This is a genomic window from Rhizobium sp. BK176 (assembly GCF_024808055.1).
In genome coordinates, this window is the sequence record NZ_JANUBV010000009.1 from 111574 (window position 1) to 166881 (window position 55308).

Below are 55308 nucleotides of genomic sequence, written 5' to 3' on the forward strand. Positions count from 1 at the left end.
GCGGCGACCTGCACGCTCGTCGTCAGGCGATCTCGCAGATCCGCGACGCCGCTGTCGTTGCGAAGCTCTTCGACGCGATCGCTTCGCGCTACGCAACCCGCAACGGCGGCTACCTGCGTATCATGAAGGCTGGCTTCCGCCAGGGCGACAACGCTGCTCTCGCAGTCGTTGAGTTCGTTGATCGCGACACGTACGCCAAGGGCGCAGCCGACAAGGCTCGCGTTGAAGCCGAAGCTGCAGCAGCTGAAGCCGCTTAATCCTTTTCGGTTCGCCGGAAGCAAAACAGCCGGGCTGCAAAGCCCGGCTGTTTTCGTTTGTGGGCGCGCGTCTGTTGAATGAATTTCGCATCAGGGTTAGGCTCGCCGTCGCTGTCAGCGTCTCGAAGAGCGTGCAAAATGATCGACCACATAACCATTGCCGTTAGTGATCTGAAAAAGAGCAAGTTGTTCTACGAACAAGCTCTTGTCCCATTGGGCCACAAGCTCTCATTCGGGAAGGAGGGCGCGTTTTGGTCCTTCGATGTTGGCGACGGTGGGCTGTTTGAAATCCAGGAGGCAGACACGCCGCCACCCTTTACGCGCCTGCACGTGGCCTTCCGTGCACGCAACAAGGCGGAAGTTGACGCTTTCTACCAGGCTGCACTTGCGGCCGGCGCCAAGGACAACGGTGGCCCCGGCCCAAGACCGCAGTACACGCCCGACTACTACGCCTGCTTCGTCCTCGATCCCGACGGTTACAACATCGAAGCGATGATCAATCAGCCAGCCACGGACGTCTAACTGGTTGCTGGCCCGCCGCCTCGAGGGCGGCCGCAGCGTGTGGAGGATCACGAGACGGTTGCCGCTGCCCGGGTGCGTTCGCGTCCCTGACCGCGTTTGCGGCTGCGCGCAATCGGCCGCCACGAGCGGTAGAGGATGAGCATGATGATCAGGCCGACATAGATGTATTGCTCGAGGTCGAGGATCTTCGTCGAAAGCCCGAAATGCACGGCACCAGCGGCGGCGATGATGTAGACGAGGCGGTGCAGCCGCACCCAGTTCGGGCCGAGGCGACGGATCGAGAAGTTGTTGGACGTCACCGCGAGCGGAACGAGCAAGGCAAGCCCGGCCATGCCGAACATGATGAAGGGCCGCTTTAGCACATCGTTCACGACCGCAGAGAAATCGAGTGCCTGGTCGAGCACCATGTAGACCGTGAAGTGCATCAGGGCATAGTAGAAGGTCAGAAGTCCTAGAGCGCGGCGATAGCGAAGGTAGTTCCATCCGAGCAGGTCGCGCGCGGGCGAGACGGCCAGCGTCAGGATGAGGAAGCGGATCGTCCAGAGACCGAGGAACAGCTCGAACGTCTTCACCGGGTCAGCGCCCAGCTGATAGGTGGCGCCGAGATAGAAGGTCCAGGCGGCAGGCAGCAGTCCGAGAGCGTAGAGAGCCCAGACAGAGGCCGACTGCCAGCGCTTTGGAAGACTGAACGAAAAAACTGCCATCAGAAGTTCTTCCGCAGATCCATGCCGCTATAGAGGCTTGCGACCTCGTCGGCGTATCCGTTGAACGGCAGCGTGGGGTGGCGGCTCGCACCAAAGAAGCCGCTTTCGCCGATGCGCCGTTCGCTCGCCTGGCTCCAGCGCGGGTGATCGACCTCCGGATTGACGTTGGCGTAGAAGCCGTATTCTTGCGAATTGGTCACCTGCCAGGTGTTCTTCGGCTCCTTGTCCGTCAGCGTGATTCGAACGATCGACTTGATGCCCTTGAAGCCGTATTTCCACGGCACGACCAAGCGGATCGGCGCACCGTTCTGGTTCGGCAGCGTCTGGCCATAAAGACCGACGGCGAGCAGCGTCAGCGGGTGGCGAGCCTCGTCGAGCCGCAGGCCCTCGACATAAGGCCAGTCGAGCGATTGGAAGATGCCCTTCTGCCCCGGCATCTCGTCTGGGCGTACGACGGTTTCGCAGGCGACGTACTTTGCGCTCCCGAGCGGTTCCACCTTGTTGAGTAGAGAAGCGAGCGGGAAGCCGTCCCACGGAATGACCATCGACCACGCCTCGACGCAGCGCATCCGATAGGTGCGGTTCTCGATCGGGAATTCCTTCATCAGCGCTTCGATATCGAACGTGCCCGGCTTGTTGACCATGCCGTCGACCTTGATTGTCCAGGGCAGCGGCTTGAAGTCGCCGGAGAGCGCGGACGGATCACCCTTGTCGAGACCAAATTCGTAGAAGTTGTTGTAGGTCGTCACGTCCTTGAGCGGCGTCGCCTTCTCGTCAACCGTATATTTGCTGTCGATGACCGATAGTGCCGCAGCGCTGGCCTTGCCGGCGCCGTAAAGCGCCATGGCGCCTAGTGTTGCGGCGCCGAGGAACTCGCGACGCCTCAGATAAACCTGCTGCGGTGTAATCTCCGAGGAGGCGATCTTGGGGGGACGGTAGGCTGGCATCGGAAACCTCCTGAGCATGAGAGCTCGGTATAAACCTTCAACGCATCGAATGCGTCTTTGGATCATTGTTTATGCCTACTGGCCTGGCTGCGGAAAGCCAACTTTTTGTGTACGCTGTTTGATGGAATAGTCTGTAACAAAACCACTGTTCCGACCGTATATGGTCGATGCACCCGGCAGCGCAGGCGTACCGGTTTCGGCCTTCCCGGTAGTGACAGCCAACACCGTTTGCATTACGACGATTGCAAAAGCAGCGATAGCCTGGACGCTTCAGCGTCCCGCATCGCCGACGATTTCCGACACGCAAGGAATACACCAATGCCAGCTTATCGTTCCAGAACCACGACCCACGGCCGCAATATGGCGGGTGCGCGCGGCCTTTGGCGCGCAACGGGCATGAAGGATTCGGACTTCGGCAAGCCGATTATTGCGGTGGTGAACTCCTTCACCCAGTTCGTGCCCGGCCACGTCCACCTGAAGGATCTCGGCCAGCTCGTGGCCCGCGAAATCGAAGCCGCCGGTGGTGTTGCCAAGGAATTCAACACGATCGCCGTCGACGACGGTATCGCGATGGGCCATGACGGCATGCTCTATTCGCTGCCCTCGCGCGAACTGATCGCCGACAGCGTCGAGTATATGGTCAACGCCCACTGCGCCGACGCCATGGTCTGCATATCGAACTGTGACAAGATCACGCCCGGCATGCTGATGGCCTCGCTGCGCCTCAACATCCCGACGGTCTTTGTCTCCGGCGGTCCGATGGAAGCCGGCAAGGTCGTGCTGAACGGCAAGACCCATGCGCTCGATCTCGTCGATGCAATGGTTGCCGCTGCCGACGACAAGGTCAGCGACGAGGACGTCAAGGTCATCGAACGCTCTGCCTGTCCGACCTGCGGCTCGTGCTCGGGCATGTTCACCGCCAATTCGATGAACTGCCTAACCGAAGCGCTCGGGCTGTCGCTGCCCGGCAACGGCTCGACGCTGGCAACGCACGCCGATCGCAAGCGTCTGTTCGTGGAAGCCGGTCACCTGATCGTCGATCTCGCCCGCCGTTACTACGAGCAGGACGACGTCAAGGCCCTGCCGCGCACGATCGCCTCGAAGCAAGCGTTCGAGAACGCCATGGCTCTCGACATCGCCATGGGTGGCTCGACGAATACCGTCCTGCACATCCTGGCGGCCGCACACGAAGGCGAGATCGATTTTACGATGGCCGACATCGACGGGCTGTCGCGTCGCGTTCCGTGCCTCTCCAAGGTCGCCCCGGCAAAGAGTGACGTCCACATGGAAGACGTTCATCGCGCTGGCGGCATCATGTCGATCCTGGGCGAGCTCGATAAGGGCGGCCTTCTTAACCGCGACTGCCCGACCGTCCATGCCGAAACGCTCGGCGATGCGATCGACCGTTGGGATATCACCCGCACCAACAGCGAGACCGTCCGCAAGTTCTACCGCGCGGCCCCCGGCGGCATTCCGACCCAGGTTGCCTTCAGCCAGGAAGCGCGTTGGGACGAACTGGATACTGATCGCGAAAACGGCGTCATCCGCTCCGTCGAGCATCCATTCTCGAAGGACGGCGGACTGGCGGTTCTGAAGGGCAATCTGGCGCTCGACGGCTGCATTGTGAAGACGGCAGGCGTCGATGAATCCATCCTGAAGTTCTCCGGCCCAGCCAAGGTCTATGAGAGCCAGGATGCAGCCGTGAAGGCGATCCTGTCGAACGAAGTCGTCGCTGGCGATGTCGTCGTCATCCGCTACGAAGGCCCGAAGGGCGGTCCAGGCATGCAGGAAATGCTCTATCCGACGAGCTACCTGAAGTCGAAGGGCCTGGGCAAGGCCTGTGCGCTGATCACTGATGGCCGCTTCTCTGGCGGCACCTCCGGTCTGTCCATTGGTCACGTTTCGCCGGAAGCGGCAAACGGCGGCACGATCGGTCTGGTCCGCGAAGGCGACATGATCGACATCGACATCCCGAACCGCATCATCAGCCTGCGCGTCGACGACAAGGAGCTGGCGAACCGCCGCGCCGAGCAGGAGGAGAAGGGCTGGCATCCAGCCGAGCACCGCAAGCGCAACGTCACGACCGCGCTGAAGGCTTACGCAGCCTTCGCAACTAGCGCCGATCGCGGCGCGGTGCGTGATCTCGGCAGCCGCTGAGCTTCTTGTTCAAAAGGAACGTGAAATAAACCGGTCGCTAAAGCGGCCGGTTTATTTTTTTGTAGGTCTCGTCCAGCTGCTTCAGGCGCTCGTCGTAGGCGGCCTTGAGCAGGCAGCGTCCGGTCCGCATTCCTGACGCTTCATCAGCCAGGCTGTCTGCTCGTCCTGCAGCGTACCGCGTGAGCCCATCGCCATCAGTCCGGATAACAGGTCAAATGTCGTGACCATCTTGACATCCGCGTCGTTCAACGCGCGGTTCTCGCAGATCATCTTCTCATCCGGCTTCAACTCTTTTGCATCGCAGTCGAAACTCGCGGCTTGCGCCAAACCCGGTAACATCAACAGGGCGAGGGCGGTTATCGGGAGTGGGAGCTTGCGAGATTGCATCATGCATAGGTTCCTATTTGCTGACGATCCGGCCGGAAAGAGCCGTCACGACGAAGATGATGCAGCATGCCCATAGGGCAAGGATAAAGATCAAGCCGAGGCGGCTCGACGGCCGGCCGAGGCGCGCTGCCGCCCTCGTACGCAGGTCCTCCATGACATCAGCTGGAACGAGGCGAATGGCCAGCATGATGCCAAGCGGTACGATCACCAAATCGTCGAGGTATCCGAGCACAGGTATAAAATCGGGGATCAGATCGACCGGCGAAAGGGCGTAGGCCGCGACCGCACCGGCGACAGCCTTGGCAGGCCAAGGGACACGTGGGTCGCGCGCGGCAAGCCACAGCGCAACGATGTCACGCTTCAGTGACTTTGCCCATGCTTTGAGCTTTGATATCAGATGCATACCAGCCGTTCCTGAATCAATTTGGCAACTGCGTTCAGCAGTTCGTGAGCTGCCTCATTCTTCCATGCTTCCGCCCTCTTTCCTTTCTAGCGTCCGGCGTTACAACGTCTTCACAAGAGAATTTCAGAAGGAATATCCATGCATGACCTGTTGAAGCGCGCAGCCCTGCCTTTCCTGGCTCTGGTGATCGCGCTACCGGTTTCCGCCAACGCTCAAACCACGAAGACCGTGCCGCAGAGCCAGATGGAAATGCAGCTTTCCTTTGCGCCGCTCGTCAAGCAGACAGCCGGCGCGGTGGTGAACGTTTATGCTGAGAAGACAGTGCGCCGACAATCTCCCTTTGCCGGCGATCCCTTCTTCGAGCAGTTCTTCGGCCAGCAGATGCCGAACCGCAGCGAGAAGCAATCTTCACTGGGATCGGGCGTCATCGTTGAGGCGAACGGCACGATCGTTACCAACAACCACGTCGTGGAAGGCGCAGATGATATCAAGATCGCGCTCTCCGACGGACGCGAGTTTCCATGCAAGGTCGTCTTGAGAGACGACCGGGTCGACCTCGCCGTTCTCAAGGTCGATACGAAGGAAACCTTCCCGACGCTCCAGCTTGGTAATTCCGATGCCGTCGAGGTCGGTGATCTGGTGCTGGCGATTGGCAACCCATTTGGCGTCGGCCAGACAGTCACGAGCGGTATTGTTTCGGCCCTGGCGCGCAACCAGGTCGTGAAGAACGAGTTCGGCTTCTTCATCCAGACTGACGCGTCGATCAACCCCGGCAATTCCGGCGGCGCGCTGATGAACATGAAGGGCGAGCTGATCGGCATCAACACGGCGATCTTCTCGCGCGGTGGCGGCTCAAACGGTATCGGCTTTGCGATTCCTGCCAATCTCGTCAAGGTATTCCTCGCCTCGGCCGATGCCGGCGTGAAGTCGTTTGAGCGGCCTTATGTCGGCGCCACGTTCGATGCGGTGACATCCGAGGTTGCCGAAGCGCTCGGGCTCAACAAGGCGCGCGGCGCCCTCATCGTCAAGGTGACAGACGGCAGCCCGGCGGCAAAGGCCGGATTGAAGGCAGGGCAGATCGTGTCCGCCGTCGATGGCATTCCGGTCGAGCACCCGGACGCGCTTCTCTATCGCCTGACGACAGCCGGTCTCGGCAAATCGGTGCAATTGACTGTGGTGGAGAACGGCCGCGAGCAACAAATCGCCCTTGCGCTCGACAGAGCCCCTGAGACCGCCCCGCGCGATCAGCGCACGATTGGCGGCCGTACGCCCTTTACCGGCGCCGTGGTCGAAAACCTGTCGCCTCGCGTCGCGGACGAACTGCGCATGCCCTCGGAATCGACCGGCGTTGTGGTTTCCGAAGTCACGGAGGACTCCCTTGCTGCCCGTCTCGGCTTTGAGCCCAAGGACATCATCATTTCGATCAATGGTGCGGAAGTGAAGACCACCAAGGAACTCGCGGCGATCGCCGACGAAGATCCCAACTTCTGGCGCGTTGAGATCGAGCGCGATGGTCAGCGCATCCGACAGTTCTTCCGATGAGCGATGACCTCTTTGCACCCCGTATTCCTGAAGAGGTCGCCAATCGGCGGCCTCTCGCAGATCGCCTGCGGCCACGTTCGCTTTCGGAGGTCACTGGTCAGGAGCATTTGACCGGAGAGGACGGCGTGTTGCGGCGGATGATCGAGAGCGGTTCGCTAGGCTCGATGATTTTCTGGGGACCGCCCGGAACCGGCAAGACGACCGTTGCCCGGTTGCTGTCGGGTGAAGCCGGCCTGGCGTTCGAGCAGATATCGGCGATCTTTTCCGGTGTGGCGGACCTCAAGAAGGTATTCGAGGCGGCGCGTTTGCGTCGGATGGACGGCCGGCAGACGCTCCTCTTCGTCGACGAGATCCATCGCTTCAACAGGGCACAGCAGGACAGCTTCCTTCCGGTAATGGAAGACGGCACCGTCATCCTCGTCGGCGCGACGACCGAGAATCCCTCTTTCGAACTGAACGCGGCGTTGCTGTCGCGCGCACGTGTGCTGACCTTCAAGTCGCATGACGATGACAGTCTCCTGGAGTTGCTGAAGCGCGCAGAGGCGGCGGAAGGAAAAGCGCTGCCGCTGACGGACGATGCGCGGGCAAGTCTGCTGCGAATGGCAGACGGGGATGGTCGCGCCGTGCTGACGCTTGCCGAGGAGGTATGGCGCGCTGCGCGAGAGACAGAAACCTTCGACACCGAGGGCCTGACGCGGATCGTACAGCGCCGCGCGCCCGTCTATGACAAGGCCCAGGATGGCCACTACAATCTCATTTCAGCACTGCACAAGTCTGTTCGCGGTTCCGACCCCGACGCCGCGCTCTACTATCTCGCTCGCATGTTCGACGCGGGCGAAGATCCGCTTTACCTCGGGAGGCGTCTCGTCCGCATGGCGGTCGAGGACATCGGCCTTGCCGATCCGCAAGCGCTAGTGATCTGCAATGCCGCGAAGGATGCCTATGACTACCTCGGCTCGCCCGAGGGCGAGCTGGCGTTGGCGCAGGCGTGCGTTTATCTGGCAACCGCGCCGAAGTCGAACGCGGTCTACACGGCCTTCAAGGCTGCGACGATGGCTGCCAAGCAGAATGGGTCGCTCCTGCCGCCGAAGCATATTCTGAACGCCCCCACGAAGCTGATGAAGGGGGAAGGTTACGGCGAGGGCTATCGCTACGATCACGATGAACCGGACGCCTTTTCCGGCCAGGACTATTTCCCGGAGAAGATGGGCCGGCAGACCTTTTACGATCCGCCGGAGCGCGGTTTCGAACGGGATATCCGCAAGCGGCTTGAATGGTGGGCGAAGCTCAGGAAAGAGCGCAATCAGCGCTGATCAGGAAGCGCGCATCTGCCCCGCAGGCGCGACGAGCTTTACGGCCGATTCCGCCAGGCCGTGATGGCCTTCCATGTCCACGACGAGATGCCAGTGGCCGCTATCGGGAATGGAAAGGCGGATGGGAGATTTCCGCGCGACACCGCCCACATATTTGAAGTCGAGGACTTCGGTAAAGCGCTGATAGTTCGGCGCCGTCATCAGGCGCACGTTCGCAACGGCGTTCAACGTCACCTCGATGATCGTCCCGGCGCGCTGTTCATTCAGATCGTAGTGGGTAAAGCGGAAATTCGGTTTCGGCATCGGTCTGTGGCGTGGCTCGTCTCTGCCTGCACCATAGGCCATTGCAGTTAAGGAAGCGTTTGCCGTCTTGCGGCGAGCCAGCAGCCCGCCGCCGCGAAGGTCGTATTAGTGGATATCGTTGTCGCCGCGGTCGAGCGCTGTGAACGGCAAGATAATGCCATCGGCTGCGCGGCAGATCTGCTCGGGGTGATGATCACACTCGTCTGCTGCAAAATGACGGGCGGCGTGCTCGCTGATGAATACGCCTCCAACGAGCCCCTGACGGTCCTGTACGACCCAGCGACCGTTTCGATCCTGGCCAATGGTAAAGCGTGCTGAACTTTGACGTTGGAGAGGCTCGATTTTGAAAGCAGATTGAAGAGAAGGCATCGATTTTCCTTTCGAATTGTCTTCTGCCCCTCGGGGCAGTGCCACATGCATGAAGCTAATGGCACCCGCATGCGTCTTCCATTGGTCTTGATAGGAGAAAATATAAAAATATCATATAGATAAGTACGAATCGTGAGCATCGGAAGCGCGCAGCATGGCTTGCGATATCGACTGCTTCTCGTTAGCATCGACGGCGAGGAGTGGCAGACGAACCTCCGGATCAATCAACCGCAAGGTCTGCAGGGCGTGTTTGATCGCAGCTGGGTCTGCATCTGCGCCCAACACGGCTGTTAGCGGAGCCAACCTGTCCTCGAGCAAGCGCGCAGCCGGCAGATTGCCGCCGCAGGCCGCCTGCTGCAACGACGCATAGAGACGTGGGTACAGGTTTGCGCCGGCGGAGATGACGCCGCTGCCGCCTGTGCTCAGAAAGGATCGTGCGGTTGCGTCGCAATCGGAAAGAAGCAAGAAACGCTGACGCCAGTCCGGCGGCAGGGCACGTGCAGCGCCGCTGCCGTCGGCAAGGAGAAAGCCGATGACTGACGGGATATCGGCGAGGGCTTTCAGCGCCGGTAACGTCATATCGATGGCCGTGCGGAGCGGATTGTTCTCGACGATCAGCGGGAGGCTGGTTGCGAAGGCAAGCTGAGCGAAGTGACTGGCGATCCCCTTCTGACCCGGTTTTGAATAGTAGGGTAGCGTGACGAGGGCCGCCGCCGCACCCAGTTCTTCGGCATCGCGTGTCAAGGCGATCGTGCTTGCGGTCGCATTTGTACCGGTTGCTGCAATCACGGGAACACGCCCAGCGGCAACCCGGACGCAGGTAAGGATAACTGCGGCGCGCTCGCTTCTGGTGAGCGTCGCCCCTTCGCCGGTCGGTGTGCAGACCGCAAGCCCGTCAACGCCACTTTGGATCTGCCACTCTACGAGTTGCTCCAGCGTGGAAAGATCGGCCGCTCCCTCCCGAAACGGTGTGACAAGCGCCGTCGTTGTGGGGCCGAGGCGCAATGTTCTGTCTGCGGGCATACTCTGCTCAGAAGCTGCCGAGGATGACGTAGAGTTCGACCGCGGCTAGCACGAGGCCGAACAGCACCAGCGCCTGAGCGGTTCGTCGTTCGCGCATTTGCCGTTTCGGTGTCGTGCGTCGCGGGCGGGCGATTGGAGCGTTCGATAGCATGAAGTCTCGCATGGCATTCAACCTTCGCATTTCCTGGGAAGGCTAACGCCGCTCACGGTAGGAATTCCATTCGGCTGCGAGCGCGGACATATAGAAATCACATAAAGGAAGGGGGCAGGCCAAAGCTGACCGCTTCAGATAAAATTCCCGAAATTGCAGATAGTTGTCGCAAGATTCCGAATCATCCTCTTAGGAACTTGATTCAACGTCGGAGGAGCCGAAGGCAAACCGATGGTTGATCTCGGCGGCGAAACCCGAACAATATGCCCGTAGAAGGAGTGCCAGGATAATGGATGCCCCGGTAATCGATACGGCACTGGTGCGTCGGCTGATTGCCACGCAATTTCCAAGATGGTCCGCTCTGCCAATCAGACCGGTTGAGTTTGGCGGATGGGACAACAGGACCTTTCATCTGGGCGCCGGCATGACGGTTCGGCTGCCGAGCGCTGCTCACTACGCCGATCAGGTCGCCAAGGAGCAGCAATGGCTCCCGATCCTTGCATCGCAGCTGCCGTTGCCCATACCCGTGCCGCTGGCGATGGGACGGCCGGACGAGAGCTACCCGTGGCCATGGTCCGTCTATGAATGGCGTGATGTTGAGACGGCGCTGGTGGAACGCATTGACGACCTGAAAGAATTCGCCGGCACATTGGCCGGCTTCCTCGATGCACTGCAGGCAGCAGACGCGACTGGAGGACCGCCGCCCGGCCCGCATAACTTCTTTCGCGGCGGATCGCTGGATGTGTACGACGGGCAAACGCGCGAAGCGCTTTTTCGCCTGGATGGCAGGATCGATACACGAGCTGCAACGGAGGTCTGGGAATTCGCGCTGTCGACTTCATGGCAGAACGCGCCGGTCTGGTTCCATGGTGACATTGCTTACGGCAACCTTCTGGTCAAGGACGGACGGCTCGATGCCGTCATCGATTTTGGGACGTCCGGCGTCGGCGACCCGGCTTGCGACCTGGCAATCACCTGGCACCTCTTTGCGGGAGAGAGCCGGCAGGTTTTTCGCAAAGCCCGTGCGCTGGATCCGGGCACCTGGGCGAGGGGCCGCGGTTGGACGTTGTGGAAGGCCCTGATAGTCGCCGCCGGCATGGCGGGCGCAAATCCCGCAGACATCAAGAAGTCCTGGCAAGTCATTGAAGACGTGCTGGCCGATCACTTGGCTTGGGCCTGACATGACGCAGTGTCGGCTCGCCAGAAGAAATAATGCTCGCGGCTTGTCGGATGGGAGCATCCGGCGGCGTCCTTTGGGCGAAGGCTGAAGGCATCGCCCAGAGTTGATGTGGTAGCCGGAAGCCTCGACAATTTTGCTGAACGGCTTCGGCCGGGGGAGAGATGACATGAGCAAGACATTTGCAGTTCTGCTGGCGCGACTGATCTTTGGCGCCGTTTTCGCGATGGCCATGAGCTTCAAGTTCATGGATATGCAATCCACCGCAAGCTATATCGCTGCGGCAGGCTTTCCATTCCCGCTTTTTCTGGCGTGGGTGGCGGCCTTCTTCGAACTGGCTCTGACGCTGGCCTTCCTGACGGGAGCCTTCTTTTCGGAAGCTTCCTTCCTTGCGGGTATCTACGTCGTGTTTCTGGCCTTTGCGTTCCACGGCCCGAGCCACTGGAGTGGCAATCAGGCAGAGTTTGGCTTCTTTATCGATCACTTCACCTTCCTGGCCGGATTGCTATTTGCTGCCGTCCACGGTCCGGGAGACACGCTGGTCGTCAGGACGCGGTCCCCGCTTCTGGCTCGGTAGCAATGGACGGTCGCACTATCCGGAGGCGGGTGGTGTCGCCAATTCGTCGAGCAGGCGTTCGAACGCCGTCGGCTTCAGGGTAGCCGGCGGATTGTACGGGTCAGAGAACGCGTAGATGAAGAAGAGGATGATGCCTGTGAACGCGCCGAGCACCGACAGCAGCAGCAGGTTTCGTGCATCGGGCGGATATGGATAGTAGCCGAGTGCCATGAACACAACGCCCGAGACTGCTGCGAACCAGAAGATGCTGCTGATGGAGTCGGTGCCGCTGTTTTCGCGTTTATCCCGTGACTCAGCGATGCTGTGGACGTCGATCAGCATGTGTTCGCGAATGCTTTGTTGACGCGCGTTGGTTGGCGTCAGGTCGAGCACCCGCTGGTAGACATTGTCCCATTTGTTCCAAGCCGTCGGAGAGAGCTGCCCGGTTCGTCCAAGCATTTGCCATTCTTCATCGACAACGATCTGCACGTATTCGAAGAGCGCTTGCTGGATGGGGGCGGCTTTATCGTCGGCGCCGTAACGGTTGGCATCGAAATATATATCGGCAATGGCGTTCGCTTCGGTGACGCTCTCGAACTTCAATTGCTGATACTCGATCATCTCCTGCGCGAAGACGAGAGCGAGGATGAGCGCATGCAATGACGAGATGCGCATGACGACGGCGCCGGCAAGTTCCCTGTCCTTACCGGTCGGATCGCCGCCCATGATCAGACGCATCAGAAAATAAAAGCTGAGCGTTACGACGATCGTCCCGCCAACAAAGGCAATGCCAAAAAAGACAACGGCACTCATGCGCGCTCCCCCAAAGGTCACTGGTGACTTTAGGGGGCGGACGAATTTTGATCAACGATGGTTGCACCACAGCGCGGCTTTATCGCTTCGAGGGCGTCGAGCTATCGCAGGATCTCGTCGAGCGCTGGCATTCCCAATATGGCGGAGGCCGCGATCAGCAGATAGCAGATCGTCCGGAACGTGCTCTCCTTGGCGAGCCCAAACAGCTTCGAGCCGGCATAGAGGCCGATGGCGTAGCTCGGCAGGATAACAATGGTCAGTGCAAAGACGGCGTCAACGAAAAGTCCGCCGAAGTAGTAGCTGACGACGCTGAAGCAAGTTGAAATCGCGAAATAGAGAATGATGTTTGCGCGGACCCGGCCAAAATCGGTCTTGCCGCCGAGCCAGTAGGCAACGACCGGCGGCCCGCCGAGCTGCGCTGCGCCGCTGAAAAGGCCCGCAATGAGACCTGTCAGGGACGTGAGCGGCATTCGTGGTTCGCCGTGGTAGCGCCAACCGGAAACAAGTAGTGCGAGCAGACAAACGGCAACTGCCGTAATCGCCCAGCGCAGTGAAAGTGGATCCATCAAGGCGAGCGTCGCCGTCCCGGCCGGTACGCCAAGGAATGCGCCTGCAGCCATCGTGAAGACTTCACGGCGGTTAGCGCTGCGCCAGGCAGGTGGGATCATACCGAGCGTTGCCAGTCCGTCTATGACAAGCAGGACTGGCGAGATCAGCTTTGGGCCGATGATGGCTCCACCCAGCGGAACGAAGATCAGCGCTGCACCGAATCCGGAGAAGCCGCGCGCAAGCCCGGCAATCAAGGCAATGGCAATGAGCGACAGAATGCCGTGATCCGGCAAGGCGGCGACAAACCACGCGCTCGTGCTCGCCAGCAGCGTATCAAACGACATCGATTGGTTCCGAAATTAGGAGGCGAGCATGAGGTCCATGTTCTGGACGGCAGCACCCGACGCACCCTTGCCGAGGTTGTCGAGCAAAGCAACGAGGTTGACCTGCGAAGCACCGGGCGTGCCGAACACGAAGAGCTTCATCGTATCCTCGCCGGCAAGCTCGACTGCATCGATGCGGGGCAGCTTGCGGGTCTCGTCCAGCGGCACAACTGTCACGATCTCCTGGCCGGCATAGTGGGCGACAAGAGCGGCATGGATGCCTTCGAGCGTCGTGCCCTCGGCAAGATCGTCGAGATGCAGCGGCACCTGAACGATCATTCCCTGCGGGAACTTGCCGACGGACGGGGAGAAGATCGGCGCGCGGTCCAGAAGACCGTGGATCTTCATCTCGGGCACGTGCTTGTGCGTCAGCGTCAATCCGTAAAGAAAGTGCGGAGCGGAGATCGCATCGTCGCGGCTCGGATCTTCCATCTGAGCGATCATCTGCTTGCCGCCGCCGGTGTAGCCGGAAACTGCGTTGACGGTGACCGGATAGCCATCGGGCAGGATGCCGGCGGCGCGCAGCGGCCGAATGAGGCCGATCGCACCGGTCGGGTAGCAGCCCGGATTGGCGACGAAGCGCGCCTCCTTGATCCTTTCGGCCTGCTCCTTGTCCATCTCCGCAAAGCCGTAGGCCCAGGAAGGATTGACACGGAAGGCGGTGGAGGTGTCGATGACCCGCACGTTGTTGTTGCCGGAGACCATCTGCACGGCTTCTTTCGAAGCATCATCCGGCAGGCAGAGGATCGCGACATCGGCGCTGTTCAGCATATCCTCGCGCATCGCGGCGTTGCGACGCTCGGCTTCCGGGATCGACAGAAGTTCGACATCGCGACGGCCGGCCATGCGCGTGCGGATCTGCAAGCCCGTCGTGCCGTGTTCGCCATCGATGAAGATCTTCGGTGCCATTGTCTCGCTCACACTTTCAATAGGTTAGAAAGAAGTCCGGAATCATTTTGTAAGAGGGATGAGTCAGCCGTGTGACGCGCTCGCGCGGCGCTCGGCATGTAGGCCAAGCATATACATCGCGACCGTCGCCCCCGCAATGGCAGTGATATCCGCGTGGTCATAGGGCGGTGACACCTCAACGACGTCGCCGCCCCTGATGTCCAACTGGTGCAGACGCTGCAGAACCGAGAGAATTTTGGCGCTCGAGGGGCCGCCGGATACGGGTGTACCGGTGCCGGGCGCATAGGCAGGGTCAAGGCAGTCGATATCGAAGGTCAGATAGGCCGGCGCACCGCGGGTATGCGAGATGATCGTCGAGGCGATATCGCTCGCACTCATCTCTTCAAGCTGATGACCATAAAGAATATGAATGCCGAAATCCTCTGGCGCATGCGTGCGGATACCGATCTGGATCGACCTGTCAGGATCGATGATGCCGTCCCGCGCAGCCCGCGCCACGAACGAGCCATGGTCGATCCGCCTGTTGTCGTCGAACCAGGTGTCTTGGTGAGCATCGAACTGGACGAGCGCCAGCGGCCCGTGCTTGGCTGCATGCGCCTTCAGGATCGGCCAGGTGACGAAATGGTCACCGCCAAGGGTCAGCATGAAGGCGCCGCTGTCGACAATGGTCTTTGCCTGCCGCTCGATTGCCGCGGGCGTCTCGGGGTGGTTGCCGTAGTCGAGGAGGCAGTCGCCGTAGTCGATGACGGCCATCTCGGCAAAGAGATCCCGGTTAAAGGGATATTGCGGGTCGTTGTCGAAGATCGCCGAGGCGCGCCGGATCGCCTGCGGCCCGAACCGTGTTCCGGGCCGGTTGGAGGTCGCGGCATCGAAGGGGATGCCCCAGACAACGGCATCTGCGCCAGTCAGGTCCTTGGTGAAGCGACGTCGCATGAACGACAGCGCTCCGGCGAAGGTCGGGTCGGTGGCTGCCGATGTCAGGCTCGTTGCCGTGAAGGCGTGGTCGATCGACTTGTTGGCCAAGAGATGCTCCTTGAGGGGTGTGCTGTGCCTATGCCTACCAGAAACGAATCTCAAACCGAAAGGCCAAAACGGTGCCGGTCGCTCGGCCAAGCTGGTTTTACCGTGGCAGCTTGTCCGCCAGCACTTCGGGAGTCTTCAGTTGCGGCGCCTCGGCAAGCAGTTCAGCCGCTCGTGCCATCAGCGCTGCGGCCACCTTGCCGTTCAAATGTGCTTGCCGACCGGCCTCATCATTGAACGCATCGAAGATGGCAAACGTGCTCTGGTCGTACCGAACGGCAAACCACGTCACCGTACCGGGTTCCTGTTCGACAAGTGCCTGCGCGCTTTTCAAGAACGCGGCCACTTCCTCTTCCTTGCCGGACTTTGCTTTCAGTTCGACATAGATTGCTTGCTTGGTCATTCCTGCCTCCCTTGGCACGCGCTTGAAGCGCCTGGAATGCGGTAGAACTGGCAAGGGAACGAGCGGCTTCAAGCGGCGGCCAAAAGAAAAGGCCGGGCAAGAGCCCGGCCTTCGCATTTCCATAGTCCGAAGCGATTAACGCTTGGAGAACTGGAACGAACGGCGGGCCTTGGCCTTACCGTACTTCTTGCGTTCAACGACGCGGCTGTCGCGGGTCAGGAAGCCACCCTTCTTCAGGACCGAGCGCAGGCCCGGCTCGAAGTAGGTGAGAGCCTTGGAAACGCCGTGGCGAACAGCACCGGCCTGGCCGGAAAGGCCGCCGCCGGCGACCGTTGCAACGATGTCGAACTGGCCTTCGCGGGCAGCAGCAACGATCGGCTGGCGCAGGATCATCTGCAGAACCGGGCGTGCGAAGTATTCCGCGAATTCCTTGCCGTTGACGATGATCTTGCCGGAGCCCGGCTTGACCCATACGCGGGCGACGGCGTTCTTGCGCTTGCCGGTCGCGTAGGAACGGCCAAGCGAGTCGACCTTACGGACGTGTGCCGGAGCCGAAGCTTCGGTAGCCGTGCCGAGATCCTTCAGGGAGGAGAGGTCAGCCATTCTTAGGCGCTCCTTACGTTCTTCTTGTTCAGCTTGGCGACGTCGAGAGCGACAGGCTGCTGTGCTTCATGGGGATGGTTTGAACCAGCGTAGACGCGGAGGTTCTTCATCTGACGACGGCCGAGCGGACCACGCGGAACCATGCGCTCAACGGCCTTCTCGAGAACGCGCTCCGGGAAGCGGCCTTCGATGATCTGGCGAGCGGTACGCTCCTTGACGCCGCCGGCGTAACCCGTGTGCCAGTAGTAAACCTTGTCGGAGTACTTCTTGCCGGTGAATACGACCTTGTCGGCATTGATGACGATGACGTTGTCGCCGTCGTCAACGTGGGGAGTGAAGGTTGCCTTGTGCTTGCCGCGCAGACGCATAGCGATGATGGAAGCGAGACGGCCAACGATCAGCCCTTCGGCGTCGATGATGACCCACTTCTTCTCCACCTCTGCAGGCTTCTGGGAGAAAGTTGCCATAGTAGTTACTCTCTTTTGGATCCCTCGGCCCGAAGGCGAGAGGGCGTTTCTTGTTGCTTGGTTTGGTGGGCCGAAGACGCACCAAAAAGAAAGCAGCCCGGAAAGGCTGCATTTCTGGCGGTGTGTATAAAGACAAAGGGCTGTGCGGTCAATGACGATGGATCGCGAGAGCGTAAAAATATTAAAGCAAAATCAATATGTTATACGTGTGGTATCATGTTACCTCATATTTCTCGGGGCGGAATCGAGTAAGTGGCGGTTGCGTGGGCGATCAGCTCATCCGCATTTTCCTGGAAAATCGATGCCTCGATGACCGCGAGCCGCTTTCCGAGCTTGAGAATTCGGCAGGTGCAGGTCGTCGGTCTTGGCTTTGGCAGGCGCAGGAAATTGATGCTGAGATTGGTGGTAACAGCCAGAGCCACCGGTCCGATATGCGCGAGCACTGCCGCATAGGCTGTCACATCCGCCAAGGTGAAGAGGGCGGGGCCGGATACGGTGCCGCCGGGTCGCAAATGCCTTTCGCTGGGGTCGAGCCGCATCGAGACGCTACCTGGGCTGATCGCAGTGATCGTGAACACGCGCCCGTCTGTGTGGATCTGAGGAAAATCCGTGTCCAAAAAACGGTGAAGCTCATCGATCGTCATGATTGGCTGCATGAGTTTGCCTCGAAATTGCTTGTCGCCTGTGGCAGAACAATTAGCACGAAAGAACAATGCAGGGAGTTAGACCATGGCCGAAGTCGTATCCTTTCGGAAGGACCCGAGCAAAGCGGGTGAGGGTGCGCTCGTCATCCCGCAATTGAGCGATGGCGTGCTGCGGCTGACGCTCAGCAATCCGCCTGCGAATGCGCTCTCGATCGCCGTCATGGAAACCCTGATCGGTGAACTGCAGAGCGCCGCCGAAGACGCTGCCGTTCGCGTGGTCATCATCGCATCGACCGGCAATGTCTTTTCTGCCGGCCACGACCTCAAGGAATTGACCGCGCATCGCGCCGATGAGGACAACGGCGAGGCATTCTTTGAGGAAACCTTTGCGCTGGCTGCGGATCTCATGCTGGAGATCACACGCTTGCCAAAACCTGTCATTGCCGAGATCGACGGCCTCGCAACGGCTGCCGGGTGCCAGCTTGTCGCTTCCTGCGATCTGGCGATCTGCACCGATACGGCGACCTTCTGCACCCCCGGCGTCAATATCGGCCTGTTCTGCTCGACACCGATGGTGGCAGTCTCGCGGGCAGCCCATCGCAAGCAGGCAATGGAAATGCTGCTTACCGGTGAGACGATCGACGCCTCGACCGCCAAGGATTTCGGGCTCGTGAACCGCATCGTGCCGAAGCAGTATCTGACTCAGGTCGTCACCAAATATGCCTCCGTCATCGCAAGCAAATCGCCGCTGACGCTGAAGATCGGCAAGGAGGCATTCTACCGCCAGCTCGAAATGCCGATCGAGGAGGCATACAGCTATGCCGCTCAGGTCATGGTCGACAATATGCTGACGGCCGATGCCGAAGAGGGAATCGGAGCCTTCCTTTCCAAGCGCATGCCGCAGTGGACGGGCGAATAGCTAGCCGAGTTTCAGGACCAGCCCGCCGAGCGCGATGATCGCGCCGGCGAGATAGCGCCACGGGCTGGCCTTTTCCTTCAGCACGATCACGGAAATAAGCAGCGCAAAGAGGATCGACGTCTCGCGCAGCGCGGCAACGGTCGCAACCGGCGCCTTGGTCATCGCCCAAAGCGCGAGACCGTAGGAGGCGATAGATCCGCCGCCACCAATCAGACCACGCCACCAGTTGTAGCGGACATGCACGGCGACTGCGACGCTACCGCGCTTGACGATGGCCCAGGCGAATAGCAGTACCGGCGGTAGCAGCGACATCCATAGCGTATAGGACACCGCATTGCCGGAGATGCGGGCGCCGATTCCGTCGACATAGGTATAGGTCGCAATCACGCAGGCATTCGCTAGGGCCAGCCGGATGGCGTGCCCGCCGCCTTTTCGTGCTTCGAAGGCCAGTGTCAGGATGCCGGCGCAGATCGTCATCGTGCCAATGAGGGCACCTGTCGACAACGTTTCGTTCAGGATGAAACCGCTGGTGGCCGCAATCAGGAGCGGCGCGCACCCGCGCATGAGCGGATAGACAAGGCCGATATCGCCCGCGCGATAGGCGCCGGCGACGAGCTGGAAATACACGAACTGCAGAATAGCCGAAGCGCCGATGAAGGGCCATGCGGCCGAATTCGGCAACGGCAGGAACAGCAGAAACGGAAGCGCGCAGACTGCCCCGCCAGCCGATATCAGGCTTGCATCCAGCGACTTATCGGTGCCCGCCTTGATCATGGCGTTCCAGGTTGCGTGCAGCAGAGCACCAAACAGAACGAGTAGGATGATGTGGAGAGGCAAAAAACCACCAAATGGTGTGAAAACTGATCGCTGGATGCTTGTTACGCGGCTGTTGGCAAAAAGCAATCCCGTTCGATGACGTGATGAATAGCGTTCGAGCAGCTCCTGCGCCCCGCGGCAACCGGAAGATGCCGTGTGGCCCCCAACCAAAAAGAGGAACGTACACCAGAGGTATTCATCGCCCAGCCGTCATTTCAACTATGAGGCGTCTCTAACATACGCGTGAACATATGCGAACATATACGGGATATACATAGAACAATGATGGTGCGCGAAGCTGGGTCGCCGCAAATTTTACAACAGTGTGACAAAGCCGTCACGGAATCGGTCGATCCCTAAACGGGTAAGCGCCGGGCGCGATTGTATTCGCAGGCTCGTGGATCATGATTTTGCTCTGGAGCCATGCTGTTTCATAGCGTGTTATAAGGGGCGAGAAACATCCCGTCAAAGTTGTCGATATTCTGGCAATTCAGCACGCGACACCTCGGGTTGTTCTTCGTCGGGATGGTCGTCCATTCAGCATATTGGTGGGCGTCGCAATAGGTGCTGTCGCGAATGTAACGGTCGAACAACGTCATGCCGCTCACCCGCTTTGACGGATACCGGAGGATCACCGCGCCCTCGTTATGGATCGAGGCGCGCGCCGCCTGGCAGCTGATACTGAGCGAATTATATCGGGAGATTGCAAGCGCCGGAGAGGCCGCCATGACGAAGGCGATTACAACAACGAATTTTTTCATGGAAACTACCTCCTTAGGAGCCCTAGTTCCTATATACGCGCAAACTAGCTGGTGGTTTCAGCGAATTGCCACGTAAACGCGATTGTTATTGGAGGTCGACGTTCTTGAATCACGATAGATATGAGGATGACTACATCCTCGACATTCTGCGTTCCGTGAAGACCATTGCCCTGACGGGCGCTTCGCCCAATCCCGCCCGACCGAGTAACGGCGTGATGGGGTATCTGCTGTCCAGGGGATACAAAGTCATCCCGGTGAACCCGGGGCAGGCAGGCAAGCAGATCCAGGGCCAGCCGGTTCACGCCCGGCTGGCCGACGTCCCTGGAACAGTCGACATGGTAGAGGTCTTCAGGGCCTCGGAATATCTATCAGGCGTAGTGGACGAGGCATTGGCAATGAACCCGCGGCCGAAGGTGATATGGGCGCAACTTGGCGTCCGCGATGACGCGGCAGCGGCAAAGGCTGAGGCAGCCGGCATCAAGGTCGTCATGGATCGCTGCCCGGCCATCGAATATCCGCGGCTTATCGGCTGAGTGGGTGGATTTTTCAAATAACGTGCCTGGGTTGAAATAGAACGCGATTAACTTTTCGCGACCGTCGGCTATGCTCGCCGCCATTCGATCAACCGAAGGGGAGGGCTTCATGGCCAAGAACGGTCCGGGTTTCAATACGTTGGCAGTGCATGCGGGAGCTCAGCCGGACCCCGCGACCGGCGCGCGCGCCACGCCGATCTATCAAACGACCGCCTATGTATTCAACGATTCGGATCATGCGGCCGCTCTCTTTGGCTTGCAGCAATTCGGCAACATTTACACCCGCATCATGAACCCGACCCAGGCGGTACTCGAAGAGCGCGTCGCGGCGCTCGAGGGTGGCACCGCAGCACTCGCCGTTGCTTCCGGCCATGCGGCGCAGGTGGTCGTCTTCCACACGCTCATGCGTGCCGGCGAAAACTTCGTGGCTGCGAAGCGGCTCTACGGCGGCTCTATCAACCAGTTCGGCCATGCCTTTGATAATTATGGCTGGCAGGTTCGCTGGGCGGATTCCGCCGATCCGGTGAGCTTCGAAAGTCAGATCGATGGCAAGACACGGGCAATCTTCATCGAGAGCCTCGCCAATCCCGGCGGCACCTTCGTCGACATTGCGGCGATCGCGGCGGTTGCACACAAGCATGGCCTGCCGCTGATCGTCGATAATACTATGGCCAGCCCCTATCTCATTAGGCCGATCGAACACGGCGCCGACATCGTCGTGCATTCGCTGACGAAGTTCCTCGGCGGTCACGGCAATTCCATGGGCGGCATGATCGTCGATGGCGGAACCTTCGATTGGTCGAAATCCGGCAACTACCCAATGCTTTCCAGCCCGCGCCCGGAATACAATGGCGTGGTGCTACACTCGACCTTCGGCAATTTTGCATTCGCCATCGCTTGCCGCGTGCTTGGCTTGCGCGATCTTGGTCCTGCCATCTCGCCCTTCAATGCGTTCCTGATCCTGACGGGCATCGAGACGTTGCCGCTGCGCATGCAGCGTCACAGCGACAACGCGATCGCGGTTGCAACGTGGTTGAAGGCGCACAGCAAGATCGCCTGGGTGAACTATGCGGGCCTCGAAGATGATCCTAACCATGCGCTGCAGCAGCGCTACTCTCCGAAAGGTGCCGGCTCAGTGTTCACCTTCGGGGTCAAGGGCGGCTATGAGGCAGGCAAGACTCTCGTCGAGGGTTTGGAACTGTTCTCGCATCTCGCGAACATCGGCGACACGCGCTCGCTGGTGATCCACCCGGCGTCGACCACGCATCGGCAATTGACGGATGAACAAAGGATCGCCGCCGGTGCCGGTCCCGATGTCGTTCGTCTTTCGATCGGGATCGAGGACGTGAAGGATATCATCGCCGATCTCGAGCAATCGCTGGCGAAGATCTGAGCCATGGCAAGCTACCTGACTTTTGACATCGACGACGTCGAACCGGAATTCGGCGCCCCCGATGCCGACCGGATATTGGCCGGCGACCCGCAGTTCAGGACCTGGAATCTGGAGGAGGCCGATGGCGGCCTCTATTCCGGCATATGGGAGGCGACGCCTGGCAAGTGGCGCATCGTTTATGCTGAGTGGGAATATTTTAACGTGCTTTCGGGCTACTCGATCGTCACGGAGGACGGTGGCGAGGCCGTGCATCTTCGTGCCGGCGACCGGATGATCCTCAGGCCCGGCTTTAAGGGAACATGGGAAGTCGTTGAAATAACTCGCAAGGACTACGTCATCCGGCTCTGATTTCAGGGTAGCGGAATAGTGGATATGCCGAAGGGTATCGCCGCTGATCTTGGCTGGTTTTGACAGAGCTAGCTGCTGTCGGAAGATGCGAAATCGCTACGGACGATGCCGTGGCGCTGGAGCTTGTCGTAGAATGTTTTCCGAGGAATGCCGAGGTCCGCGATCGTGCGGCGGACGTCGCCGCCGTTGGCGTTCAAAGCTTCGCGAATGATGTGGGCTTCGTAGCGTTCGAGCCGGTCCGGGAGCGATAGGGTTCCATCCGTTACCGGTTCTGCTGCCGCACGATCTGAGACCTGCCCGACGCCGAGCACGAACCGTTCGGCAAAATGCGACAGTTCGCGCACGTTGCCGGGCCAGTCGTACTCCCGCAGGTGGCGATGGATCGATGAAGGGATCGTGGGCACGTCGCGCTTGAAGCGGTTCGCGGCACGCTCGGCGAAGTAACCGAAGAGAAGCGGAATGTCATCTCGGCGCTCTTTGAGTGGCGGAATAGAGATCGTCACCACATTGAGGCGGTAATAGAGATCTTCGCGAAAGTCGCCGCGTTGGCGGGGATCGCCGAGATCGATCTTGGACGCAGCGACGACCCGCAAATCGACGGGTCGGACCTCGTTGGTGCCCAACGGCGCAACCTCGCGCATTTCGAGCACGCGCAACATCTGCACCTGCGTTGCCGGCGGCATGCTCTCGATCTCGTCGAGGAAGAGCGTTCCGCCACTCGCATATTCGATGCGGCCTACACGCTTCTTTTGCGCGCCGGTGAAAGCGCCGGGTTCGTGTCCGAAAAGTTCGCTTTCGACAACGCTTTCCGGCAGCGCTCCGCAGTTCAGGGCAACGAAATTACCAGATGCGCGCCGGCTCCAGCGGTGGAGCAGGCTTGCCACGACTTCCTTGCCGCTGCCGGTTTCACCCATTAGGAGCACGTCGACATCGGTGTCGGCAATTTGCCGCAAGGTATGGCGCAGCCGTTCCATCGCCGGCGTCTGGCCGATCAGCGGCAGGTCATCGCGCGCCTCGTCTGTCGCTTTCCGCAGAGATCTGTTTTCCATCACGAGACGGCGCTTTTCGGCAGCACGCCGCACGCTCTGAATGAGCCGGTCCGTCGCGAAGGGTTTCGTGATGAAGTCGTAAACGCCATCCTGCATGGCTTTGACCGCCATCGGAATGTCCCCGTGGCCGGTGACCAGGATAACCGGCAAATCCTCGTCCTGCCGTCGTACGCGGCTGAAGAGTTGGAGGCCGTCGATTTCAGGCATGCGGATATCGGAAACGACAACGCCTGCAAAATCCGGGTTCAAAGTCGCCAGGGCTTCGCCGGCGTCGGAAAAGGCGGAAACCGAAAAACCCGCGAGTTCGAGCGTTTGCTTGGTTGCGCGCAGCAAGTCCTTGTCATCATCGATTAGAAAGATCGGCGTCGCATCGTTCATGCCTTGGCCTTCCGCAGGTGGACCGTAAAACAGGTTCCGGTTTCGTCGCTCGTCACATCGATGCGGCCGCCATAGTCGGCGACAATGTCCTTCGAAATAACGAGACCGAGACCAAGGCCTTTTTCCTTGGAGGTGTTGAACGGCGTAAAGAGCGATTTCAGGATAGCGGGCGAAATACCGGGGCCGTTGTCGGCGACGTCGATCGCAACCTCGTCATCCGTCTCGGTAACAGAGACATCGACCTTCGCGTCCGCGCGCCCGTCGAGCGCTTCCAAGGCGTTCTGGAACAGGTTGATTAGAATCTGCTCAAGGCGAATGCGGTTGCCGAGCACACATTGGCCCGCTGGCGGCAGCCGGATGCTGAGTGCATTCAGTTGACCGGCAAATCGGCTTTTCAGCAGAACCACCGCCCCATCGATAACGCCACGCAGTTCCACAGGCTCCGGCGCCACGCGACCTTTTCGAGCGAATGCCTTCAACTCGTCGGTAATCGCGCCGATCCGTTCGGTGAGGCCGGCAATCGCTTCGAGGTTGTCGTCCACGGGGGCGGTCTGCTTGCGCTCCAGGAACACCCGGGCATTGTCTGCATAGGCGCGTATCGTCGCGACCGGTTGGTTGATCTCATGCGCGACGCCTGCCGCGACCTGTCCCAGGATCGCGAGCCGGTTCGCCTGCACAAGTTCCTGCTGAACGACCTGCAGCCTCGCTTCCGTCTCTCTATGGTCAGAGATTTCGGCCTGCAAACGATCGCGTGCCCGGCTGAGATCGTCGGTTCGCGCGGTGACCCGTCGCTCCAGCTCTTCGCGCATGCCCTGTTCTTCCGCGATCTTGGTTGCTGCCGCTTGGCGCCTCCACAGAATTAACGCCGCGATTGCGAGAACGGGCAGAAGAACGGCCAGTGACAACAGGCGCATTTCGCGAACGGACGCCGCAACTGGCGCATCAGTGGGTACAAGGTATTCGAGATGCCAAGGCGTAGTGGGAACGGGTGTCGTTAGGCGCAAATACTCGCCTTCGCCGCTACCCGGTAGCACGGCGGAAACGAGCGACGCCTCGGCGTCAACGGGCCGAGGGCGCATGACCGGCAGCGTCGCCAGCGGCGCATCGCCGAACTGCAGGCTGTTGCGGATGGCGGCAAGGTCAGCCTGCGGCACAGCGCTGTTCATCATGAAGCGCCAGGAGGGGATGCTGGTGATGAGAACGACGCCGCGATCATCCGTGACATAGACAGGGCGATGTGTGTCGCGCCAGTCGCTCTCAAGCCGATCGAACTCAAGTTTGACCACGACGACGCCGAGCGGCGCTGCCGCACTTCCCACGCGGCGAGAAATGTAGAGGCCCGGGCGCTTGCTGACACTGCCGAGGGCAAAATGCTCAGCCGTTCCGTCCTCCATCGCCTTTGTGAAGTAGTCGCGGAATGTGTAGTCGTTGCCGACGAAACTGACGGGCTCCCGCCAATTGCTCGAGGACACCGCAATGCCGTTGGGGCCGATGACGTAGAGCACGGCGGCCTGCGTTCCCGTGACCAGCCGCTCGAGCTTCCGGTTCAATATGTCGATCGCATCGCCGCCTTTGGACGAAAGGCCATCGAGAACTTGTTGGTCTTCGGCAAGAAGCAACGGCAGCGCGCGTGGCCTCTCCAGGACTGCGTTCAGGAGCGCGACTTTCAGGCTGGCGTCGGTCCGACCTTGGCCCGCGATCGCGTCAATGGCGGAGCGACGCCCATAAGCCTCCGCGCCAAACAGCACGGCAACGATGAGCACAGCCGAAATGGAGGCAAACAGAATCCACAGGCGTCGTGCGCGCCGGCGGACGCGGTCGAGGGAGCCAAAACCAGTGGTCGGTGCCGACTGAAGCATCATCTAACTTGTGCGTAATTCCGCACTCCCGTCAAATCAATTTGTGCGAAAATACGCTCGTTCGCTTGAGGTTGCGTAGGTCATTATAAAAAAAGAGATTAGGAAGCAATCACTTAGACGTCCGCATCGGAGTTGGCACGCATGTTGCAAAACCTCACCAAACAGCCAGCGTGGCTGTTGACTGGTAACGCAAATCGCCCCGGGAGGCCGCTTTTGGTTTTGGGGCACATGGAGGACATCATGGGTGCAGCACTTCCGGTCGCGGAGCCACGCGGCAAGGTTCCTTTTTATCGGCTTCTCTACGTGCAGGTTCTTGCCGCCATCTGCGCTGGCATCCTGCTCGGTCATTTCTATCCCGACATCGGCACGGCTCTGAAGCCGCTCGGCGATGCTTTCATCAAGCTCGTCAAAATGATCATCGCCCCCGTCATCTTCTTGACGGTTGCTACAGGTATCGCCGGCATGTCCGACCTGCAGAAGGTTGGGCGCGTCGCCGGCAAGGCAATGCTTTACTTCCTCGTCTTTTCGACGCTGGCACTGGCTGTTGGTCTGCTGGTCGCCAACGTCATACAGCCGGGTGCAGGCATGCACATCGATCCGGCGACGCTGGATGCCAAGGCCGTCGCAAGCTATGCGGAAAAGGCTCATGACTCGACCGTCACGGGCTTCCTGATGAACATCATTCCGAACACGATCGTAGGCGCCTTTGCCGACGGCGATATTCTGCAGGTGCTGTTCTTCTCTGTCCTGTTCGGCATCGCGCTTGCCATGGTCGGCGATCGCGGCCGTCCCGTTGTCGATTTTCTGCAGGCCCTGACGGCACCGGTCTTCAAGCTGGTGGCAGTCCTGATGAAGGCCGCTCCGATCGGCGCGTTCGGCGCCATGGCCTTCACCATCGGCAAATATGGCATCGGCTCCATCGCCAATCTGGCAATGTTGATCGGCACCTTCTACCTGACGTCGCTGCTCTTCGTGCTCGTCGTTCTGGGTGCGGTCGCCCGCTACAATGGGTTCTCGATCCTCGCGCTGATCCGCTATATCAAGGAAGAACTGCTGCTCGTGCTCGGCACGTCGTCTTCGGAAGCCGCACTTCCCGGTCTCATGGCCAAGATGGAGCAGGCTGGTTGCAAGCGCTCGGTCGTCGGTCTCGTCATTCCGACCGGCTACTCTTTCAACCTCGACGGCACCAATATCTATATGACGCTTGCTGCGCTCTTCATCGCTCAGGCGACGGACACGCCGCTGACGCTGGCAGACCAGATCCTGCTTCTGCTGGTCGCGATGTTGAGCTCCAAGGGCGCTGCCGGCATCACCGGCGCCGGCTTCATCACGCTCGCCGCAACGCTTTCCGTGGTGCCTTCGGTTCCCGTTGCCGGGATGGCGCTGATCCTCGGTATCGACCGCTTCATGTCGGAGTGCCGCGCCTTGACGAACTTTGTCGGCAACGCCGTCGCAACGGTTGTGGTCGCCCGCTGGGAAAATGAACTTGACCAGACGAAGTTTGCTGCCGCGATGGCCGGCAAGCTGCCGCAGGAGCCGCTGGATGGAGTGCCGGCGCTGCAGGCGGCGGAATAGCTTCACCGCCTGACTTTCAAAAGCGACGAAAAAGGTCCGCGTCCTCCGGGGCGCGGACTTTTCCATTGCTGACCTACCAAGCAAGGTCGAGGCGATCTAAACCGTGGAAATGATAGACATCTTTTACGACGGGCGTCCGGGCAAGTTTCAGTCCAGGCAGCCGCTCGAAGAGAATTGGTAGGACGACGTTCAATTCCAACCGCGCCAGCGGCGCCCCGATGCAGAAATGGATGCCGGCGCCAAACGACAGGTTAGGCGCTTCGTTGCGGTCGGGCTTGAAGGTAAGCGGATCGTCGTATTTCGTCGGATCGAGATTGGCTGCCGCCAGAATGAGGCTCACCTTGTCGCCTCGCTTGAACGAAATGCCGTCGATCTCGACCGGTTCCAACGCCCATCGCTGGAAGATGTGAACGGGTGCGCAGATACGCAGAGACTCTTCCACGGCTCGTTCGGTTGTCTCCTCGTCCTTAAAAAGGTCCGCCGGATTGTGCCCGCTCTCCAGGATAATGCGGACTGAATTGCCGATCTGGTGGACCGTCGCCTCGTGACCGGCATTGAGCAGCACGATTGTCGTCGAGACGAGTTCGTCCTCGGTCAGGTATTGCCCCTTGTGTTCCGTATGGATCATGTGGGTCAACAGGTCGTCCCGAGGGTTGGCTCGGCGCTCGGCGATGACTGTCTTCACATAGTCGGAGAACTCCTTCGCCGCCCGTTCGGCGCCATCCTCGTCCTCTCGCGTGCGACCGAATAGGTACATGCGGATATAGGCGTGCGACCATTTCAGAAGCTGCGGTCCCATCTCCTCCGGAATGCCGATCATGCGGGCAATCATCGTTACCGGAATAACGTCCGCAAATGCCGAAAGCAGCTCGACTTCGCTCTTCTTCTCGAAGCCGTCGATAAGCTTGCTGGCGAGCTCGGCAAGCTCAGGCTTCATCTTCTCGACGTGGCGAGAGACGAAAGCGCGGTTGACGAGTGTACGCAGACGCGTGTGCTCGGGCGGCTCCAGTTCGAGCAAGGAGTACCGTTCGGCCAGGTCGAAATTCGCCAGATGCTGGTCCGGCTCGGGAAGGCCGAGTTCCTCACGGCTTGCGATGTGCAGGATCTGGCGGCCGAAACGGCGATCGCGCAGCAAGCCGTTGACGTGGTCGTAACCTGTGAAAAACCACTGCTTCTGCTGCTCCCAATAGAATGTGGGACAGTGCGCGTGGAGAGCGGCATAGGCCGCGTTCGGGTCGCTGTAGAACGCCGGATTGCTGGCGTCGAGCGAAACGTGGCGTGTGGCAGGATCGATGGAAAGAAAAGGTGGGATCATCATGCTTCGAGGCTTAGCGGATTTGCCAAGCCTCGAAAAGATGCTCAACCTCTCGACAGGGATCCGACGCGGCGAAGCGCGTGGATCTGATCGTCGAGCGTGGGGACGAGCTCACCGCCGGTATGATCGGGCTCGACCGGCGGCGGCGCAGCAGCTTCAGCCTCACCGAAGATGATGGTGCAGTTGCGGCCGGCTGCCTTGGCGGCGTAAAGCGCGCGATCCGCCGCCGAAACCAGCTTGTCTCTATTTGCCTCGATGGAAGAGGCCATGGCGACGCCGATACTGACCGTGACCGGAATGATCGCATCGCCGGTACTGACGGGAACACGGCAGAACTCGGCACGGATCGATTCCGCCAGTGCTTCCGCTTCAGTTTGGTCGGCCACCGTCGTGAAGGCGGCGAACTCTTCCCCGCCCATGCGGCCGAAGACGCCGGCAGGAACGAATTGGCGGGCCATGCGAGCAAAGACCGTCAGTACGATGTCACCGGCCTGATGCCCGAACCGATCGTTGACGCGTTTGAAATGGTCGAGGTCGAAGAGCAGTACGGCGACCAGGCGGTTATTGTGGAATGCGCTCTCCTGAATGGCATCGAACCGTCCGAAAAGGCCACGTCGGTTCAACACACCGGTGAGGGAATCGGTGAGGCTGAGCATACGAAGATGCTTCTCCGAGCGCTCCATGATGAGAAGGCAGGTATGGGCGCATGCAAAGGTCAGCATGAAGCCCGTTGCCATGGCAGCGCCGCCGGCGAAATTGGCGGCTTCCGCGTCGGTTGGGCCGATGATTGCCATTGCCATTGCCATACCGAAGCATAGGAAACTCTGGAGCACGAAGATAACGCCGAGTGTTCGCCTGGAGCCTTCGTTGGGTTGGCCTGTCGCGCGGACTGCCATTGCAAGCGCGGTTGCGCCGGTGGCTGAGGCCAAGTTGTAGAGAATGACGCGATTGGTGTAGTCGTCGTTGACCCACGGCAGGAAGACGCCGCCCAGCCAAACAAGCGGCGGCAGGAATGCCCACCATTCGAGCTTGCGATGGTCAAGAGCCAGATACCCGGCAACCCATGCACTTTGTCCGCATAGCGCAATCGTGTTGCCGATCTCGATCGAGAGAATAGCGGGTATCTGCCCCCGCAACGCCACCATTGCGAAACCAACGCCACTAAGAAGAAAACCCATTCCCCAATAGAAATAGGTCTTGTTTCGGACGTTATGGCGCCAGGCCATGAACGCCACCAACGCGAGCGTCATGGCTTCCGAACACCAAATGGCTAATCCAGTCGTAACATTGAACACGGCAACACCCCTTGCATTGCGCGTATTGTTTCGGAAGAAGCTGGCAACTTCATTAATTGCGCTTCTCCCTTGGCGCATTTTTGCGTTGAGTTGGTGTTAGGCTTTCTGGTCTGTAAACGCAGCGCAGCCGCAAGCAGATTCAGAATTCGTTTATCCTGACGCCGACAAAAGCTGTGTGGCACTAGGATTGCAGCTCGCTCTTCACCATCGCTTGCATGAATGAACCTATATCGGGCGAAAAGCATTCGCTCTGCATTAGCCCTCTTGACGTTATCCGTCAGCGCGTCTTGAAGAGGAGGGCAGGGAAGTTCTATGTAGGGACAAGGCAATTTCTTTGATTCCCGGCCACAGCCGGCAGACGTTGACAAAGGACGCACATGAGAAACCCAGTCGATACCGCTATGGCCCTCGTGCCGATGGTTGTGGAACAGACCAATCGCGGTGAACGCTCCTACGACATCTATTCCCGCCTGCTGAAGGAACGGATCATCTTCCTCACGGGCCCGGTCGAGGATCACATGGCGACGCTCGTTTGCGCCCAGCTGCTCTTCCTCGAGGCGGAAAACCCGAAGAAGGAAATCGCGCTCTACATTAACTCGCCGGGCGGTGTCGTTACCGCCGGCATGGCGATCTACGACACGATGCAGTTCATCAAGCCGGCCGTTTCGACGCTCTGCATTGGCCAGGCCGCCTCCATGGGATCGCTGCTCTTGGCTGCCGGGCACAAGGACATGCGCTTCGCCACCCCGAACTCCCGCATCATGGTTCACCAGCCCTCGGGCGGTTTCCAGGGCCAGGCATCGGACATCGAGCGTCACGCCCGCGACATTCTGAAGATGAAGCGTCGTCTGAACGAGGTCTATGTCAAGCACACCGGCCGCACCTACGAGGAAGTCGAGAAGACCCTTGACCGCGACCACTTCATGGATGCGGACGAGGCTCAGGCCTGGGGTGTTATCGACAAGGTCCTGACATCTCGCATCGAGATGGAAGGCGATGCGGCCTAGTGAGAAGTAGGGATGGTGTTGTATCCGCCACAGTTCTATCTCATTTGTGATCGAACAAGAGAAGAAACCCGGTGGCGGGTGCAGCGATCTCAAGTATTAATGCTATGTTGAATTTTTATGACATAGCATCGGCAGTGGAAGGGGAATTCGTTGCCGCCGGAGCCAGGACAGCTTAGTTTGGACCGGTTCGTACCCCTTAACGGCCTTGGCCGGCTGGGGCTCCAAAGTTGGAGCAGGCCAATGAGTAGACCGTTATTTCACCTTGAAATACGGCGTGCTGGAAGGAAAGTGATATGAGCAAAGTCAGCGGCAGCAACGGCGGCGACTCTAAAAACACCCTGTACTGCTCCTTCTGCGGAAAGAGCCAGCACGAAGTCCGGAAGCTTATTGCCGGACCGACCGTTTTCATCTGCGATGAATGCGTCGAATTGTGCATGGACATCATCCGCGAGGAAAACAAATCCTCGATGGTCAAGTCTCGTGACGGCGTTCCCACGCCGCAGGACATCATCAAGGTCCTCGATGAGTATGTCATCGGCCAGCGCCAGGCGAAGAAGATCCTGTCCGTTGCCGTTCACAACCATTACAAGCGCCTCGCGCACGCCTCCAAGAACGGCGAAGTCGAGTTGGCGAAGTCGAACATCATGCTCGTCGGCCCGACCGGCTGCGGTAAGACCTATCTTGCCCAGACGCTCGCCCGCATCATCGATGTTCCGTTCACGATGGCCGACGCGACGACGCTGACGGAAGCCGGCTATGTCGGTGAAGACGTCGAAAACATCATCCTGAAGCTGCTGCAGGCTGCCGACTACAATGTCGAGCGCGCCCAGCGCGGCATCGTCTACATCGACGAAGTCGACAAGATCTCGCGCAAGTCCGACAACCCGTCGATTACCCGCGACGTGTCGGGCGAGGGTGTCCAGCAGGCGCTTCTGAAGATCATGGAAGGCACGGTTGCCTCGGTTCCCCCGCAGGGTGGCCGCAAGCATCCGCAGCAGGAGTTCCTGCAGGTCGACACGACGAACATCCTGTTCATCTGCGGCGGCGCGTTCGCCGGTCTCGACAAGATCATCTCCGCCCGCGGCGAGAAGACCTCGATCGGTTTCGGTGCGACGGTTAAGGCCCCGGACGACCGCCGCGTTGGCGAAGTGCTGCGGGAGCTCGAGCCGGAAGACCTGGTCAAGTTCGGTCTCATCCCGGAATTCATCGGCCGTCTGCCGGTCTTGGCGACGCTCGAGGACCTCGACGAGGATGCACTGATCCAGATTCTCTCCGAGCCGAAGAACGCGCTGATCAAGCAGTACCAGCGCCTGTTCGAGATGGAAGATGTGGAACTGACCTTCCACGAGGACGCACTTCGCGAGATCGCCCGCAAGGCGATCGTGCGCAAGACCGGTGCTCGCGGCCTTCGCTCGATCATGGAAAAGATCCTGCTCGACACGATGTTCGAACTGCCGGCGCTGGAAGGCGTGCGCGAAGTCGTCATTTCGGAAGAGGTGGCTCGCGGTTCTGCACGTCCGCTCTACATCTACGCGGACCGTCAGGACGAGAAGGCCAACGCTTCGGCGTAAGCCGTTAGAGATATCTTTACGATACGAACCGTGAATTTGAGGGGCTTGCCGTCGGCAGGCCCCTTTCTATTTCAAAACCAGTGCACGACCCTGATAAATCTTGCTAAAGAGGTCTGAAAGCACCTCTGCTGCCGTTGCGGTTTCTAACGTCCGTGGCAATTATGGAATGATTCCGTTGGTGTGTTTCGGCCTTGTGTGTTAGCCGGCGCGGAAGTGGCAAGCGCCGGTCCAGGCTGGTGCTCCAGAGTGAAGGTGTTCCGTTGTCGCATAGCTGTCATGTCCAGGGGGACGCCGGCCATGGCGCAGCTTGAAAAGCATAGTCAGAACCTCCACTTGTTGTCTCAAGTGGAGTGCGGCCCGGTTCTAGTGGCCGCGCCAGAAGAGCCCGGAAACGGGACGATGGAAAGGAAATAAAATGACGAAGAAAACGTCAGTTGCGAGCATCGCATATCCGGTATTGCCCCTGCGCGACATCGTCGTCTTCCCGCATATGATCGTGCCGCTGTTCGTTGGCCGCGAGAAGTCGATCCGTGCGCTCGAAGAAGTCATGGGGTCGGACAAGCAGATCATGCTCGTCACACAGATCAACGCGAGCGATGACGATCCTGAACCGTCCGCCATCCACAATGTCGGCACCGTCGCCAACGTGCTGCAACTGCTGAAGTTGCCTGACGGCACCGTCAAGGTTCTGGTCGAGGGTCGCGCGCGCGCCGAGATCGACGCCTACACCGATCGCGAGGATTTTTACGAAGCTCTGGGGCATGTTCTCGAAGAGCCGCATGACGATCCGGTCGAACTGGAGGCGCTGAGCCGCTCGGTGGTCTCCGAGTTCGAGAGCTACGTGAAGCTCAACAAGAAGATCTCGCCAGAGGTCGTTGGCGCCGCCAGCCAGATCGACGATTACTCGAAGCTGGCCGATACGGTTGCCTCGCACCTGTCGATCAAGATCACCGAAAAGCAGGAGATGCTGGAAACCACCAGCGTCAAGGCACGCCTCGAAAAGGCGCTCGGTTTCATGGAAGGTGAGATCTCGGTCCTTCAGGTCGAGAAGCGTATCCGCTCGCGCGTCAAGCGCCAGATGGAGAAGACCCAGCGCGAGTACTACCTGAACGAACAGATGAAGGCGATCCAGAAGGAACTCGGCGACGGCGAGGAAGGTCGCGACGAGATGGCCGAACTGGAAGAGCGCATCTCCAAGACCAAGCTGTCGAAGGAAGCCCGCGAAAAGGCCGATGCCGAGCTGAAGAAGCTACGGCAGATGAGCCCGATGTCGGCTGAGGCGACTGTTGTCCGTAACTATCTCGATTGGCTGCTCGGCATTCCGTGGGGCAAGAAGTCGAAGATCAAGTCGGATCTCAACAACGCCGAGAAGATCCTCGAAGCCGATCACTTCGGTCTTGACAAGGTCAAGGAACGTATCGTCGAGTACCTGGCTGTCCAGGCCCGTGCGACCAAGATCAAGGGCCCGATCCTGTGCCTCGTCGGCCCTCCGGGCGTCGGCAAGACCTCGCTCGCCCAGTCGATCGCCAAGGCGACCGGCCGTGAGTATGTCCGCATGGCTCTCGGCGGCGTTCGTGACGAAGCTGAAATCCGCGGTCACCGCCGCACCTATATCGGCTCGATGCCCGGCAAGGTCATCCAGTCGATGAAGAAGGCGAAGAAGTCCAACCCGCTCTTCCTGCTCGACGAAATCGACAAGATGGGCCAGGACTTCCGTGGCGATCCGTCGTCGGCTCTGCTCGAAGTGCTGGATCCGGCTCAGAACTCGACCTTCATGGATCACTACCTGGAAGTCGAATACGATCTGTCGGACGTGATGTTCATCACGACGGCGAACACGCTGAACATTCCGGCACCTTTGATGGACCGCATGGAAGTCATCCGTATCGCCGGCTACACCGAGGACGAAAAGCGCGAAATCGCCAAGCGGCACCTGCTGCCGAAGGCCATCAAGGAACATGCACTGCAGCCGAACGAGTTCTCGGTCAGCGACGACGCCCTGATGGCGATCAGCCAGCAGTACACCCGCGAAGCCGGTGTTCGTAACTTCGAGCGCGAATTGATGAAGCTCGCCCGCAAGGCGGTCACCGAGATCATCAAGGGCAAGACGAAGTCCGTTCATGTGACGGCCGAAAACATCGACGACTACCTGGGCGTTCCGCGCTTCCGCCACGGCGAAGCCGAACGCGAGGATCAGGTCGGTGTCGTTACCGGGCTGGCCTGGACGGAAGTCGGTGGCGAACTGCTGACGATCGAAGGCGTCATGATGCCGGGCAAGGGTCGTATGACCGTGACCGGCAACCTGAAGGAAGTCATGAAGGAATCGATCTCGGCGGCGGCATCCTATGTCCGCTCGCGCGCTGTCGATTTCGGCATCGAGCCGCCGCGCTTCGATAAGAGCGACATCCACGTGCACGTGCCGGAAGGTGCGACACCGAAGGATGGTCCGTCGGCCGGCGTTGCCATGGCAACCGCGATCGTCTCGATCATGACCGGTATTCCGGTCGACAAGAACGTGGCGATGACGGGTGAAATCACCCTGCGCGGCCGTGTTCTGCCGATTGGCGGTCTGAAGGAAAAGCTGCTGGCAGCGCTTCGCGGCGGCATCAAGAAGGTGCTGATCCCGGAAGAGAACGCCAAGGATTTGGCGGAGATCCCGGACAACGTGAAGAACAACATGGAGATCATCCCCGTGTCCCGCATGGGCGAGGTGATCAAGCATGCTCTGGTCCGCAGACCGGAGGCGATCGAGTGGGATGGCACGGTGGAGACGCCTGTCATCGCGACGGTCGAAGGGCTCGATGAAACAGGCGCAACCATAGCTCACTGAGCCATGTTTGCCACATTCGCGCCTAATTGCTTAAAAACCCTGAAAAGGCTGGCGTTTTCGCCAGCCTTTTTTTGTGAAATTGACCGGCGGACTCTTGCATTTCCTTGATTTGCAGGGTCTTTGGGGTGCGGCGGGCCTGATGAACTCTATTCTGCGCCTAGCTTATAGATTTGAGTCGTTTCGAACCATTTAGAAAGGGGTGGAAACATGAACAAGAATGAACTCGTGTCCGCAGTTGCTGAAAAGGCAGGACTCTCGAAGACTGACGCTGCTTCCGCAGTTGACGCTGTTTTCGAAGTTGTCCAGGCTGAACTGAAGGGCAAGGGCGACGTTCGCCTCGCTGGTTTCGGTAGCTTCACCGTTTCCCATCGCGCTGCCACGAAGGGCCGCAACCCGTCCACGGGCGCAGAAGTCGATATTCCGGCTCGCAACGTGCCGAAGTTCACGCCCGGCAAGGGCCTGAAGGACGCCGTCAACGGCTGATGTGAATTTGCTTGGCGGCCGGGCAACGAGACCGGCGGCACAAGTTTCGGAGGGTTCGGCCATGGCCGGACCCTTTTTGCATTTGGTGCCCTTGTCGGCACGCTGGGGATGCCTTACGAAATGCTCGTTCTCAGGGCGGGGTGAAAGTCCCCACCGGCGGTAAGAGCTTTGCTCGAGCCCGCGAGCGCCTCTCGTCGAAAATGTCGAAAGGGTCAGCAGATCCGGTGCAATTCCGGAGCCGACGGTTACAGTCCGGATGAAAGAGAATGAGCGGAACGGGCGAGGGCGGAATCCGTCCTGGCTGCAGTATTGCGCTCATGCGTCCTGATTTGTGTTGGTTTCGGAAAGAAAAACATGAATCAGACTTCCCCTACGTTTTCCGCTTCGCGAGCAATGGCCGGCGCTGCTTGGATGGTTGCCGCGGGCATCGCCTTCTCGATCCTCAATGTCGTCACGCAATGGCTGACAATGAAGCTCGCTTTCCCCGCCGCCTCGGCTGCCTTTTGGCAGTATGCCTTTGCGCTGGTCTTTTCGCTGCCCTTTCTCCGGCGCGTCGGTCTCCGGGCAATGAGGACGCGTTATCCCTGGCGACACATCGTACGCGTCTCCTTGGCGGCCTTTGGTGTGACCACTTGGGTCGCGGGGCTCGCGTCGGTACCAATCTGGCAGGCAATCGCGCTGGTGATGACCTCACCATTTTTCATCATCGTCGGCGCACGGATCTTCCTTGGGGAATACATTGGTTCCGCGCGATGGGCGGCGACAGCCACCGGTTTCGTCGGAGCGATGATTATTCTTCAACCTTGGTCAGACAGTTTCAGTTGGGCGGCGGTCCTGCCGATCGTTTCGGCACTTCTCTGGGGTGCGTCGTCACTTATCACCAAGAGCCTGACGGGTGTCGAGCGGCCGGAAACCATAACGGTCTGGCTATTGGCTCTTCTGACGCCGATCAATGGTGGACTGGCGATGGCCGCGGGCTTCAGTGTCCCGACCGGTACCACACTGCTGCTTTTTGCCGCGGCGGGTCTGCTGACCGTACTGGCGCAATATTTCCTGACGCTCGCCTATTCCACCGCCGATGCCGCTTACGTCCAGCCTTTCGACGATCTCAAGCTCCCGCTGAACGTTCTCGCCGGGTGGTTGGTCTTCGGCTACGCGCCAAGCGGCTATCTCTGGGTGGGCGCATTCCTCATCCTTGGGGCATCGCTCTTCATCATGCGGAACGAAATGAAGAAGGAGCAGGGGACCCCCCTGGCACCGTCAGAATAAGACAGCCGTGTCATTCCGGTGTCATGCCAATCCCGCAAAACCGCTCTGTTTGAATTCATGGGGGATTTCATGACAACTTTATCGCGCAAGACAGTGCTCGTTGCGGCGCTTCTTGCGACGGCCGCGTTTCCGGCCGCCGCAGAGCCCGTTTTCAACCGCATCGCAACCTTTCCGGTGGCATCCAACCTGCCCGAGGGAAAGGATAAGCTTTCGATCACGTCGGCTGAAATCATCACGGCCACCGACAACGGCATGACGCTGATCTACAGCGACAGCCCGCTCGGTGCGATCGGATTCGTCGACATTTCCAACGCCAAGGCGCCGAAGGCCGGTGGGGCGCTGATGATGGACGGTGAGCCGACATCGGTGACCTCCGCGGCCGGCAAGGCGCTGGTTGCCGTCAACACGTCGGAGAGCAAGGCAAAGCCATCGGGCCGCCTCGCGATCGTCGACGTTGCCACCAAGAAGATCGAAAACACCTGCGACCTCGGAGGACAGCCGGATTCGATCGCGCTCAACAAGGACAAGACGCTTGGCACGATTGCGATCGAAAACGAACGCGACGAAGACGTCAACGATGGCAAGATACCGCAGATGCCGGCAGGCGACCTTGTCGTGTTCCAGGTCAAGAACGGCGCCGTCGATTGCGGTTCGATCAAGCACGTGACACTGACCGGCCTTGCCGGGATTGCGCCGGAGGATCCGGAACCAGAATTCGTCTCCTTCAACGATCAGAACGAGATCGCCCTGACCCTTCAGGAAAACAACGAGATCGTCATCATCGATGCGGCGACCGCGGCGGTGAAGGCACACTTCTCTGCCGGCAGCGTCGATCTGACCGGCATCGATACGAAGCGCGACGGCGCGCTGAAGTTCACCAGCGAACTCAAGGGTGTCCTGCGTGAACCCGACGCCGTGAAGTGGTTGGACAACGACCGTCTGGTCGTCGCGAACGAAGGCGACTACCAAGGCGGTTCGCGCGGCTTCACGATCTTCGACAAGACAGGCAGGGTCCTCTACGAATCCGGCGCTTCGTTCGAGCGCGCGGTCGCCAATATCGGGCACTATCCGGACAAGCGCTCGTCCGCCAAGGGTGTCGAGCCGGAAGGTCTGGAGGTCGCGACCTTCGGCGGCCAGAAGTATATCTTCCTGCTTTCGGAACGCGCCTCGGTCGTCGGCGTCTTCAAGGATACCGGCGCCGAACCACAACTCGTCCAGATTCTTCCGTCGGGTGTGTCGCCCGAGGGAGGCGTAGCCGTGCCGTCCCGCAATCTCCTCGCCACCGCCAACGAAGTCGATCTCGGCAAGGATGGCGGCCCGCGGTCCCACGTCATGATCTATGAGCTCGGCGAAGGCGAAATGGCCTATCCGCAGATCGTTGCGGCCGAGAAGGATGGTAATCCCGTCGGCTTTGCGGCACTCTCCGGTCTTGCTGCCGTTCCGGAAAACCCGGGCCAGCTGTTTGCAGTCAGCGACAGCGTTCTCGGCATGCAGCCGACGATCTACACCATTGACGCAACCAAGAAGCCGGCCGTCATCACCGAAACGCTGACCGTCAAGCGCGATGGCCAGCCCGCGCAGAAGCTCGATATTGAAGGTATTGCCGTGGACGATAAGGGCTGGTTCTGGCTGGGCTCCGAAGGCAACAGCGAGAAGCTCGTGCCGCACGCACTGTATCACGTAAACCCGAAGGGCGAGATCAAGGAAGAGATCGCTCTGCCGAGCGAATTGACCGCCAACGAAATCCGCTACGGGTTCGAAGGCGTGGCGATCGTCGGTTCCGGTGACGACGCGACATTGTGGATGGCTGTTCAGCGCGAGTGGAAGGATGATGCGAAGGGTTTCGTAAAGCTCGTCTCTTACAACCCGAAGAGCAAGGGGTGGGGCGCCGTTCGCTATCCGCTCGACAAATCGGACGCAGGCTGGGTCGGCCTCTCCGAAATTTCCGCGCAGGGCGACAGCGTCTACATCATCGAGCGTGACAACCTTGTCGGTGACGCAGCCAAACTGAAGAAGCTCTACAAGGTCGCGGTATCGGATCTGAAGCCCGCCAAGCTCGGCGGCGAGCTGCCGCTCGTCAAGAAGACGGAAGCCCATGACTTCCTTCCGGAACTGAAGACCGCCACCAATGGCTATGTCCTCGACAAGCTGGAAGGCTTTACCTTTGACGCTTCCGGCAAGGCCTATGCCGCCACGGACAATGATGGCGTCGACGACTCCTCGGGTGAAACGCTGTTCTTCCAAGTCGACCTCGTCGGCACGAACTGAGATTGGTTGAGCTATGAAACAAAAATGGCCGGGTCTATGCCCGGCCATTTTTCTTGTGCTCGTTTGCCTTACCAGCGCTGGTGGACATGGGGAGCGACCAGCCGCTCGTAGATCTCGCGTGTGGCGTCCATCACTTCGTGAGAGAGGGGGGCGAGGCTCGCCGCCGCGGCATTTGCGCGTGCTTGTTCGGCGTTGCGTGCGCCGGGAATAACGACAGTGACGGCATCGCTCATCAGGATCCAGCGCAATGCGAAGGCCGCCATTGTCGCACCGGCAGGAACGAGCTTACGCACTTCCTCTACAGCCTGCAGGCCGACCTCGAAGGGGACCCCCGCGAACGTCTCGCCGACATCGAAGGCCTCGCCATGGCGATTGAAATTGCGGTGGTCATCGCTCGCAAATTTCGTCTCGCGGCTGATCTTCCCGGACAGTAGCCCGCTTGCGAGCGGCACGCGTGCGATAACGGCGATGTTCTTCCGCCGAGCCTCTTGGAAAAACAGGTGATCGGGCCGCTGGCGGAAAATGTTGTAGATGATCTGGATGCTGACGACCCCAGGATACTCGATCGCCTTCAGCGCTTCCTCGACCTTTTCGACGCTGACGCCGTAGCCCATGATTTTGCCGGCTTTCTGCAGCTCGTTCAGGCCCTCGAAGACCTCCTGACGATAGAGAACTTCGGTCGGAGGGCAATGCAGTTGCACAAGGTCGAGGCTTTCAACACGCAGGTTTTTCAGGCTTCGATCGATGAAGCCCTCGAGGTTGGCCTTGGTATAGCCCTCGGCGACATGCGGGTTGAGCCGGCGACCCGCCTTGGTGGCGACCATCGCCCGCTCACCGCCGCGGCCATCGAGAACGTCCGCAATGATCTTTTCCGACCGGCCGTCTCCGTAGACATCGGCGGTATCGATGAAGGTCATGCCGGCATCGAGCGCCGCGTTCAGCGCATCGCGGCCGTCGGCCTCGCTGACGTCGCCCCAGGCGCCGCCGATCTGCCATGCGCCGAAGCCGATATTTGTGACGGTATGGGGCAGGTGGCCGAAAGAATGCTGTTTCATGGAAACTCTCCGCGTGATGAAATGCCCCGGCACTAGCAGTCACCCCGACCACTAGCAAGCGCCTGAAGCGGAGATAGGGCGACGAGCCGCAAGCGTCGGCATTTCTTCGAACAGCGGCCTTGCCACACATCTATCGGTCACCGCTTGGTGACTGGCGGGCGGTCGGCGGAAACGCAAAGTTAGGGATGGAAGGGAAAATCAGATGGAGATCAAACCCTGCGGATCACGGCCCTCGATGAAGGCGCCCGCAGAATATTTCACCGGTTCGGTCCGTCAGGATCCCTTGATGGAGGCGCCGAGCCCGGCACGGGTGAGGGCGGTCAGCGTTACCTTCGAGCCTGGTGCCCGAACCGCCTGGCACACACATCCGCTCGGTCAGACGCTTATCGTCACCGCCGGAAAGGGTCTGGCGCAAACCGAAGGCGGCCCGCTTCGCGAGATCCGCGCGGGCGACACGGTCTGGTTTGCCCCGGGTGAAAAGCACTGGCACGGCGCAGCACCCGATACCGCAATGACCCACATCGCGATCCACGAAGCGCTGGACGGCAGCGCCGCCGACTGGATGGAACAGGTCAGCGACGAGGAGTACGCTGGAAAGGCGTGACGCGGATCAGAGGCGCTTCAGGCAATAGGAAAAGTGCGCGTGCGATTCGACCGTCAGGAACTCGAATTGCCAGCCATAATCCTTGCAGAACTTGGTGACCGCTTCGACGACGCCATAGACGATCGGCTTGACGGTGTTTCCAGTGCAGAAATCGTGCCCGGCGATTCTTCCGGTCCGCTTGACCTTCCGCTCGCAGAGCAGGAGTTCCTGCCAAGTAAGCTCGAAGGAATGATCGGTGTCGATATAGACCCAGTCGAGAAAGTCGTCGTCGAACTCGGCGAGCTTTTCGAGAGAGGTGCCCTGCATCAAGTGCAGTTGTCCACGTTCGATCTCGCTTCTGAACTGCGTCTGGATCTGATCCAGACCCGAGCTGTAGCGGTCCATGCTCCAGGGGTCGATCAGATAAAGCTGCGAAGGCCGATTCTTCTCCAGTATCTCAGCGGTATATTCTCCGAACGCCGCCCCGATCTCTAGGCCGATGCCACCATTGGGAATGCGATAGAGGAGCTCGCCGCGATCCGGCAGCAACCGCGCATTCTCCAAATGGTGTGCGCTCAACTGTGTGCGCGGCATGCTCGCTCTTTGTGCTTGCCGTTCCTCGCGTGTTTTCATGATGATGTCTCTGCTGCTTGTAGAATGCCCGGGACCGAGCCGCGGTCCTCCATATAGCGGGCCTCTCGGGCGATTGGCTACCCTCGATCGAGCCTGCAAGCTGCAAGCGGGGAGGGCGAGGAGCTGGGGAAACTGATCGTTAGCGCGCAGACCGAATGTCACTCTGTTAATAATGCACTGAATCTGCCCGCGGATTTTCGTTCTCCAAAAACAATTCGCGGAGTGTCATCGTTTTGTCTCCAAAGCTGCTTGACACTCAAATGCGAACCCCTTAGTTAGCCGCTCATCGAAGCGGCGAGGCTGCTTTGACACGGATGCGAAAGCTTCCGGATCGCTTGAAATGAATGCGGGTGTAGCTCAGTCGGTTAGAGTGCCGGCCTGTCACGCCGGAGGTCGCGGGTTCGAGCCCCGTCACTCGCGCCATTTCAAGGTACGCGCCAGTTGGCGCTTGGTCCGGTCCTTCTGTCCATCATGCGCGGGTGTAGCTCAGTCGGTTAGAGTGCCGGCCTGTCACGCCGGAGGTCGCGGGTTCGAGCCCCGTCACTCGCGCCATTCCTTCCCAAGCTGGGTATCTGCCCTCTCTATTCGCAGTCATGAACGATTGCCGTTTCGTTGTCGTCGCTTAGCTTTGGCTTTATCTTTTGCCGTGAGCCATGCAATATCCGGTGGGCTGGCATGCAGCCTGAATCAACTTGTGTGGATTTGTCGCGACATCATTGCATCTGCTTGATAATGTCGCGCCTCGACAGTCGAATTTGCTACTCTAAAAGTCTTGCGCCGTGGCGCTGCCTGCGCTAACCACGGCTCTGTTGCAACGCACGTTCGCTTGCCGGGCAATTGCCCACTAGCGCCTCCCGGCGCAGCCCGCAAGCAGGGAAGAACCTGATGACTGGACTGCTCAGTTCCTACATTCCGATCGCTATTTTCATTGGTATCGCCCTTGTCATCGGCCTGGCGCTGTTGATTGCGCCGTTTGCTGTTGCTTTCAAGGCGCCCGATTCGGAAAAGCTCTCGGCCTTCGAATGCGGCTTCAACGCATTCGACGACGCTCGTATGAAGTTCGATATCCGCTTCTACCTCGTGTCGATCCTCTTCATCATCTTCGACCTTGAAGTCGCCTTCCTCTTCCCGTGGGCAGTGTCCTTCGGTGCGATCGGTTGGTTCGGCTTCTGGTCCATGATGGTCTTCCTTGGCGTGCTGACCATCGGCTTTATTTATGAATGGAAAAAGGGAGCCCTGGAATGGGAGTAGCCCCAACCGACAAGGCGCTCGTGGCGCCGCATCCGAAAGGCGTCATCGACCCGGCAACGGGCAAGCCGATCGGCAGCGACAGTGCGTTCTTCGGCGAAATCAACGATGAGTTGGCCGACAAGGGCTTTCTTGTTACCTCGACCCGCGACCTGATCACCTGGGCCCGTACCGGCTCGCTGATGTGGATGCAGTTCGGTCTCGCCTGCTGCGCCGTTGAAGGCCTGATGCAGGTCTCCGGTCCGCGTTACGACATGGAGCGCTTCGGTGTTGCTCCGCGCGCCTCGCCGCGCCAGTCCGACGTCATGATCGTTGCCGGTACGCTGACCAACAAGATGGCGCCCGCGCTGCGTAAGGTCTATGACCAGATGCCTGAGCCGCGCTACGTGATCTCCATGGGATCCTGCGCCAACGGCGGCGGTTACTATCACTATTCCTATTCGGTCGTTCGTGGTTGCGACCGTGTCGTTCCTGTCGATATCTACGTGCCGGGCTGTCCCCCCACGGCAGAAGCGCTGCTCTACGGGGTGCTGCTTCTGCAGAAGAAGATCCGTCGAACCGGAACGATCGAGCGCTAAGGGCGGAGGACTGTCATGAGTGAAGCCTTGAGCGAACTGTCCTCGTATCTTCGTGAGATGCGTGGCGATCTCTTTCTTGATGCATCCATCAGCTACGACGAGCTGAACGCAACCGCTACGCCGGAAACGATTCTGGCGCTGCTGACGTTCCTGCGTGACGACGCGCGTTGCGGCTTTATCAGCATGATCGATATCTGCGGCGTCGACTGGCCACAGCGCGAAAAGCGTTTCGATGTCGTCTATCACCTCCTGTCGCCGAAGCAGAACCTGCGCATCCGCGTGAAGGTTGCCGTCGCCGATGGTGAGTCGGTTCCATCGGCTACATCAGTCTACAAGGGCGCCGAGTGGTTCGAGCGCGAAGCTTGGGACATGTACGGCATTCCATTCTCGGGCCATGCCGACCTGCGTCGTCTTCTCACTGATTACGGCTTCGAAGGTCACCCCTTGCGCAAGGACTTCCCGACGACCGGTTACGTCGAGGTGCGTTACGACGATGCTGCCAAGCGCGTCGTTTACGAGCCCGTCGAACTGAAGCAGGAATTCCGCAATTTCGACTTCATGTCTCCCTGGGAAGGCACCGAATACGTGCTGCCGGGAGACGAGAAGGCGGCGAAGTGAAGATGAGGCTCGGATTTCTTGAAGCCTCTCTGCTCGCCGTCTCATGCCAATTGCCAGCGCGGAGCGCGTCGCTATGACTGAACATAACGTTCGCAACTTTACGATCAACTTCGGACCGGAACATCCTTCCGCGCACGGTGTTCTGCGTCTCGTGCTCGAGCTCGATGGCGAAATCATCGAGCGCGTCGACCCGCATATCGGACTGCTGCATCGCGGCACCGAGAAACTGATCGAGACGAAGACCTACCTTCAGGCCGTTCCTTATTTCGATCGTCTCGACTACGTCGCGCCGATGAATCAGGAACACGCTTTCGCGCTCGCCGTCGAAAAGATACTGAAGCTCGAAATTCCAATTCGCGGTCAGCTGATTCGAGTTCTGTACTCGGAAATTGGCCGAATCTTGTCGCACATCATGAACGTGACGACGCAGGCCATGGACGTCGGCGCGATGACGCCGCCGGTCTGGGGTTTCGAAGAGCGCGAAAAGCTGATGGTGTTTTATGAGCGCGCCTGCGGCGCCCGTATGCACTCGGCTTATTTCCGTCCAGGTGGTGTCCATCAGGACATCCCGCCGGAGTTGGTCGAGGATATCGGCAAGTGGTGCGACCCGTTCCTGAAAATCCTCGACGATATCGAAGGCCTGCTGACGGACAACCGTATCTTCAAGCAGCGTAACGTCGACATCGGCGTGGTGTCGCTGGCGGATGCCTGGTCGTGGGGCTTCTCCGGCGTCATGGTTCGCGGCTCGGGTGCAGCCTGGGACCTGCGTCGCTCGCAGCCTTACGAATGCTACAGCGATATGGAATTCGATATTCCGATCGGCAAGAACGGCGACTGCTACGACCGTTACCTGATCCGCATGATCGAGATGCGCCAGTCGGTTCGCATCATGAAGCAGTGCGTCGAGCGCCTCATGGGCAGCGCCAAGACCGGCCCCGTGTCGTCGATCGACGGCAAGGTCGTTCCGCCGAAGCGCGGCGAGATGAAGCGTTCGATGGAAGCGCTCATCCACCACTTCAAGCTTTACACCGAAGGCTACCACGTCCCTGCCGGCGAAGTGTACGCGGCCGTCGAAGCGCCGAAGGGCGAGTTCGGCGTCTACGTCGTCGCCGATGGCAGCAACAAGCCGTACCGCTGCAAGATCCGTGCACCGGGTTATGCTCACCTGCAGGCAATGGACTTCCTTTGCAAGGGCCACATGCTTGCGGACGTGACGGCCGTGCTCGGTTCGCTCGACATCGTGTTCGGCGAGGTGGACCGCTGATGAAGCTGCTGCCGCTTGTCGCGATCGTTCTTTTTGCTGCCTCCGGAGCCTTTGCCCAGGAGGTGGGTGGAATGGGTCCGAAGTTGGGCCAGGGCGAGGTGCAGCCGCCGGCGGCAAAGGCCTCTATGGGCGAGCTCTTGTCCAAGGGCTATGAAATCAAGGCCGCCGTTCCGAACGGCGGCAAGTTCGTTGTGTTTTTGCAAAAAGACCAGTCGGCCTACGCATGCGAGATGAAGTCTCTGACGGCATCGCAGTGCGGGACCATAAACTGACAAGGCGTGAGGAAGAATGTCCGTTCGTCGATTAGCCGAAGATCAATTCCAGCCAGCCGCGTTCGCCTTCAATGACGAGAACGCAGCTTGGGCGGATAAGACGATCCAGAAATATCCCGCAGGCCGTCAGCAATCCGCGGTTATTCCGCTGTTGATGCGGGCGCAGGAGCAGGATGGTTGGGTCACGCGTGCCGCGATCGAAAAGGTCGCTGACATGCTCGATATGGCCTACATCCGCGTTCTCGAAGTTGCGACCTTCTACACGCAGTTCCAGCTCGGCCCGGTCGGCACGCGCGCCCACATCCAGGTGTGCGGCACGACGCCCTGCATGCTGCGCGGCTCGGAAAGCCTGATGGCGGTCTGCAAGAGCAAGATCCACCATCATCCCTTTGAGCGGAATGCCGATGGCACGCTCTCCTGGGAAGAGGTCGAATGTCTTGGGGCCTGCGTCAACGCACCGATGGTGATGATTGGCAAGGACACCTACGAGGATCTGACGCCAGAACGCCTCGAGGAAATCATCGACACGTTTGAAGCTGGCAACGGCGCAAGCATCAAGGTCGGTCCGCAGATCGACCGTCACTTCTCATCGCCGGAAGGCGGTCCGACGTCGCTTTTGACCGAGGAGCCGAAGGCAAAGAAGGTTTCGGCCAAGAAGGCCGTCGAGGAAGCCGTTACGGCAAAGGTCGACGCGGCACCGGTTCCGCCATCTGAGGCAGCCCGTGCGAAGAGCACCGACGCCGAGACCAATGCCGCCCTGAAGACCCCGGTCACGGCTCCGAAGGCGGCTGCGAAGAATGCAAAGGCTGCGGAAGAGCAGCCGGCACCCGCCACGGCCGCGCAGGTTGCGGCGCCAGCCAAGCCGTCCCTGACCGACAAGAACCGTCCGGCTGGCATCGAAAAGCCCGCGACACTAGACGATCTGAAGATGATTTCCGGCGTGGGCCCGAAGATCGAGGCTACCCTGCATGAGATCGGCATTTTCACCTTCGCGCAGGTCGCGAGTTGGAAAAAGGCTGAACGCGAATGGGTCGACGGCTACCTGAATTTCAAGGGCCGCATCGAGCGCGACGACTGGGTCAAGCAGGCCAAGGCGCTCGCCAAGGGCGGCGAAGCGGAATATATCAAGGTCTTCGGTAAGAAGCCGCGGTAAGAGGTGAAGCATGTTACAAGATAAAGACCGCATCTTTACCAATATCTACGGCCTCAAGGACAAGTCCCTGAAGGGCGCCATGGCGCGCGGCCACTGGGACGGCACCAAGCAGATCCTCGAAAAGGGACGCGACTGGATCATCAACGAGATGAAGGCCTCTGGCCTTCGTGGTCGTGGCGGCGCCGGCTTTCCGACGGGTCTCAAGTGGTCCTTCATGCCGAAGGAAAGCGACGGACGCCCGCATTACCTCGTCGTCAATGCCGACGAGTCGGAGCCGGGCACCTGCAAAGACCGCGACATCATGCGTCACGATCCGCACACGCTGATCGAAGGCTGCGTGATCGCAAGCTTCGCCATGGGGGCGAATGCTGCCTACATCTACGTCCGTGGTGAGTACATCCGCGAGCGCGAAGCGCTCCAGGCCGCGATCGACGAGTGCTACGACTACGGCCTGCTCGGCAAGAGCAACAAGCTCGGCTATCCGATGGACATCTACGTCCACCACGGCGCCGGCGCCTACATCTGCGGCGAAGAGACCGCGCTGCTCGAAAGCCTCGAAGGCAAGAAGGGCCAGCCGCGCCTGAAGCCGCCGTTCCCGGCAAACATGGGCCTCTACGGCTGCCCAACGACCGTCAACAACGTCGAGTCGATCGCCGTTGCCCCGACGATCCTGCGTCGTGGCGCGACTTGGTTCTCCTCGATCGGTCGCCCGAACAATGTCGGCACCAAGCTGTTCATGCTCTCCGGTCACGTCAACAAGCCGTGCACCGTCGAAGAAGAAATGGGCATCACCTTCCGCGAACTCGTCGATCGTCATGCCGGCGGCATTCGTGGCGGCTGGGATAACCTGCTTGCCGTCATTCCGGGTGGCGCATCCTGCCCGATCGTTCCGGCCAAGGACATCATCGACTGCCCGATGGACTTCGACGGCCTGCGTGCGGTCGGTTCTTCCTTCGGTACCGCGGCCGCAATCGTCATGGACAAGTCCACCGACGTCATCAAGGCGATCGCTCGCATCTCGGCCTTCTTCAAGCATGAGAGCTGTGGTCAGTGCACTCCATGCCGTGAAGGTACTGGTTGGATGTGGCGCGTCATGGAGCGCATGGCCAAGGGCAACGCCCAGAAGCGCGAAATCGACATGTTGTTCCAGGTCACCAAGCAGATCGAGGGCCACACCATTTGTGCGCTCGGCGATGCTGCCGCGTGGCCGGTGCAGGGGCTGATCCGCAACTTCCGTCACGAGATCGAAGCACGGATCGACCAGTATACGGCGAGCGCACTGGATCACGGTGCTGTTCTGGAGGCTGCGGAGTAAGCGCGATGACGACGAAGGCATCGGACAGCATGAGAAAAGAGGGAGCGGCTGATTTTTCGGCCGACTTCGGTCGTCTTGCTGCCGAGATGCTGGAGAATGCCCGCGCGTTGCCGGTGCCGCCTGTGATGGTCAATCCGGCGGCGGCCATGGCTGCGGCGACGGCGATCGGCCTCGGCTTTTCGACGCAGATGGCGGGCGCATTCTTCGGAGCGCTGCAGGGTGCGTTCGACGCAACGAGCAAGTTTGCCGCCGTTCTCGATGAAACGCCGCCTGATGAGGCCAAGCCTGAAGTGGAAATCCGGCCGGAAAACGTTCGCCCGGCGCCTGCCACGAACGCCGCAACCAAGGTCAAGCTGTCGGTTGTTCCCGCGAAGCCGGATGTAAAGCCTGAAGTGGCGGCCAAGCCCGCTTCGCGCCCCCGCAAGTCCGACGATCTGAAGCAGATTTCCGGGATCGGCCCGAAAATCGAGCAGGTTTTGAACGCCAAGAGCATTCGCTCCTTTGCGGTGATTGCCGGCTGGTCTGACGAGGATGCGGCACGCATAGACGCCGAATTCGGTTTCGATGGGCGGATCGTCCGCGATGGCTGGGTTGCGCAGGCCAAGGCGCTTCTTGCCAAGGGGCGAAAGCGGAAGTGATTTTTCGGCCGAACGGCCGGAGCAAGGTCAAGGCTGAAGAGTGGAGGGCAGGGGTCCGAAACTGCAGAGGCCGAAAGCCGATCCCGGGTCTCGGGGTGGGCAGAGAATTTGAGCGACACCGATGCCAACGGGATAAGAATCCGGCCTGGCAGCGAAACTGTTGCAAAGTGGGTTTGTTTGCCGCCATCCGGCAAACGGAAAACAGGACTGAGTGACGATGGCAAAACTGAAGATTGACGGCAACGAGATCGAAGTCCCGGATCATTACACCCTCATTCAGGCGTGTGAGGAAGCCGGCGCTGAAGTTCCGCGCTTCTGCTTCCATGAGCGCCTTTCGGTCGCCGGCAACTGCCGCATGTGCCTCGTTGAGGTCAAGGGTGGCCCGCCGAAGCCGCAGGCATCTTGCGCCATGGGCGTGCGCGATATCCGCGGCGGCCCGAATGGCGAACTTCCTGAGGTCTTCACCAACACGCCGATGGTCAAGAAGGCCCGCGAAGGCGTGATGGAGTTCCTGCTGATCAACCATCCGCTCGATTGCCCGATCTGCGACCAGGGCGGCGAATGCGACCTGCAGGACCAGGCGATGGCCTTCGGTATCGACAGCTCGCGCTATCAGGAAGACAAGCGCGCCGTCGAAGACAAGTATATCGGACCGCTCGTCAAGACGGTCATGAACCGCTGCATTCACTGCACTCGTTGCGTTCGCTTCACGACCGAAGTGGCTGGCATCTCCGAACTCGGCCTGATCGGCCGCGGCGAGGACGCCGAAATCACCACGTACCTCGAGCAGGCGATGACCTCCGAGCTGCAGGGTAACGTCGTTGACCTCTGCCCGGTCGGCGCGCTGACCTCCAAGCCCTTCGCCTTCACGGCCCGCCCGTGGGAGCTGAACAAGACCGAATCGATCGACGTGATGGACGCCCTCGGTTCTGCAATCCGCGTCGATACACGTGGCCGTGAAGTCATGCGCGTACTGCCGCGCGTCAATGACCAGATCAATGAAGAGTGGATCTCCGACAAGAGCCGCTACATTTGGGATGGCCTGAAGACGCAGCGTATCGACCGCCCATATGTTCGCAAGGATGGCCGCCTGCAGGCAGCGACCTGGGGCGAAGCCTTCGGAACGATCAAGGCTGCCGTTGCTGCAACCAACGGCGAGAAAATCGGCGCGATTGCCGGCGACCTCGCATCCGTCGAAGAAATGTACGCCCTGTCGGAGCTCGTGAGGTCGCTGGGTTCCGAGAACCTCGACTGTCGCCAGGATGGGACGGCACTCGATCCGTCGCTCGGTCGCGCAAGCTACGTCTTCAACCCGACGATCGAAGGCATCGAACAGGCAGACGCGCTGCTGATCATTGGCGCCAACCCTCGTTTCGAGGCCGCCGTGCTCAACGCTCGCATCCGCAAGCGCTGGCGTCGCGGCAACTTCCCGATCGGCGTGATCGGTGAGGCAGGCGAGCTGCGTTACGACTACGAATATCTCGGCGCCGGCCCGGACACGCTGAAAGATCTAGCCGACGGCAGCCATGCCTTCGCGAAGGTTCTGACGGATGCCAAGAAGCCGATGATCCTCATCGGCCAAGGCGCTCTGTCGCGCGCCGATGGTGCTGGTGTTCTCGCAACTGCTGCAAAGCTTGCGGGCATTGTCGGCGCAGTCGTCGAAGGCTGGAACGGCTTTGCCGTACTCCACACCGCGGCATCGCGCGTCGGCGGCCTCGATCTCGGCTTCGTTCCGGGCGCAAAGGGCGTCAACGCTGCCGAAATGTTGTCGTCGATGGACGTTCTCTTCCTGCTTGGCGCCGACGAGCTTGATTTCGCTGCCAAGAAGGCAAAGCTGACGGTCTATATCGGCTCGCATGGCGACAACGGCGCCCACAATGCCGACGTCATCCTGCCGGCTGCGGCCTACACCGAAAAGTCCGGGACCTGGGTCAACACCGAGGGGCGCGTCCAGATGGGCAATCGCGCCGGCTTTGCGCCTGGCGATGCCCGCGAAGACTGGGCGATCCTGCGTGCGCTTTCCGACGTGCTCGGCAAGAAGCTTCCGTTTGATTCGCTTGGCGAATTGCGCGCAAGGCTTTACGCGGCATTCCCGCATTTCGCAGCACTTGATGAGATCGCCGAAAGCGACAGCGCCAAAATTGCCGCAGTCGCTAAAAAAGCCGGCAAGATGAATAAATCCGGGTTTGCGTCGCCGGTCAAAGACTTCTATTTGACGAACCCGATCGCGCGCGCCTCCGCCGTAATGGCAGAGTGCTCGGCATTGGCCCGCAACAACTTCAAAGTCGCGGCAGAGTAAGGGCAGGGGACTATGGAATCGTTTGTTTCAACTTATCTCTTGCCTGGCCTCCTTATGGTCGGTCAGTCGCTTCTTCTCCTCGTCTGCCTGCTCGTCTTCATCGCCTACATTCTGCTGGCGGACCGTAAGGTCTGGGCAGCCGTGCAGTTGCGCCGAGGTCCGAATGTGGTGGGGCCGTGGGGCCTTTTCCAGTCTTTCGCCGATCTTTTGAAGTTCGTCTTCAAGGAGCCGGTGATTCCGGCTGGCGCCAACAAGGCCGTGTTCCTTCTGGCACCGCTCGTGACGGTGCTGCTGGCGCTGTCGACCTGGGCTGTCGTGCCGCTGGCGGATGGCTGGGTGATCGCCAACATAAACGTTGGTATTCTCTACATTTTCGCGATCTCGTCGCTTGAAGTGTACGGCATCATCATGGGCGGATGGGCTTCGAACTCGAAGTATCCGTTCCTCGGCGCGCTCCGCTCCGCTGCGCAGATGGTTTCCTATGAAGTCTCGATCGGCTTCGTTATCGTCACTGTTCTGCTCTGCGTGGGTTCGTTGAACTTGACGGACATCGTCCATGCCCAGCAGTCCGGCCTCGGTACGCGCCTCGGTTTGCCGGCGTCGTTCCTCGACTGGCATTGGCTGGCGCTGTTCCCGATGTTCATCGTCTTCTTCATTTCCGCACTTGCCGAAACGAACCGCCCGCCTTTCGACCTTCCGGAAGCGGAATCGGAACTCGTCGCCGGCTTCATGGTCGAATACGGTTCCTCGCTCTACATGATGTTCATGCTCGGCGAATATGCGGCCATCGTTCTGATGTGCTCGCTGACGACGATCCTGTTCCTCGGGGGCTGGCTGCCGCCGGTCGACGTATGGTTCCTGAACTGGGTGCCGGGCGTCATCTGGTTTACGCTGAAGTCGTGCCTGGTGTTCTTCATGTTCGCGATGGTCAAGGCATTCGTCCCGCGTTATCGCTACGACCAGCTGATGCGCCTCGGCTGGAAGGTTTTCCTTCCGCTGTCGCTCGCCATGGTCGTAATCGTTGCATTCGTGCTGAAGCTGACGGGTTGGGCGTGATCATGCCGGCCCTCGTTTCAAGCAATATTGGAGGTTGAAGATGGCAGGCTTGTCCAACGCGGTCAGCTCGCTGTTCCTGAAGGAATTCGTCAGTGCGTTCTGGCTGACCTTCCGGTACATTTTTAAGCAGAAGGCAACGATCAATTACCCGTTCGAAAAGGGACCGGTCAGCCCGCGCTTCCGCGGCGAACACGCGCTGCGTCGTTATCCCAACGGCGAGGAGCGCTGCATCGCCTGCAAGCTCTGCGAGGCCATCTGTCCTGCCCAGGCAATCACCATCGAAGCCGGCCCCCGCCGCAACGATGGCACGCGCCGCACAGTTCGTTACGACATCGACATGGTAAAGTGCATCTACTGCGGCTTCTGCCAGGAGGCATGCCCCGTCGATGCGATCGTCGAAGGTCCGAATTTCGAATTTGCAACGGAAACCCGCGAAGAACTCTACTTCGACAAGGCGCGGCTTCTGGAGAACGGCGACCGGTGGGAGCGTGAGATCGCGCGCAACATCGCGCTGGATGCACCGTACCGTTGATCGAAATTGAAATGCCGGAGTGCCGCCCCTCGCGCGGCTTCCGGTCAACATGCACCGAGGCTTTGCCGGCGAGTTCCGTGCGAAGCTTCATCGGGCAGGGAAACTCCCGGCTGCCCGGGGGAAGATGAAAAAGGCACCAACATGGGTCTGCAGGCTCTATTTTTCTATCTTTTCGCCTTTGTCGCGGTAGCGTCGGCGTTCATGGTCATCTGGTCGAAGAATCCGGTTCATTCCGTTCTCTTCCTGATCCTGGTTTTCTTCAACGCGGCTGGCCTCTTCCTGCTGCTGGGCGCTGAATTCCTGGCGATGATCCTGCTCGTCGTGTACGTCGGCGCCGTGGCCGTTCTCTTCCTCTTCGTGGTCATGATGCTTGACATCGACTTCACGGAGTTGCGTGCAGGGGTTCTCGAATATGCGCCGATCGGTGCGGTCATCGGCCTGATCCTCGCGGCCGAGCTCATCGTCGTTGTGGGTGGCAGCGTAATCTCGCCGGAAATCGCCAACTCGGTGGCAATGCCGATCCCGGCGCTGACAGAGCGCACCAACACCGCAGCACTCGGTGACGTGCTCTATACGAATTACGTCTACTTCTTCCAGATCGCTGGTCTGGTGCTGCTCGTCGCAATGATCGGTGCGATCGTGCTGACGCTCAAGCATCGCCAGAACATCAAGCGACAGAACATCGCCAATCAGGTTGCCCGCAATCCTAAGACCGCCGTTGAGGTGGTCAAGGTGAAGCCGGGACAGGGCGTTTGAAGCAGGCGCGAGCTTAAGGAACAAATACAATGGTCATCGGACTTTCCCATTACCTGACGGTCAGCGCCATCCTCTTCACGCTCGGCGTCTTCGGTATCTTCCTGAACCGGAAGAACATCATCGTTATCCTGATGTCGATCGAGCTCATTCTGCTTGCGGTCAACATCAACATGGTCGCCTTCTCGTCGTTCCTCAACGACATCGTCGGCCAGGTTTTCGCATTGTTCATTCTGACCGTCGCTGCGGCTGAAGCGGCTATCGGTCTTGCAATTCTCGTCGTCTTCTACCGTAACCGCGGCTCGATCGGCGTCGAAGACGTCAACATGATGAAGGGCTGATAAGGCTATGTTTTTATATAAGGCTATCGTCTTTCTTCCCCTGATCGGCGCGATCATCGCTGGCCTCTTCGGTCGCGCGATCGGCGCCAAGGCATCGGAATACGTCACATCGGGCCTGATGATCATTGCCGCGGTCCTGTCGTGGTATGTCTTCATCACCGTCGGCATGGGCCACCACGAAGGCGGCCCCATCAAGGTCGAAGTGCTGCGCTGGATCCAGTCCGGCGGCATCGACGTGTCCTGGTCGCTGCGCGTCGATACGCTGACCTCGGTCATGCTGATCGTCGTCAACACCGTCTCCACGCTCGTGCACGTCTACTCGATCGGATACATGCATCACGATCCGCATCGTCCGCGCTTCTTTGCCTATCTGTCGCTCTTCACCTTCGCGATGCTGATGCTGGTGACCGCCGATAACCTGGCGCAGATGTTCTTCGGCTGGGAAGGCGTTGGTCTGGCCTCGTATCTGCTGATCGGCTTCTGGTTCAAGAAGCCGTCGGCGAATGCCGCCGCGATGAAGGCCTTCATCGTCAACCGTGTTGGCGACTTTGGCTTCATCCTCGGTATTGCCAGCCTCTTCGTCCTTTTCGGTGCGATCAATTTCGATACCATCTTCGCAAACGCGGCGACCTTTGCGCCGTCGGAAGCCGGTGGCCAAGGCGGCGAGGTCGTTCTCAACCTCTTCGGCATGCATCTCGACAAGGCGCACGCACTGACCGGCGCCTGCCTGCTGCTCTTCATGGGCGCGATGGGTAAGTCGGCACAGTTCCTGCTGCACACCTGGCTGCCGGATGCCATGGAAGGCCCGACGCCAGTGTCGGCGCTCATCCATGCTGCGACGATGGTGACCGCAGGCGTGTTCCTCGTCGCCCGCATGTCGCCGCTGTTTGAACTGTCACCGGACGCGTTGGTATTCGTAACGACGATCGGTGCGATCACGGCGTTCTTCGCGGCAACTGTCGGTCTGGTGCAGAACGACATCAAGCGCGTCATCGCCTACTCGACCTGCTCGCAGCTTGGCTACATGTTCGTTGCGCTCGGTGTCGGTGCATACGGCGCTGCCATCTTCCATCTGTTCACGCACGCTTTCTTCAAGGCCCTGCTGTTCCTCGGCGCCGGCTCGGTGATCCACGCCGTCGATGGTGAGCAGGACATGCGTTACATGGGAGGCCTGCGTACGCATATCCCGGTCACCTTCTGGATGATGACGATTGGTACGCTTGCTCTGACGGGCGTCGGCATTCCTTTCACGCCAATCGGCTTTGCCGGCTTCTTCTCCAAGGACGTGATCATCGAGGCGGCTTACGCATCGCACTCGCCGGTCGCGGGGTTTGCTTTCACGCTGTTGGTGATCGCCGCTCTGTTCACCAGCTTCTATTCCTGGCGCTTGGCGTTCCTGACTTTCTTTGGCCAGCCGCGCGCCTCACACGAAGTGATGCACCACGTTCATGAATCTCCGCAGGTCATGCTGGTGCCGCTGTATATTCTTGCTGCCGGTGCGGTACTCGCAGGCGTCCTTTTCGAGGGCCGCTTCTATGGCGAAGAGTATGCGGAGTTCTGGAAGGGCGCGCTCTTCACCTCGGAGCACAACGAACTGTTGGAAGAATTCCATCACGTTCCGGCTTGGGTTGGGCTGAGCCCGTTCATTGCGATGCTCGTCGGCTTCATCACCGCTTGGTACATGTATATCAAGTCGCCG

Annotated in this window: 55 protein-coding genes, 2 tRNA genes, 1 pseudogene and 1 riboswitch (2 of these 59 cut by a window edge); of the genes and pseudogenes, 36 read left to right on the plus strand and 22 right to left on the minus strand. The window is 59.8% G+C overall.

From position 1 onward, the window contains the following. Nucleotides 1–257: the 3' portion of a 50S ribosomal protein L17 gene (gene rplQ / locus FHT76_RS24520; protein WP_183756874.1), read on the plus strand. It extends 169 nt beyond the left edge of the window; the window shows 257 of its 426 coding nt (coding positions 170–426); its start codon lies off the left edge, out of view; the stop codon is at nt 255–257. Between the two features lie 138 nt (nt 258–395). Beyond that, nucleotides 396–779, plus strand: a complete 384-nt coding sequence (locus FHT76_RS24525) for a VOC family protein (RefSeq protein WP_183756873.1) — start codon at nt 396–398, stop codon at nt 777–779. Nucleotides 780–826: 47 nt separating this feature from the next. Here the strand turns inward: FHT76_RS24525 and msrQ are convergent, their stop codons facing one another. Together msrQ and msrP are read right to left on the minus strand one after the other, a co-directional pair. Further along, complete coding sequence (msrQ, locus tag FHT76_RS24530; protein WP_259185922.1) at nt 827–1483, minus strand: protein-methionine-sulfoxide reductase heme-binding subunit MsrQ; 657 nt, start codon at nt 1481–1483, stop codon at nt 827–829. Then, nucleotides 1483–2430 carry a protein-methionine-sulfoxide reductase catalytic subunit MsrP gene (gene msrP / locus FHT76_RS24535; RefSeq protein WP_259185923.1) on the minus strand — a complete coding sequence of 316 codons (948 nt, stop codon included), beginning with the start codon at nt 2428–2430 and terminating at the stop codon, nt 1483–1485. The genes msrQ and msrP overlap by 1 nt, the downstream gene beginning before the upstream one ends. 318 nt (nt 2431–2748) lie before the next feature. Between msrP and ilvD the strand changes: the two genes are divergently transcribed. Beyond that, a complete protein-coding gene (ilvD, locus tag FHT76_RS24540) occupies nt 2749–4587 on the plus strand; it encodes a dihydroxy-acid dehydratase (protein ID WP_259185925.1) in 1839 nt (612 codons plus the stop codon). A 37-nt stretch (nt 4588–4624) separates the two neighbouring features. Here ilvD and FHT76_RS24545 read toward each other — a convergent pair. Both FHT76_RS24545 and FHT76_RS24550 read right to left on the minus strand, forming a co-directional pair. Beyond that, a pseudogene (locus FHT76_RS24545) lies at nt 4625–4926 on the minus strand (lysozyme inhibitor LprI family protein). 61 nt (nt 4927–4987) lie between these two features. Continuing rightward, a complete protein-coding gene (locus FHT76_RS24550; protein WP_259185926.1) occupies nt 4988–5377 on the minus strand; it encodes a YkvA family protein in 390 nt (129 codons plus the stop codon). 138 nt (nt 5378–5515) lie between these two features. Here FHT76_RS24550 and FHT76_RS24555 point away from each other — a divergent pair, with 138 nt between their 5' ends. Together FHT76_RS24555 and FHT76_RS24560 are read left to right on the plus strand one after the other, a co-directional pair. Beyond that, nucleotides 5516–6919: a DegQ family serine endoprotease gene (locus FHT76_RS24555; RefSeq protein WP_259185927.1), complete on the plus strand. Its 1404-nt coding sequence runs from the start codon at nt 5516–5518 to the stop codon at nt 6917–6919. After that, the gene (locus FHT76_RS24560; RefSeq protein WP_183859255.1) at nt 6916–8232 is read left to right on the plus strand and encodes a replication-associated recombination protein A; all 1317 of its coding nucleotides are present in this window, start codon (nt 6916–6918) and stop codon (nt 8230–8232) included. The genes FHT76_RS24555 and FHT76_RS24560 overlap by 4 nt, the downstream gene beginning before the upstream one ends. Here the strand turns inward: FHT76_RS24560 and FHT76_RS24565 are convergent, their stop codons facing one another. After that, entirely contained in the window at nt 8233–8535 is a 303-nt protein-coding gene (locus FHT76_RS24565) for a DUF1883 domain-containing protein (protein ID WP_016553576.1), read from the minus strand. Between the two features lie 108 nt (nt 8536–8643). On the opposite strand from FHT76_RS24565, the gene FHT76_RS41425 reads away from it, so the two are divergent. After that, nucleotides 8644–8853, plus strand: coding sequence for a hypothetical protein (locus FHT76_RS41425; RefSeq protein ID WP_183859253.1), 210 nt, complete (start codon nt 8644–8646; stop codon nt 8851–8853). A gap of 162 nt (nt 8854–9015) precedes the next feature. Here FHT76_RS41425 and dapA read toward each other — a convergent pair whose 3' ends face one another. Next, on the minus strand, nt 9016–9927 hold the full coding sequence (gene dapA, locus FHT76_RS24575; protein WP_183859251.1) for a 4-hydroxy-tetrahydrodipicolinate synthase: 912 nt from the start codon (nt 9925–9927) through the stop codon (nt 9016–9018). Nucleotides 9928–10367: 440 nt separating this feature from the next. Here dapA and FHT76_RS24580 point away from each other — a divergent pair, with 440 nt between their 5' ends. Continuing rightward, entirely contained in the window at nt 10368–11258 is an 891-nt protein-coding gene (locus tag FHT76_RS24580; RefSeq protein ID WP_183859249.1) for an aminoglycoside phosphotransferase family protein, read from the plus strand. A gap of 166 nt (nt 11259–11424) precedes the next feature. Then, nucleotides 11425–11832: a DoxX family protein gene (locus FHT76_RS24585; protein WP_114712294.1), complete on the plus strand. Its 408-nt coding sequence runs from the start codon at nt 11425–11427 to the stop codon at nt 11830–11832. 15 nt (nt 11833–11847) lie between these two features. On the opposite strand, the gene FHT76_RS24590 is transcribed toward FHT76_RS24585, so the two are convergent. From FHT76_RS24590 to FHT76_RS24625, 8 genes are all read right to left on the minus strand, one after another. Continuing rightward, entirely contained in the window at nt 11848–12624 is a 777-nt protein-coding gene (locus FHT76_RS24590) for a DUF4239 domain-containing protein (RefSeq protein ID WP_183859247.1), read from the minus strand. Nucleotides 12625–12725: 101 nt separating this feature from the next. Further along, complete coding sequence (locus tag FHT76_RS24595) at nt 12726–13517, minus strand: sulfite exporter TauE/SafE family protein (protein WP_183859245.1); 792 nt, start codon at nt 13515–13517, stop codon at nt 12726–12728. 15 nt (nt 13518–13532) lie between these two features. Then, on the minus strand, nt 13533–14465 hold the full coding sequence (gene argC, locus FHT76_RS24600; RefSeq protein WP_183859244.1) for an N-acetyl-gamma-glutamyl-phosphate reductase: 933 nt from the start codon (nt 14463–14465) through the stop codon (nt 13533–13535). A gap of 63 nt (nt 14466–14528) precedes the next feature. Continuing rightward, nucleotides 14529–15488: an agmatinase gene (speB, locus tag FHT76_RS24605; protein WP_183859242.1), complete on the minus strand. Its 960-nt coding sequence runs from the start codon at nt 15486–15488 to the stop codon at nt 14529–14531. Between the two features lie 97 nt (nt 15489–15585). Then, on the minus strand, nt 15586–15888 hold the full coding sequence (locus FHT76_RS24610) for a putative quinol monooxygenase (RefSeq protein WP_183859240.1): 303 nt from the start codon (nt 15886–15888) through the stop codon (nt 15586–15588). 135 nt (nt 15889–16023) lie between these two features. Beyond that, nucleotides 16024–16491, minus strand: a complete 468-nt coding sequence (rpsI, locus tag FHT76_RS24615) for a 30S ribosomal protein S9 (RefSeq protein WP_183756858.1) — start codon at nt 16489–16491, stop codon at nt 16024–16026. Nucleotides 16492–16493: 2 nt separating this feature from the next. After that, nucleotides 16494–16958: a 50S ribosomal protein L13 gene (gene rplM, locus FHT76_RS24620; protein ID WP_259185928.1), complete on the minus strand. Its 465-nt coding sequence runs from the start codon at nt 16956–16958 to the stop codon at nt 16494–16496. Nucleotides 16959–17182: 224 nt separating this feature from the next. Then, on the minus strand, nt 17183–17614 hold the full coding sequence (locus tag FHT76_RS24625; protein ID WP_183859238.1) for a PaaI family thioesterase: 432 nt from the start codon (nt 17612–17614) through the stop codon (nt 17183–17185). A 73-nt stretch (nt 17615–17687) separates the two neighbouring features. Here FHT76_RS24625 and FHT76_RS24630 point away from each other — a divergent pair, with 73 nt between their 5' ends. Then, a complete protein-coding gene (locus FHT76_RS24630; protein ID WP_183859236.1) occupies nt 17688–18521 on the plus strand; it encodes an enoyl-CoA hydratase in 834 nt (277 codons plus the stop codon). On the opposite strand, the gene FHT76_RS24635 is transcribed toward FHT76_RS24630, so the two are convergent. Then, a complete protein-coding gene (locus tag FHT76_RS24635; protein ID WP_259129401.1) occupies nt 18522–19358 on the minus strand; it encodes a DMT family transporter in 837 nt (278 codons plus the stop codon). It lies immediately after the preceding gene. Between the two features lie 410 nt (nt 19359–19768). Then, nucleotides 19769–20098 carry a hypothetical protein gene (locus FHT76_RS24640; RefSeq protein ID WP_259185929.1) on the minus strand — a complete coding sequence of 110 codons (330 nt, stop codon included), beginning with the start codon at nt 20096–20098 and terminating at the stop codon, nt 19769–19771. Nucleotides 20099–20202: 104 nt separating this feature from the next. Between FHT76_RS24640 and FHT76_RS24645 the strand changes: the two genes are divergently transcribed. From FHT76_RS24645 to FHT76_RS24655, 3 genes are all read left to right on the plus strand, one after another. Beyond that, the gene (locus FHT76_RS24645) at nt 20203–20631 is read left to right on the plus strand and encodes a CoA-binding protein (RefSeq protein WP_183859230.1); all 429 of its coding nucleotides are present in this window, start codon (nt 20203–20205) and stop codon (nt 20629–20631) included. 109 nt (nt 20632–20740) lie between these two features. Next, nucleotides 20741–22024: an O-acetylhomoserine aminocarboxypropyltransferase gene (locus FHT76_RS24650; RefSeq protein WP_259185931.1), complete on the plus strand. Its 1284-nt coding sequence runs from the start codon at nt 20741–20743 to the stop codon at nt 22022–22024. 3 nt (nt 22025–22027) lie between these two features. Beyond that, the gene (locus FHT76_RS24655; protein ID WP_183859226.1) at nt 22028–22372 is read left to right on the plus strand and encodes a cupin domain-containing protein; all 345 of its coding nucleotides are present in this window, start codon (nt 22028–22030) and stop codon (nt 22370–22372) included. A gap of 68 nt (nt 22373–22440) precedes the next feature. Here FHT76_RS24655 and FHT76_RS24660 read toward each other — a convergent pair whose 3' ends face one another. Both FHT76_RS24660 and FHT76_RS24665 read right to left on the minus strand, forming a co-directional pair. Continuing rightward, complete coding sequence (locus FHT76_RS24660) at nt 22441–23799, minus strand: sigma-54 dependent transcriptional regulator (RefSeq protein ID WP_183859224.1); 1359 nt, start codon at nt 23797–23799, stop codon at nt 22441–22443. After that, nucleotides 23796–25658 carry a sensor histidine kinase gene (locus FHT76_RS24665; protein ID WP_183860702.1) on the minus strand — a complete coding sequence of 621 codons (1863 nt, stop codon included), beginning with the start codon at nt 25656–25658 and terminating at the stop codon, nt 23796–23798. Before FHT76_RS24665 ends, FHT76_RS24660 begins: the two co-directional genes overlap by 4 nt. A gap of 240 nt (nt 25659–25898) precedes the next feature. Between FHT76_RS24665 and FHT76_RS24670 the strand changes: the two genes are divergently transcribed. Next, nucleotides 25899–27233, plus strand: coding sequence for a dicarboxylate/amino acid:cation symporter (locus FHT76_RS24670; protein WP_019279768.1), 1335 nt, complete (start codon nt 25899–25901; stop codon nt 27231–27233). A gap of 73 nt (nt 27234–27306) precedes the next feature. On the opposite strand, the gene FHT76_RS24675 is transcribed toward FHT76_RS24670, so the two are convergent. Together FHT76_RS24675 and FHT76_RS24680 are read right to left on the minus strand one after the other, a co-directional pair. Continuing rightward, nucleotides 27307–28551, minus strand: a complete 1245-nt coding sequence (locus FHT76_RS24675) for a cytochrome P450 (RefSeq protein WP_183859222.1) — start codon at nt 28549–28551, stop codon at nt 27307–27309. 41 nt (nt 28552–28592) lie between these two features. Continuing rightward, the gene (locus tag FHT76_RS24680; RefSeq protein ID WP_246712540.1) at nt 28593–29798 is read right to left on the minus strand and encodes a GGDEF domain-containing protein; all 1206 of its coding nucleotides are present in this window, start codon (nt 29796–29798) and stop codon (nt 28593–28595) included. Nucleotides 29799–30220: 422 nt separating this feature from the next. Between FHT76_RS24680 and clpP the strand changes: the two genes are divergently transcribed. From clpP to FHT76_RS24710, 6 genes are all read left to right on the plus strand, one after another. Further along, entirely contained in the window at nt 30221–30850 is a 630-nt protein-coding gene (gene clpP, locus FHT76_RS24685; RefSeq protein ID WP_016553598.1) for an ATP-dependent Clp endopeptidase proteolytic subunit ClpP, read from the plus strand. Between the two features lie 293 nt (nt 30851–31143). Then, nucleotides 31144–32421, plus strand: coding sequence for an ATP-dependent Clp protease ATP-binding subunit ClpX (gene clpX, locus FHT76_RS24690; protein WP_016553599.1), 1278 nt, complete (start codon nt 31144–31146; stop codon nt 32419–32421). Nucleotides 32422–32836: 415 nt separating this feature from the next. Beyond that, nucleotides 32837–35251 (plus strand): endopeptidase La, encoded by a 2415-nt coding sequence (gene lon / locus FHT76_RS24695; RefSeq protein WP_183756846.1) that lies wholly within the window; start codon nt 32837–32839, stop codon nt 35249–35251. A gap of 207 nt (nt 35252–35458) precedes the next feature. Further along, entirely contained in the window at nt 35459–35734 is a 276-nt protein-coding gene (gene hupB, locus FHT76_RS24700) for a DNA-binding protein HupB (RefSeq protein WP_007531759.1), read from the plus strand. Nucleotides 35735–35856: 122 nt separating this feature from the next. Further along, a riboswitch (FMN riboswitch) is annotated at nt 35857–36006 on the plus strand. A gap of 82 nt (nt 36007–36088) precedes the next feature. After that, nucleotides 36089–37003, plus strand: a complete 915-nt coding sequence (locus FHT76_RS24705; RefSeq protein ID WP_183859218.1) for a DMT family transporter — start codon at nt 36089–36091, stop codon at nt 37001–37003. 69 nt (nt 37004–37072) lie between these two features. After that, nucleotides 37073–39271, plus strand: a complete 2199-nt coding sequence (locus FHT76_RS24710) for an esterase-like activity of phytase family protein (protein ID WP_246712539.1) — start codon at nt 37073–37075, stop codon at nt 39269–39271. A 68-nt stretch (nt 39272–39339) separates the two neighbouring features. Here FHT76_RS24710 and FHT76_RS24715 read toward each other — a convergent pair whose 3' ends face one another. After that, a complete protein-coding gene (locus tag FHT76_RS24715) occupies nt 39340–40326 on the minus strand; it encodes an aldo/keto reductase (protein WP_183859215.1) in 987 nt (328 codons plus the stop codon). A 202-nt stretch (nt 40327–40528) separates the two neighbouring features. Between FHT76_RS24715 and FHT76_RS24720 the strand changes: the two genes are divergently transcribed. Next, complete coding sequence (locus tag FHT76_RS24720) at nt 40529–40930, plus strand: cupin domain-containing protein (RefSeq protein ID WP_183859213.1); 402 nt, start codon at nt 40529–40531, stop codon at nt 40928–40930. Between the two features lie 6 nt (nt 40931–40936). On the opposite strand, the gene FHT76_RS24725 is transcribed toward FHT76_RS24720, so the two are convergent. Then, nucleotides 40937–41542, minus strand: coding sequence for a class I SAM-dependent methyltransferase (locus tag FHT76_RS24725; protein ID WP_183859211.1), 606 nt, complete (start codon nt 41540–41542; stop codon nt 40937–40939). A 346-nt stretch (nt 41543–41888) separates the two neighbouring features. Here FHT76_RS24725 and FHT76_RS24730 point away from each other — a divergent pair. The 16 genes from FHT76_RS24730 to nuoL form a co-directional block, all read left to right on the plus strand. Next, nucleotides 41889–41965, plus strand: a tRNA-Asp gene (locus tag FHT76_RS24730). A 52-nt stretch (nt 41966–42017) separates the two neighbouring features. Next, a tRNA-Asp gene (locus FHT76_RS24735) sits at nt 42018–42094 on the plus strand. 333 nt (nt 42095–42427) lie between these two features. Next, nucleotides 42428–42793, plus strand: coding sequence for an NADH-quinone oxidoreductase subunit A (locus tag FHT76_RS24740; protein ID WP_016553607.1), 366 nt, complete (start codon nt 42428–42430; stop codon nt 42791–42793). Next, entirely contained in the window at nt 42784–43368 is a 585-nt protein-coding gene (locus tag FHT76_RS24745; RefSeq protein ID WP_016553608.1) for an NADH-quinone oxidoreductase subunit B family protein, read from the plus strand. Before FHT76_RS24740 ends, FHT76_RS24745 begins: the two co-directional genes overlap by 10 nt. Before the next feature lie 15 nt (nt 43369–43383). Next, nucleotides 43384–43986, plus strand: coding sequence for an NADH-quinone oxidoreductase subunit C (locus tag FHT76_RS24750; protein ID WP_183859209.1), 603 nt, complete (start codon nt 43384–43386; stop codon nt 43984–43986). Nucleotides 43987–44059: 73 nt separating this feature from the next. Beyond that, nucleotides 44060–45250 (plus strand): NADH-quinone oxidoreductase subunit D, encoded by a 1191-nt coding sequence (locus FHT76_RS24755; protein WP_259185935.1) that lies wholly within the window; start codon nt 44060–44062, stop codon nt 45248–45250. Further along, nucleotides 45250–45522 (plus strand): hypothetical protein, encoded by a 273-nt coding sequence (locus tag FHT76_RS24760; RefSeq protein WP_183859205.1) that lies wholly within the window; start codon nt 45250–45252, stop codon nt 45520–45522. The genes FHT76_RS24755 and FHT76_RS24760 overlap by 1 nt, the downstream gene beginning before the upstream one ends. Nucleotides 45523–45538: 16 nt before the next feature. Beyond that, a complete protein-coding gene (locus tag FHT76_RS24765; RefSeq protein WP_183859203.1) occupies nt 45539–46675 on the plus strand; it encodes an NADH-quinone oxidoreductase subunit E in 1137 nt (378 codons plus the stop codon). 10 nt (nt 46676–46685) lie between these two features. Continuing rightward, on the plus strand, nt 46686–47990 hold the full coding sequence (nuoF, locus tag FHT76_RS24770) for an NADH-quinone oxidoreductase subunit NuoF (RefSeq protein WP_114712316.1): 1305 nt from the start codon (nt 46686–46688) through the stop codon (nt 47988–47990). Between the two features lie 5 nt (nt 47991–47995). Further along, a complete protein-coding gene (locus tag FHT76_RS24775) occupies nt 47996–48628 on the plus strand; it encodes a 5' DNA nuclease (RefSeq protein WP_183859201.1) in 633 nt (210 codons plus the stop codon). Nucleotides 48629–48845: 217 nt separating this feature from the next. After that, entirely contained in the window at nt 48846–50927 is a 2082-nt protein-coding gene (gene nuoG / locus FHT76_RS24780) for an NADH-quinone oxidoreductase subunit NuoG (protein WP_183859199.1), read from the plus strand. A 12-nt stretch (nt 50928–50939) separates the two neighbouring features. Further along, nucleotides 50940–51983: an NADH-quinone oxidoreductase subunit NuoH gene (nuoH, locus tag FHT76_RS24785; protein WP_016553616.1), complete on the plus strand. Its 1044-nt coding sequence runs from the start codon at nt 50940–50942 to the stop codon at nt 51981–51983. Between the two features lie 40 nt (nt 51984–52023). Continuing rightward, nucleotides 52024–52515, plus strand: coding sequence for an NADH-quinone oxidoreductase subunit NuoI (nuoI, locus tag FHT76_RS24790; protein WP_007789671.1), 492 nt, complete (start codon nt 52024–52026; stop codon nt 52513–52515). 141 nt (nt 52516–52656) lie between these two features. Beyond that, the gene (locus tag FHT76_RS24795; RefSeq protein ID WP_183859197.1) at nt 52657–53271 is read left to right on the plus strand and encodes an NADH-quinone oxidoreductase subunit J; all 615 of its coding nucleotides are present in this window, start codon (nt 52657–52659) and stop codon (nt 53269–53271) included. A 29-nt stretch (nt 53272–53300) separates the two neighbouring features. Beyond that, the gene (gene nuoK / locus FHT76_RS24800; protein WP_007531803.1) at nt 53301–53609 is read left to right on the plus strand and encodes an NADH-quinone oxidoreductase subunit NuoK; all 309 of its coding nucleotides are present in this window, start codon (nt 53301–53303) and stop codon (nt 53607–53609) included. Between the two features lie 7 nt (nt 53610–53616). After that, nucleotides 53617–55308, plus strand: the 5' portion of a protein-coding gene (gene nuoL / locus FHT76_RS24805; protein ID WP_183756833.1) for an NADH-quinone oxidoreductase subunit L. The gene runs 309 nt beyond the window's last position; 1692 of the gene's 2001 nt are visible here — the first part of the coding sequence; it begins with the start codon at nt 53617–53619; the stop codon falls past the right edge of the window.

Excerpts from the sequence above, each read along its gene's own strand:
- nuoH (WP_016553616.1), top strand. The coding sequence starts at position 50,940 with ATGGAATCGTTTGTTTCAACTTATCTCTTGCCTGGCCTCCTTATGGTC.
- FHT76_RS24725 (WP_183859211.1), bottom strand. The coding sequence starts at position 41,542 with ATGAAAACACGCGAGGAACGGCAAGCACAAAGAGCGAGCATGCCGCGC.
- FHT76_RS24720 (WP_183859213.1), top strand. The coding sequence starts at position 40,529 with ATGGAGATCAAACCCTGCGGATCACGGCCCTCGATGAAGGCGCCCGCA.
- FHT76_RS24555 (WP_259185927.1), top strand. The coding sequence starts at position 5,516 with ATGCATGACCTGTTGAAGCGCGCAGCCCTGCCTTTCCTGGCTCTGGTG.
- FHT76_RS24660 (WP_183859224.1), bottom strand. The coding sequence starts at position 23,799 with ATGAACGATGCGACGCCGATCTTTCTAATCGATGATGACAAGGACTTG.
- msrP (WP_259185923.1), bottom strand. The coding sequence starts at position 2,430 with ATGCCAGCCTACCGTCCCCCCAAGATCGCCTCCTCGGAGATTACACCG.
- clpP (WP_016553598.1), top strand. The coding sequence starts at position 30,221 with ATGAGAAACCCAGTCGATACCGCTATGGCCCTCGTGCCGATGGTTGTG.
- FHT76_RS24640 (WP_259185929.1), bottom strand. The coding sequence starts at position 20,098 with ATGAAAAAATTCGTTGTTGTAATCGCCTTCGTCATGGCGGCCTCTCCG.
- FHT76_RS24625 (WP_183859238.1), bottom strand. The coding sequence starts at position 17,614 with ATGCAGCCAATCATGACGATCGATGAGCTTCACCGTTTTTTGGACACG.
- FHT76_RS24760 (WP_183859205.1), top strand. The coding sequence starts at position 45,250 with ATGAAGCTGCTGCCGCTTGTCGCGATCGTTCTTTTTGCTGCCTCCGGA.
- lon (WP_183756846.1), top strand. The coding sequence starts at position 32,837 with ATGACGAAGAAAACGTCAGTTGCGAGCATCGCATATCCGGTATTGCCC.
- FHT76_RS24550 (WP_259185926.1), bottom strand. The coding sequence starts at position 5,377 with ATGCATCTGATATCAAAGCTCAAAGCATGGGCAAAGTCACTGAAGCGT.
- FHT76_RS24795 (WP_183859197.1), top strand. The coding sequence starts at position 52,657 with ATGGGTCTGCAGGCTCTATTTTTCTATCTTTTCGCCTTTGTCGCGGTA.
- FHT76_RS24665 (WP_183860702.1), bottom strand. The coding sequence starts at position 25,658 with ATGCTTCAGTCGGCACCGACCACTGGTTTTGGCTCCCTCGACCGCGTC.
- ilvD (WP_259185925.1), top strand. The coding sequence starts at position 2,749 with ATGCCAGCTTATCGTTCCAGAACCACGACCCACGGCCGCAATATGGCG.
- clpX (WP_016553599.1), top strand. The coding sequence starts at position 31,144 with ATGAGCAAAGTCAGCGGCAGCAACGGCGGCGACTCTAAAAACACCCTG.
- rplM (WP_259185928.1), bottom strand. The coding sequence starts at position 16,958 with ATGGCAACTTTCTCCCAGAAGCCTGCAGAGGTGGAGAAGAAGTGGGTC.
- FHT76_RS24630 (WP_183859236.1), top strand. The coding sequence starts at position 17,688 with ATGGCCGAAGTCGTATCCTTTCGGAAGGACCCGAGCAAAGCGGGTGAG.
- nuoK (WP_007531803.1), top strand. The coding sequence starts at position 53,301 with ATGGTCATCGGACTTTCCCATTACCTGACGGTCAGCGCCATCCTCTTC.
- FHT76_RS24680 (WP_246712540.1), bottom strand. The coding sequence starts at position 29,798 with ATGACGCTCGCGTTGGTGGCGTTCATGGCCTGGCGCCATAACGTCCGA.
- FHT76_RS24560 (WP_183859255.1), top strand. The coding sequence starts at position 6,916 with ATGAGCGATGACCTCTTTGCACCCCGTATTCCTGAAGAGGTCGCCAAT.
- FHT76_RS24750 (WP_183859209.1), top strand. The coding sequence starts at position 43,384 with ATGAGTGAAGCCTTGAGCGAACTGTCCTCGTATCTTCGTGAGATGCGT.
- FHT76_RS24765 (WP_183859203.1), top strand. The coding sequence starts at position 45,539 with ATGTCCGTTCGTCGATTAGCCGAAGATCAATTCCAGCCAGCCGCGTTC.
- FHT76_RS24595 (WP_183859245.1), bottom strand. The coding sequence starts at position 13,517 with ATGTCGTTTGATACGCTGCTGGCGAGCACGAGCGCGTGGTTTGTCGCC.
- dapA (WP_183859251.1), bottom strand. The coding sequence starts at position 9,927 with ATGCCCGCAGACAGAACATTGCGCCTCGGCCCCACAACGACGGCGCTT.
- FHT76_RS24745 (WP_016553608.1), top strand. The coding sequence starts at position 42,784 with ATGGGAGTAGCCCCAACCGACAAGGCGCTCGTGGCGCCGCATCCGAAA.
- argC (WP_183859244.1), bottom strand. The coding sequence starts at position 14,465 with ATGGCACCGAAGATCTTCATCGATGGCGAACACGGCACGACGGGCTTG.
- FHT76_RS24655 (WP_183859226.1), top strand. The coding sequence starts at position 22,028 with ATGGCAAGCTACCTGACTTTTGACATCGACGACGTCGAACCGGAATTC.
- FHT76_RS24650 (WP_259185931.1), top strand. The coding sequence starts at position 20,741 with ATGGCCAAGAACGGTCCGGGTTTCAATACGTTGGCAGTGCATGCGGGA.
- nuoG (WP_183859199.1), top strand. The coding sequence starts at position 48,846 with ATGGCAAAACTGAAGATTGACGGCAACGAGATCGAAGTCCCGGATCAT.
- FHT76_RS24585 (WP_114712294.1), top strand. The coding sequence starts at position 11,425 with ATGAGCAAGACATTTGCAGTTCTGCTGGCGCGACTGATCTTTGGCGCC.
- nuoI (WP_007789671.1), top strand. The coding sequence starts at position 52,024 with ATGGCAGGCTTGTCCAACGCGGTCAGCTCGCTGTTCCTGAAGGAATTC.
- msrQ (WP_259185922.1), bottom strand. The coding sequence starts at position 1,483 with ATGGCAGTTTTTTCGTTCAGTCTTCCAAAGCGCTGGCAGTCGGCCTCT.
- rpsI (WP_183756858.1), bottom strand. The coding sequence starts at position 16,491 with ATGGCTGACCTCTCCTCCCTGAAGGATCTCGGCACGGCTACCGAAGCT.
- FHT76_RS24565 (WP_016553576.1), bottom strand. The coding sequence starts at position 8,535 with ATGCCGAAACCGAATTTCCGCTTTACCCACTACGATCTGAATGAACAG.
- FHT76_RS24715 (WP_183859215.1), bottom strand. The coding sequence starts at position 40,326 with ATGAAACAGCATTCTTTCGGCCACCTGCCCCATACCGTCACAAATATC.
- FHT76_RS24525 (WP_183756873.1), top strand. The coding sequence starts at position 396 with ATGATCGACCACATAACCATTGCCGTTAGTGATCTGAAAAAGAGCAAG.
- FHT76_RS24670 (WP_019279768.1), top strand. The coding sequence starts at position 25,899 with ATGGGTGCAGCACTTCCGGTCGCGGAGCCACGCGGCAAGGTTCCTTTT.
- FHT76_RS24740 (WP_016553607.1), top strand. The coding sequence starts at position 42,428 with ATGACTGGACTGCTCAGTTCCTACATTCCGATCGCTATTTTCATTGGT.
- hupB (WP_007531759.1), top strand. The coding sequence starts at position 35,459 with ATGAACAAGAATGAACTCGTGTCCGCAGTTGCTGAAAAGGCAGGACTC.
- FHT76_RS24755 (WP_259185935.1), top strand. The coding sequence starts at position 44,060 with ATGACTGAACATAACGTTCGCAACTTTACGATCAACTTCGGACCGGAA.
- FHT76_RS24675 (WP_183859222.1), bottom strand. The coding sequence starts at position 28,551 with ATGATGATCCCACCTTTTCTTTCCATCGATCCTGCCACACGCCACGTT.
- FHT76_RS24610 (WP_183859240.1), bottom strand. The coding sequence starts at position 15,888 with ATGACCAAGCAAGCAATCTATGTCGAACTGAAAGCAAAGTCCGGCAAG.
- FHT76_RS24590 (WP_183859247.1), bottom strand. The coding sequence starts at position 12,624 with ATGAGTGCCGTTGTCTTTTTTGGCATTGCCTTTGTTGGCGGGACGATC.
- nuoF (WP_114712316.1), top strand. The coding sequence starts at position 46,686 with ATGTTACAAGATAAAGACCGCATCTTTACCAATATCTACGGCCTCAAG.
- FHT76_RS24580 (WP_183859249.1), top strand. The coding sequence starts at position 10,368 with ATGGATGCCCCGGTAATCGATACGGCACTGGTGCGTCGGCTGATTGCC.
- FHT76_RS24775 (WP_183859201.1), top strand. The coding sequence starts at position 47,996 with ATGACGACGAAGGCATCGGACAGCATGAGAAAAGAGGGAGCGGCTGAT.
- FHT76_RS24705 (WP_183859218.1), top strand. The coding sequence starts at position 36,089 with ATGAATCAGACTTCCCCTACGTTTTCCGCTTCGCGAGCAATGGCCGGC.
- FHT76_RS24710 (WP_246712539.1), top strand. The coding sequence starts at position 37,073 with ATGACAACTTTATCGCGCAAGACAGTGCTCGTTGCGGCGCTTCTTGCG.